The sequence below is a fragment of the Clostridium sp. YIM B02569 genome (genome assembly GCF_022320765.1).
Classification (GTDB): Bacteria; Bacillota; Clostridia; order Clostridiales; family Clostridiaceae; genus Clostridium; species Clostridium beijerinckii.
Map to the genome: position 1 here is coordinate 57,672 of NZ_JAKJJX010000025.1, position 46,396 is coordinate 104,067.

Consider the following 46,396-nt stretch of genomic DNA (forward strand, 5'->3'; position numbering starts at 1 on the left):
TTACTAAGATTTCATCTGCCCTTGTAATAAATATTGGAACATTAAATGAGCGAACTATTGAATCTATGATTGCATCTGGTAAGAAAGCAAATGAATTAAATATTCCAGTCGTTTTTGATCCAGTTGGAGCAGGAGCATCAGAATTTAGAAATTCAACAACAAAGAGATTATTAGAAGAAGTGAAAATAAGTGTTTTACGTGGAAATATGTCTGAGATTAAATTTATAAGCGGATTAGGCTCTACAACTAAGGGAGTTGATGCCTCAGAAAATGACGCAAGAACAGGAAATGATGAGGGAATAGATGTAGCTAAAAACTTAGCTAAAAAACTTCAGTGTACTGTAGCCATTACAGGTGCAACAGATATTATATCTGATGGAGAAAGAGTAGTTATACTTGAAAATGGAACTAAGATGTTATCTAATGTCACAGGAACAGGCTGCATGACAACTGCATTAATTGGAGCGTTTTGTGGGGCAGGTTCAGATTATTTTATAGGAGCAGTTTCTGGTATTATTTCCATGGGAATATCGGGTGAAATTGCTTTGGATAAAGCAGGGAAGATTGGAACAGGAAGTTTTCATATTGCAATTATAGATGCCATAAGCAATTTGACTTCTAATATCATTGAAAAGATGAATAAGATAAAGGAAATATAATAAACAATGTTTGCGTGTATATCATTGAAATGAAATACACGCATTAATGTGTGAACTTATCTAAAATATAATATGAAGGAGAGAGAAGTTTCATGAAACCTAAAATAGATTATAGTATCTACCTTGTAACAGATAGAGATTTAATGAGTACAGAAACTTTAGAAGAAGCTGTGGAAAAAGCTATAATTGGAGGATGTACATTAATTCAATTAAGAGAAAAAGATTGTTCATCACTCGACTTCTATAATACAGCTGTGAGAGTTAAAGAGATTACAGATAAACACAATATTCCATTAATAATAAATGATAGAGTGGATATTGCACTAGCAGTAGATGCGGCTGGAGTGCATGTTGGACAAAGTGATATTCCTGCAGCAATTGTAAGAAAAGTCATAGGAAATGATAAAATTCTTGGAGTTTCAACAGGGTCTGTAAATGAAGCTCTTGAAGCAGAAAAAAATGGAGCTGATTATTTAGGAGTTGGTGCGATGTATTCAACTGGTACTAAAAAAGACGCAGATTCAACTAGTATGAATGAATTAAGAAAAATTAGAGAAAATGTATCTATACCTATAGTTGTAATAGGTGGAATAAATAAGGATAGAGTTAAGGATTTCAAAGGAATAGGAATTGATGGACTTGCAATAGTTTCTGCTATTATAGCAAAGGAAGATATTACTACAGCCGCTAAAGAATTAAAAAATGAATTTATTAAAATCTAACTATTAAATATATAGCATTTTAAAGGCACTGTTTACTGGAATTTCTGGTATAGTGCTTTTATTTTATTCTTATTTATACTGAGCATAAAATATATTTTGCAGAATATTGTCATATAGTATGTTTTGACAAATTATAGTAAAAAAATTAAACTTAAGATAGCATAAAGATTATAGTAGAATAGCAAGTTTAATGGAGTTTAATGACGATTAAAGTAATACTGCAGATAATATCCATAGAGAGCTTGAAAGTAAGGATGTGCTTTGCTACGAAAGTTGGAAAATATATCAATAGAAAGTTAGGACTATCAATTTTGATAACGTCAGTAGTATTTGTATTGGGATTAGCATATATAAAAAATCACAAGAACATAGGATCTAATGATATTGTCAGAAAAGAAAAAGAAGAATACGTGGAAAGAGAACGTGTATCGAAGAGTATAACAACAGTGGAGACAAATGATGAGAGAATTCTTACACAAATAGGTAAAAAAAAGTTAATAGTAAATAGCTATTATAATATTGATGCTGCTTCAAATAGTAAAGAGGGTGATATGAGAGGCGTTGTAAAAGAAAAGTGGAGGCATATTAAGCCTAAGAAGGAATATACAATAGGCGTTTTGCTACCTCATTTTGAAGATCAATATTGGGTCTCAGCGAATTATGGAATAATAAATTATGCAAAGGAATTAGGAGTTAAGGTAAAGTTATATGCAGTTGGAGGCTATATAGAGTTTGGAAATCAAAAAGAAGAGCTGATGGACTTAGCAGAGGATGATAAAATTGATGGGATAGTGTTTGCTACATTAGATAATACAAAATTTAATTCAGATGTAGAGAATATTGTTCATAATGATAAGCCTATTGTTGCACTAGTAAATGATATTAATGCTCCCGATATTAGCGCAAAAGCAATAGTTTCCTATTATGATATGGGATATAAAGCAGGAGAGTATGTTGTTGAAGATTCAGCAGGGAAAGATATAAAAATTGCATTTTTCCCTGGGCCAAAAGAATCAGGGTGGGCATCAGATACATTAAATGGTTTTAAAGATGCAGTTTCAAGGTTAAAGAAAAATGATCAAAAGATAGATATTAGCAATCCTTTTTATGGAGACACAAGACCTGATGTGCAGCGATTACATATAACAAGTGTTTTAGAAAATAATGACGATTATGATTATTTAGTTGGTTGTGCTCCAGCAGTAATTGAAGCTGAAAAATTTATTGCTAAACGCAAAGAGAAATTTAAAAATATAAGAATTGTATCAACATATATGACAAGTGATGTTTTTAATCTAATAAAAAAGGGAGCTGTATTAGCTTCTCCATCAGATCAAACTATCCAACAATGTAGAATAGCATTAGATATGATTATAAGAATTCTAAATGGAGAAAAGGCAGGAGTAGATTTCCCATTCCAAAGTGGTCCGTGTGTGCCTATAATTTCAAGGGATAATATTTCACAATTTAAGTATGAAGACCTATTTGGAAGTAAAGAGTATATTCCAGTATTAAATCATATGGATAAATAAGGGTTAAGTTATGAGCATAAAAAAGAAATTTAGGAATATGAAGATTAAGCGTAGATTTACAATTTCAACATTAACAGTAGTTATAATTACCATGTTAATATTTGAAATAATAAGAATAATAATATTGGTTTCAGGAATAAATAAGGATTCAATGCAAAAAGTTGAAACAATCACTAGATTAGCAGCACTTAGCTATCAAGACCCAATTTGGAATTTAAATATTGTAGGAATTAAAGAAATTAGTGATGCATTATTTGAGGATGAGGAAATTGGTTATATTCAAGTTAAAGCTAAAGGTAATGGAGAAATATACAATAAGTATAAAAAAGATGATATATATTCTGAGCAAAATTTGATTATAAAGAAAGTCAACGTTTTAAAAGATGAAATACCAATAGGTGAGGTCACTATAGGTCTTACAAGGTATTATAAATCAAAAGTTATTGAAAATTACATAATTGCGACAATCATAAGGCTTTTGGTAATGGTTTTACTTCTTTGGTTAGCAATAAGTATTGTTTCTCGTATTGTTACCAAGTCTATATATGAGCTGAGTGTAGGAACTGATGAGATATCAAATGGGAACTTGACTCACAGATTATTTATTAATTCAAGAGATGAAATAGGGGAATTGGCTATTAAATTTAATAATATGGCTCAAACTTTATATAATATGATTAAGCAGAGGAATGAAGCAATAAATGAACTCAAATATTCAGAAGAGAAATTTAATAAGGCATTTAATTATAGTGCTGATGTAATCGCTATTGTAAGGCTTAGTGATAAACTATACATTGAAATAAATCAAGCGTTTTTACGCACTTTTGGATATAAACGTGAAGAGATAATTGGTCATTACTCAGATGAGTTTAACCTGTGGGAAAATGAAGAACATCGCTTGAAGGTGATTCAAATATTAGATAGTGGAGGCATGCTGCGTAATGAAGAGATAACTTGGAACACTAAATATGGAGAAGTTAGAGTTGGATTATTTTCAACGGAAATAATTGAAATTGACTGTATAGAATGCGTAATATTTGTTTGGAATGATATTACAGAACGTAAAAAAATTAGTGAAGAGTTGAAACGCGTTAATGATGAACTAGAAGATAAAGTTAATGAAAGAACAAAACAACTTATGCAGACTTTTGCTGAGTTAGAAGAACAACATAATAAGCTCAAGTCAGCTCAGTCGAAATTGATTCAATCAGAAAAGATGGCTAGTCTTGGTACTTTAGTAGCAGGGGTAGCACATGAAATTAATAATCCTATTAATTATATATATTTAAGTTCAAAAGTTCTGGATATGGATTTATGCAATTTTAAAGAAGAACTTATTGAATTATTGGATAATGCGGATGATGATGTGTTAAATTTCTTCGAACAATATTTTAACAAATTTTCTAAATCAATAATTAATATTCTAGATGGGTCTAATCAAGTAACAACCATAGTTAACGATTTGAGATTATTCTCTAGGCTTGATGAGGCAGTTAAAAAAGAGATAGATGTTTCAGAAGCTTTGGAAACAACAATAAGGTTGGTTAAAACCAAATATACTAAACAAATTAAATTTATAAAGAAATTTCAAACTCATAGGAAGATAGAGTGCTATCCTTCACAATTAAATCAGGTATTTTTAAATATAATTGTAAATGCGTGTCATGCTATAGTTGAAAAACAAAATGACTTAGTATGTGAGAATAATGGATTAATAGGTATAAGCGTTTTTGACAATAACAAAGAAATTATAATCGAATTTTGTGATAATGGGTGTGGTATGACTAAAGATACAATATCAAGAATATTTGAACCATTTTTTACAACTAAACCAATGGGACAAGGAACAGGGTTAGGTATGTCTATATCATATGGTATTATTGAAAAACACAATGGAAGTATTGATGTGGAATCTAAGGTGGGGGAAGGATCAACTATAACTATTCATATTCCTTACTAAAAGATATTAATAATAAAATCAATAAGGCACCATAATCTAAAATTATATTTTAATTTCAGTAAGGAGAAGATAAATGAAATTTGTTATAAATAAGGACAAGCTTAGAGAACTTAATAAAATAGATAGTAAAGATAAAAAATATACAATACTATTAATTGATGATGAACTAGCAAATCTTGAGGCTTTAACAAGACTCTTAGAAGAAGAGTATGATGTAATCAAAGCAGAAAATGGGTTTGAAGCATTAAATATACTTAAAGATGAATCATGTTCTAAAAAAATCAATTTGATTATCTCAGATCAGCGCATGCCAGGAATGACAGGGGTTGAATTATTAAAGCAAACAATATCTATTGTCCCAAATGCAATTCGTATTATTTTAACTGGATTCATGGATGTGAAAGATATTATTGATTCAATTAATGAAGGGCATATTTATAAATTTCTTTTAAAGCCATTGGAGGCAGATGAGTTGTTAATTTCCGTAAAAAGGGCTTTGGAGACATATGAATTGAAAATGAAAAATATTAAGCTTATAGATGAGTTAAAGCAAACAAATAAGAAATTAAAGAAAAGTGAAGTTTACTTAAGCACTATTTTCAATTCGGTAAGTGATGCAATATTAATTCATGATTTTAATGGGATTATAGTTAACGTTAATGATACTGCTAATAGGCTATATGGATATCTACATGATGAACTAATTGGTATGAGTATAAAAGATATTATTTCAAAAAATTCACCGTACATATACGATGATATACTTAAATTGATTAATGATAGAAAGAAAAATAAGATTAATACTCCAGTAACCCTTGAAGCTATTTCAATAGATAAAAATCATAAAGAGTTTTGGGTTGAGAGTAATAGTCGTGCAATAATATTTAATGAGCAGAAGGCCATTATTGCAGCTGTAAGAGACATAACTGAAAGAAAAAATACTGAATTAAAATCAAAAGAAGAGGCTTTGGAATTAGAAAAATTAAGAACTGAATTTTTTGCTAATATTTCTCACGAATTGAGAACACCACTTAATATAATACTAGGTGTAATACAAATTCTAAGAAGAGATCTTTTAGATAAAGAAAAACCGATCGACAAAGGAAAGATAATTAATAATATAGACATTGAAAGACAAAATTGTTTTAGATTACTTCGTTTAATAAATAATTTAATTGATTCAACTAAATTAGATGCAGGACATTTTGAGATTGATATGATTAATTGTAACATTGTCAGTGTCGTAGAAGAAATCACTCTGTCAGTAGCTGGTTATATAAGCAATAACAATATAAACCTTATATTTGATACCGATGTTGAAGAAAAAATTATTGCTTGTGATCCTGATAAAATTGAAAGGATTATGTTAAACCTACTGTCTAATTGCATAAAGTTCACAGATGATGATGGAAGCATATTTGTAAATATATTTGATGGAGAAGAATATATAACCTTGTCTGTAGAAGATACAGGTATAGGAATTCCAGAAGAAAAAGTTGAAATTATTTTTGATAGATTTAGACAAGTAGATAAATCTTTTACAAGAAATTATGAAGGAAGCGGAATTGGATTATCTCTCGTAAAGTCCTTAGTAGAGATGCATGATGGCACGATATCAGTGGAAAGTAAATATGGGGTAGGAACTAAATTTACGATTAAACTTCCAGTAAAGGTATTAAATAAAAGTAAAGAAAGAGTTAATATAAGTAATAATATAATTAATACTTGTGTAGAAAAAATAAATATTGAATTTTCAGATATATATAAACAACATTTGTAGAGGAATAAGTAAAAAAGTACGAGATTATACTTAGAATTTGCAAATATATAGTCAATTAACGAAAAAGCAATATATTATATGTTTTTATGAAAATATATAAGAATTTGTGTATAATATATATGGCGAAATACATTAGTATAACGATGTTAAAGGTATTATTAATTGTTTGTTATACAAAAAAGGTGTATAATGTTCTGATTTGGACGAAATATATCTAGGGAGGGATTTTTACATGGAAATATTAGAATTGAAAAAAAATTTATACTGGACAGGAGTATTAGATGCCAATTTAAGGGTATTTGATATTATCATGGAAACAGAGTTTGGAACTTCTTATAATTCTTATTTACTTAAAACAAGTGAAAAAACAGTATTATTTGAAACTGCAAAGGCTAAGTTTTTAGATGGATATTTAAAGGCGTTAAATAAGCTAGTTGATATTAAGGATATTGACTATATTGTAGTAAACCATACTGAGCCAGATCATGCAGGAAGTATAGAAAAACTTATTGAAATGAATCCTAATATTAAGATTATTGGAAGCCAAGTTGCTATAGGATTCTTGAAGAATATTGTTAACAGAGAATTTAATGGAATAATAGTTAAAGAAAATGAGACTTTAAGCTTGGGTGACAAAACTTTACGTTTTATGTCAGTACCAAATTTACATTGGCCTGATACAATGTATACTTATATTGAAGAAGATAAGACTTTAGTTACTTGTGATTCATTTGGTTCTCATTATAGTTTTGAAGGAATTCTACTAAGTAAGGTTACAGATAATGAGGGATATTTAAGAGCTCTTAAATATTATTTCGATTGTATTATTGGACCTTTTAAGAATCCGTTCATGATTAAAGCATTAGATAGGATTAAAGATTTAGAAATTGATATGATTTGTACAGGACATGGTCCAGTTCTTGACTGTAGAATAGATGAAATTATGGAATATTATAAGAAGTGGTCTAATGTTTCAAATCCAAATCCTAGAAAGACAGTAATCATACCATATGTAAGTGCGTATGGGTATACAAAAGAATTAGCAGAAAAGATTGCAGAAGGAATTAAGGCTAGTGGAGATATAGATGTTAGAGTTTATGATATGGTAGAGGCAGATAAAGACAAAGTTCTTGAAGAACTAGAATTTGCAGATGGTATTTTATTTGGTTCACCAACAATAGTTGGTGAGGCTCTAAAGCCAATATGGGATTTAACTACTTCAATCTTTGCAAGAACTCATGGTAATAAACTAGCAAGTGCTTTTGGAAGTTATGGATGGAGTGGGGAAGCTGTTCCTCATATTATAGAAAGACTAAAGCAACTTAGAATGAAGGTTGTTGATGAAGGATTCCGTGTTAAATTCAAACCAAGTGAGAGTGAGTTAAGTGATGCTTATGATTATGGTTATAATTTTGGATTCCTGCTTTTAAATAAAGAAAATCTAAATAAAAATTAATATGTAATTGTTATTTTATTAGGACTTATTGTAATAAGTCCTAATTTTAGTTATCATATTTTAAAAATGACAAGTTAAAGAATGGGTTTTGACTTTGTTTAGAAAAGAGTACTAAGGCAAAGGTATGAGTAATTATGATTCTTAGAAAAGGAGATTAAAGAATGAGTATAGGATATGCGTGTTTAACAATAGGAGTTCCAGATACTAATTTAAAAAGCTGTACTTCGAAGAGTTTAACTGAAGAAAAGCTATTGGAAATAATATCGTATAATTTGAAATCTCTTAAAAATATAATTGAATATAATATAAAGAATAATATAAAGCTTTTTAGGATTAGTTCAGACTTAATACCATTCGGATCCAGTCATTTGAACCAATTATCATGGTGGAATATATTTTCCCAAGAATTTGGGGAAATAGGTAGAAAGATTATGGATAATGATATAAGGGTATCGATGCATCCAGGGCAATATACAGTGCTTAATTCTCCTAGTGATGATGTTGTAAAGAGAGCAATTGAAGATTTAAATTATCATGTTAAAGTTTTGGATAACTTTGGAGTTGGAGAAAATCATAAAATTATATTGCATATTGGTGGAGTTTATAATGATAAAGAGCAGGCGATAAAAAGATTCGCAGATAATTATAAACGTTTGAATGATCAGGTGAAAGAAAGACTTGTTATTGAAAATGATGATAAATCGTACAATATAAATGATGTTCTTAAAATAGGAAATGGACTAAATATTCCAGTTGTTTTTGATAATCTTCATAATGAGATAAATTGTTATGATAGAGAAAAAAGCGATTCATATTGGATAAGTGAGTGCAATAAAACATGGAAAGAGAAAGATGGAAGGCAGAAAATACATTATTCTCAGCAAGACCCATTAAAAAAGGCAGGCTCTCATTCAAATACAATAAAAATTAATAAGTTTATAGAGTTCTATGAAAGTGTAAAAGGGAAAGATATAGATATAATGCTTGAAGTTAAGGATAAAAATTTTTCAGCTGTAAAGTGTATAAATTCTATAGCTGAAAATGCTAAAATAAAAAAACTTGAGGAAGAATGGGGAAGATATAAATACAAGGTTTTAGAGAATTCTCCTTCAAATTACTTAGAAATAAGGAAGCTACTTAAAGATAAAACTCAGTATCCAGCGGTTAAGTTTTATAATTATATTGAAGATGCCATGGAAGAGGAAATAACAATTGGAAATTCAATAAATACTGCATTACATGTATGGGGATATTTTAAGAATTTAGCAGATGATAAAGAGAAAATGAGCTTTTTAAAAAGTATTGAAGATTATAAAAATGGAAAAGTTTCAATAAAATCAATAAAAAATAAATTGTTTAAGATAGCTGTAAAATATAATGAATCATACCTTTTAAACTCGTATTATTTCCTATAAAATAGATTTATTAATTGTGAATTATAATAATTTTCTAGTATTTGATACAGTTTTACTATAAAAAAAGGTATAATATTTTCATATAGATGAAAGTTATAGGGAGGAATTTTATATGGAAATATTAGAATTAAAAAAGAATTTTTATTGGACAGGAGTTTTAGATCCTGGTTTAAAAGTATTTGATATAGTTATGGAGACAGAGTTTGGAACATCTTATAATTCCTACTTACTTAAAACAGGGGAAAAGACTGTATTATTTGAAACTGCCAAAGCTAAATTTTGGGATGGGTATTTAAGTGCATTAAATAAATTAGTTGATATTAATGATATTGATTATATTGTAGTAAATCATACAGAACCTGATCATGCTGGGAGTATAGAAAAGCTTATTGAAATCAATCCTAATATTAAAATAGTTGGTACACAAGTTGCTATAGGATTTCTAAAGAATATTGTAAATCGTGATTTTTATAGCATAACAGTAAAAGAAAATGATACTTTAGAATTGGGAGATAAAACATTACGTTTCATGTTCTTACCTAATTTACATTGGCCAGATACAATGTATACATATATTGAAGAGGATAAAACCCTTATAACTTGTGATTCGTTTGGATCTCACTATAGTTTTGATGAAATATTATTGAGTAAGGTTAAAGATAATGAGGGTTACTTAAGAGCTACTAAATATTATTTTGATTGTATCATTGGGCCTTTTAAGACGCCATACATGGTTAAGGCATTAGATAGAATTAAAGATCTAGATATTGATATGATATGTACTGGGCATGGTCCAGTTATAGATTGTAGGATTGATGAAATCATGGAACTTTATAAAGAATGGTGTACTGTAGTTAATCCAAATCCAAGAAAAACAGTAATTATACCTTATGTTAGTGCGTATGGATATACTAAAGAGTTAGCTGGTAAAATATCAGAAGGTATTAAAGATAGCGGAGATATAGATGTAAGATCGTACGATTTAGTAGAAGATGATAAGGAAAAAGTAATTGAAGAATTAGGATTCGCTGATGGAATTTTATTTGGAACACCTACTATAGTTGGTGAGGCTTTAGAGCCAATTTGGGATTTAACTATAAAGATGTTTGCTAGAACACACGGAGGAAAACTTGCTAGTGCCTTTGGAAGTTATGGATGGAGTGGTGAAGGAGTTCCACACATTATAGAAAGATTAAAACAACTTAGGATGAAGGTTGTGGATGATGGATTTAGAATTAAATTTAAGCCTAGTGATAGTGAGTTAAGTGAGGCTTATGATTATGGATATAATTTTGGATGTATACTTCAAAATAAAGAGAATCCAAAGAAAAAATCAGCTAAAAGAACATTAGTAAAATGTTTAGTGTGTGGAGAAATATTTGATTCAAGTCTTGAAATATGTCCAGTTTGTGGTGTAGGAAAAGAAAATTTCGTACCAGTTGAAATAGATGATAGCAATTATAAAAATAATACAAATGAAATTTATCTAATTCTTGGAAATGGAGCGGCAGGTATAAGCGCTGCAACGTCTATAAGAGAAAGAAATGAAACTTGCTCTATAGTATTAGTTTCTAATGAAAATGTGCTAGGTTATAATCGTCCAATGCTTACAAAGTCAATGATAGCTAAATTTAATTCGAAACAAATTGCAGTTCATGATGAAGCTTGGTATAAAGAAAATAATATTACAAATGTTCTTGACAGAGAGTTAATTGAAATAAATGCTAAAGATAAAGAGGCTGTGTTTAAAGATGGAATTAAATTAAAGTATGATAAATGTATATATGCTTTAGGAGCTGAATGCTTTGTTCCACCAATTTCAGGGAAAGATAAGAAAGAAGTTATAGCAATTCGTAGAATTTCTGATACAGATAAAATTACAGAATTATTGCCAAATGTAAGGAATGCAGTTGTAATAGGTGGAGGAGTTCTCGGTCTTGAAGCTGCATGGGAATTAACAAAAGCAAAATGTAAAGTTACAGTATTAGAGCTTGCTGATAAATTAATGGGACGTCAATTAGATTATGAAGGCGGAAAATTCCTTGAAGAAATAATTAAAGATAAAGGAATTGATGTGAGATTAGGCGTGAAAATTGATGAAATAGAGGGCGAAGATTCAGTTACCGGAGTTAGAATTAATGGAGGAGAAGTTATTGCAGCTGATTTAGTTGTTATATCTTGTGGTATTGTACCTAATTCTAAAATAGCTCAGAAATCAGGAATTGATGTTAATAGAGCAATAATAGTAAATGAAAAAATGGAGACTAATGTTTCTGATATTTATGCATGTGGAGATTGTGCAGAATATAATGGAGTAAACTATGGAATATGGCCACAAGCTCTAGAAATGGGAAAAGTAGCAGGTGCTAATGCAGCAGGAGATTCATTAACTTATGAAACAGTAGATGCAGCATTAACATTTAATGGAGCTAATACTTCACTGTATGCAATTGGTGACAACGGTAAGAACCCAGAAATTCAATATAAAACAGTTGAGTTTAAAGATCCAGTTAAAAAGACATATACAAAATATTATTTTGCAAACAATCGTTTATGTGGAGCTATTTTAATTGGAGATACTAGTAACTTGGCTAAAGTAACTCAAGATGTGAAGGAAAGTAGATTATTTAAAGATATGTTCAAATAGAAATTTAAGATAATTTAAATTTGGAGATAACGAAATTAATTTGAATTTGGTTATTTTATTCTAAGGCTGCCGGCAAAATGTCGGTAGCTTTTAATTTTTGAAATACAGATCTGGTAGAGGTTATATAGAAATATGAATTAAGTTTCATCACAAAATTATTCTATTAGAACGGGAAGTTTTATATGATGGGATTTAATGTCAATAAAATAAAATGATTTTACTGATTAATTGGTAATAATAATAAAATAGAAAAATACAGATTAGATTATTGTTATAATGCACAATAGATTAAATAAATTAAATAAGTAAAACAGGTAGAATAGTTAAGATTATATTATTAAAAGGCAGACTCTCAGAGTTTAATAATATTAAATTTATGAATAAAGACTAGATACAGTGGCAGTTTTGCTTAAAAAGGCATAGATCTTTAAAAGCTGTGTGTAGCATCAGAATTCAACTAATAAAGTAGCACATAAGATTTAAATTAAGAGTTTATTGTTCAAATACACAAAAAAAAATGTCAAGTAAACAATATCAAGAGCTTAATAAATATATTATTATGTATATGTTAGTAAACGTTAACTCGCTTACACGGTATAATAAAGGATAAATTTGTATAATTATTAAATTTGAGGAGGAAATATAATGGCAGTTATTCATTGGAGTGGAGCGATTATTGGATTAGTAATCGCTATAATACTAATTTTAAGGAAAGTGAATCCTGTATATGCGCTTTTTGGAGGAGCTGTTATCGGCGGACTTATTGGTGGAGCCAGTTTGGCTAATACAGCACAGGCTATCATTGAAGGTACGAATAGCGTAATGGGAGCAGTTGTTCGTGTAATAGCAGCAGGAGTGCTTGCAGGTGTTCTAATTGAATCTGGAGCGGCAGAGAAAATTGCTGAGACTATAGTAGAAAAATTTGGAGAGAAAAAGGTTCTCTTAGCAATTGCACTATCAAGCATGATAATAACAGCGGTTGGAGTTTTCATACCGGTTACAGTTATTATAGTTGCACCTATAGCACTTCCAGTGGCTAAAAAAGTTGGAATCACTAAGTCGTCTATACTTTTAGCTATGATAGGAGGAGGTAAGGCTGGAAATATAATTTCTCCAAATCCTAATACAATTGCGGTAGCTAAAGGATTTAATGTTGAATTAGCACAAGTTATGATAGGAGCATTTATACCAGCAGTAATTGGACTTATAGTTACATATTTTGTTGCGACATTAATTAGTAAAAAAGGAGAAATGATTAAAGAATCAGAAATACCAGTTAGAGTAGATAATAAGGTAAAGCCAAGCTTTGGGAAGGCTATGGTAGCACCAATAGTTGCTGTAATATTATTAGCACTTAATCCTATAGCGAATATGTTGCATTTGAAATTCTTAGCGGCTATTCAAATAGATGCAATGTATATATTGCCTATAGCAGGATTAATTGGATTGTTTGCAATGGGACAACGTAGTAAGATTCTTGAGTATACAACATCAGGATTAAATAGAATGACACCAACTGTAATGATATTAATTGGTGCTGGAGCAATAGCGGGTATTATTTCTAAATCAAATTTAAGTGATGCAGTAGTATATTGTATTCAACAAACAGGCATTTCAGGAGTATTTTTAGCACCTATATCAGGTATATTGATGGCAGCAGCTACGGCTTCAACATCTACAGGTGCAATTGTAGCAACAGGAACGTTTGCGAAAGCAATACTAGCTGTTGGTGTCGCACCTTTAAGTGCAGCAATTATGATCAACACAGGAGCTGTAGTTATCGATCATCTACCTCATGGTAACTTCTTCCACGCATCAGCAGATGCAGTAAAAATGAATATAAAGGAACGTATGAAATTAATGCCATATGAATCTATAGTTGGAGGATCTATGGTCATCGTATCAATAATAATATACGGTTTTATAAAATAATAAGATAAGTATAAGTAAAATTTATTCAATTTAATAATCTCACAAAATATAAAAATTTAGTTAGGAGCGTTGAAAATGAAAAAAGATTTAGTTATTGTATTAGCACCTGATTCTTTTAAAGAGAGCATGACAGCAAAAGAAGCTTGCGAGGCAATGGAAAGAGGAATAAAAAAAGCAAACGGTAGTATAAAATGCTTACATGTGCCTATGGCTGATGGTGGAGAAGGAACTATGCAGTCATTAGTAGATGCTACTAATGGAGAAATATATTCATTAAAGGTAATTGGGCCCCTTGGTAATGAAGTAGAAGCGCAGTATGGTATTTTGGGAGATAAAGAAATAGGAATATTGGAAATGGCTAGTGCAAGTGGAATACATTTAGTACCACCAGATCAGAGGAATCCTTTACTAACTACAACTTATGGTACTGGACAACTTATAAAGGCATGTTTAGATAGAGGTGTAAAAAAACTGTTAATAGGTATTGGTGGAAGTGCTACTAATGATGGGGGAGCAGGAGTTATACAGGCACTTGGAGGAAAACTATTAGATGATAAAGGCAATGAATTAGCTCTTGGTGGTGGAGAATTAGGAAAACTAAATAGTTTAGATTTAAAGAATTTTGACCCAAGATTAAAAGACGTCGTAATTGAGGTAGCCTGTGATGTTAATAATCCTCTTTGTGGTGAAAAAGGAGCTTCAAATGTATTTGGACCACAAAAGGGAGCAACACAGGAAATGATAGAAATATTAGATAATAATTTAAAACATTACGCAGACGTAATAAAAAAAGAATTGGGAAAAGATGTTTTAAATGAACCAGGAGCCGGAGCAGCTGGAGGACTTGGAGCTGGACTTATGGCATTTCTAAATGGAACTCTAAAAAAAGGTATTGAAATGGTGATAGAATATGCTTCATTAGAAGAAAAAGTGAAAGAAGCAGACATGGTATGGACTGGAGAAGGAAGCATAGATTTTCAAACTCAATACGGTAAAACACCTTTAGGTGTTGCTACAATTGCTAAAAAACATAATAAGCCGGTAATTGCATTAGCGGGAAGAGTTGGTGAAGATATAGAAGTTCTATATGAAAGTGGAATAGATTCAATATTTGGAATAACTAAGGGGGCAACTCCGTTAGAAGAAGCTTTGGTAAAAGGTCAGGAGAATATTGAAAAGACTGCTGAAAATATAGTTAGGCTTATGAATCTACTGTGATTAATCCAATATAAGTATAATATTAAAAGTGCGTTTTATTTTAAGACGCACTTTTAATTTATATATTATGATAATGTAGATATTGCTTTTGCTTTATAATCTAATTATTATATATACTTAGCTTTGTTTTAGTGTTAAAAAGTATAATAATAGGTATTGTATATAGATAACACAATCATAAACTATGCTTAAACCATGAGTATCTTACAACTAGAACATAAGTATATTATTAATTTCGGTGAGCTATACGCATAAGTATAGATTATAGTTGGGTTATCTTTGTATAGATATCTAATTCAAGAATTAGACTTATTAGATGAACATATTTGCAAATTTTCTAAAACTTTGAGTTCATATCTTCACTAGAAATCATAAATATATTTGTGGAGAAAACATTTGAAAATGAGCTGTTAAAGGTTCTTAGCTGTAGGTTGTTCCAATTTAGCTTGTCAAACTGAAAGTTGGAGCATGCTAAATTGGATACAACCTGCTGCTTAGAAATTTCAGCGATATTTTCATAGCTTTTCGGAACAAAATATTTATGATTTCGGTAAGTTATCACATCAGTTTAGTTTTAAATTTGGATATCTATAGATAGAAAAATTAAGAATTAGATTTATATTTTTCAATAGATACTATACTAATTATAGCTTTGAATTCTTATAATATAACTATAGATTAGAAAGGGATGGTTGATATGACGTTATCTAAAACCATAGCACAAAAAATTGTTTTAGAAATGATGAATGTAATTCCTTATAACATAAATGTTATGGATGAAAGTGGAATAATTATAGGCAGTGGTGATAGTAAAAGGATTGGGAATTTGCATGAAGGCGCCAGGAAAGCTATAGATAACCAACAAATAAACGAAGTCTTTGAAGAAGATGACAGAATGAAACCTGGAGTTAATGAACCCATTATTATCAATGACAAAGTAATAGGTGTGATCGGGATAACTGGACACCCTGATGAGGTAAGAAGATTCAGTAAACTTGTTCGTGTAACAGCAGTTTTATTAATAGAACAATCTAAAGCAGACGAGGAAATTCAGAACAAAAGATTAAATATGCAGAAATTTTATAATGAACTAACTCATAGAAAGACAAAATACGATGAAAGTTTCCATCAAAGAGCTAAAAGCTATGGAATAGATCTTACGAAAAAATGCAGAGTTATTCTTGTGGATGGAAATATAAATTCTCGAAGCTTTAAAATATTGTATCAGAAGTATTCAAGTTATAGTGAGGTTGATGATAATAGAATAGCATTTTTTGTTACGTCTAAGGATCTATATAATGGATTACTAGAAAACTTAAAAACAAATAAAGATGTAAAGAGAATAAGCATTGGAGCAATGGAAGATGTTGCAGCTATTTCGCTAGAAAGTGCAGAATTAGCGATGGAATTTGGTGCGAAGATAAAATCATTAAGTTTAGTTTATAGCTATGATGAATTGCGATTTTTTATAAAATTATCACATGACAATAAGTTACCTTTGATATCAATGATGTCAAATCTTGATAAGGCAGGGAATAAACTAGAACTTATTCAAACTATACAGGCATATATTGAAGAGAATGGTGATATCGGTAATGTGGCTAATAGATTAAATATACATAGAAATACTTTAAATTATAGGCTAGAAAAAATAAAAAAATTAACAGGAAAAAATCCGAAAAATTTATTAGAATTATTTGAGTTGTTGTGTGGGTTAATTTGGAGATAATCATTTTATGTTTAAGATTTTAATTATGTGGTATATACTAGTATTAAGGTATAATTGAAAAATAACAAGTCCATCTGCCAAGCCTGTTTTCAGACATGGGAAGCTCGACTCGCGTACACTCGCTGAGTAAGAGATTCACACCAAATCACAGATTTGGGTTCTTCTCAATGGCATATTGGTTTAATGGGCTTAACATGAGCAATCTATTTCATTGCCTAATGAAAAATAATAATGGCATTTTGACTCGTTATTTCATTTAATATGCTAAAAAAGAAATTTACAAGTAGAATTTATTATATATAAGAGAAAGGGAAGCAAAGATGGATACTAAACAAAAGATATTTTATGCTTTAAAAAAATACTACGGATTTGATACTCTAAGAGGAGGGCAGTTCGAGATTATAAATAGTATTTTAAATGGTGTGGATACTTTTTGTCTTATGCCTACAGGGGCAGGGAAATCTATTTGTTACCAGATTCCAGCTATAATTATGCAAGGTGTAACTATAGTTATATCTCCTTTAATATCGCTTATGAAGGACCAAGTGGACAATCTAGTTGGGGCTGGGATTAAAGCCGCATATATAAATAGTACTCAGAATATGGACACTATAAGAAGTATATTAATTGAAGCATCTATGGGGGAGTACAAGATAATATATATATCACCAGAAAGATTAGAATCCAAAATATTTAGAGAATTGATTAAAGATCTTCATATATGCCAAATTGCTATAGATGAAGCACATTGTGTATCTCAGTGGGGGCATGATTTTAGGCAGAGTTATTTAGGAATATCAGATTTTTATAAAAGTCTTAAAGTTAAACCTATAATATCAGCGTTCACTGCAACAGCAACAAGTGAAGTTAGAGAAGACTCAATCAAATTATTGGGGTTAGAGAAACCTTATATATATAAAGGCGATATTAATAGGGAAAATCTTAGTCTTAATATACTTAAGGAAGTAGATAAGATTGAAACTGTTAAGGATATAATTAGAAAAAATGAAGGTGAATCTGGTATTGTATACTGCGCGTCAAGAAATGAAGTAGATAATTTATATTATTATTTAAGGGATCTAGGATTTAATGTTGGTAAGTATCATGGTGGACTCAAAGATGAAGAGAAAGAAAGATTTCAAGAAGAGTTTTTATATGAGAATTTAGATGTAATTATTGCGACTAATGCATTTGGAATGGGAATAGATAAGTCAAATATTAGATTCATAGTACATTTTACTTTTCCTCAAAACTTAGAATCGTATTATCAAGAGATAGGAAGAGGAGGAAGAGATGGAGAGAACTGTGACTGTTACTTATTTTATTGTGAAGAAGATATAAGTAGAGTGGAATATATTATAAATAGAAGTTCTTCCATGAATAGAAGAGAAATTCAGCTTAGAAAGTTCCAATTTATGATTGATTATTGTAATTTAAAGGAATGCTATAGAAAATATATATTGAATTACTTTGGAAATGATCGGAAGCTAAATTACTGTAATAAATGCAGTAACTGCTTAAACGATTATGAATTAAAAGATTTTACAAAAGAAAGTCAGATGATTTTGTCCACAGTTTTTAGAACAAAAGAACAGTATGGAATATCAGTTCTTGTTGATATTTTAAAAGGTTTTAAGGGACCTAAAATAATACAAAATAATTTAGATAAAGTTACAACATACGGAATAATGAAGGAATATGGAAGTACCTTTATAAAAGAGTTGATAAAAAAATTACTAGATGATGGATACGTTGATTTGAAAGAAGGCACATATTCAATGTTAAAACTTAATTCTAGATCAATTAGAGTTTTAAAAAGCAAGGAATCAGTTGTATTTAAGATATTAGATAGCAGGGAGCCTATAATAAATAAAGAGTTATTTGAAGCTTTAAAATCTTGGAGAAAAGATAGGGCATATAAGGATAAAATAAAGCCTTATATAATATTCTCAGATACAAGCTTGATTGCAATATCTAATAGTAGACCTAGAACATTAGATGAATTGTTGGAGATCAGAGGAGTTGGAACAAAAAAAATTGAAGCTTATGGGGGAGAGTTATTAAATATAATAAGAATGTTTGCGCAAAAAGAAGCTAATTAACAAAAGTATCTAAAAATTGATACTGCTGTGGTAAAATGGGTTATAATGAATAATATAAACTAGTAGTCAAGTCGATATTATAAGTTAACTTAATATTGACTATGTTTTATGTTAAAATATATTGAAAGATTTTAGAATCATATTTGAAGGGCTATATGTTAATAAGAGGAGTTTAGTTAATGAAATATTTTAATAAAGATATAGAATCAGTTTTAAAAGAGCTAGATGTCAATTTAGAGGCTGGTCTAAATGATTCATCCATAAGAGAGAGAGCTGAGAAGTATGGGAAAAACGAATTTACTCATAAAAAAGAAGGAAATATATTTGAAGAAATAAAAAATGCGTTACTGGAACCCATGATGCTTATTCTTTTGATAGCGGCTTTAGTTAGTGCAATTATTGGAGAATATTATGATTCAGTTGGAATAGTATGTGCTGTTGCAATTGGAATAACTATTGGAATAATTACAGAAGGAAAATCAAAAAAGGCAGCAGAAGCTTTGGCCAAAATGACAGAAGATATTGTTGTAAAGGTGTTGAGGAACGGCAAAGTAACTCAAGTAGGAAAAAATGACTTAGTTCCAGGAGATATCATATATCTTGAAACAGGAGACATGATACCAGCAGACGGAAGATTTATTGAGACAATAGATTTAAAGGTTAGGGAAGATATGTTGACTGGTGAATCAGAAGATGTTACAAAAAATGCTCAAGTAATTATTAATATGGAGGAAATACAAGTAAAAGAAAATAAAGAAATACAGGATCCAATTCCAGCAAAGCAAATTAATATGGGATTTGGCGGAACTCTAATTGCTTATGGTAGAGCGACAATGGTTGTAACTTCAACTGGTGATAATACTGAAATGGGTAAAATAGCTCAAACTCTTCAAATAGATGAAGAAGAAACACCTCTTCAAAGAAAATTGGGGGATTTGGGTAAGACAATCACTAAAATATCAAGCGTTATAGCAGGTTTACTATTTATATTTATGGTTACCAAAATGATTCTATCTGGTGATTTGAATATAAATACATCAGGAGTAATATCGTTTTTAAATTCTATAGATCCTATTAAAACAGCTTTTGTTGTATGTATTGCTTTAATAGTTGCAGCGGTGCCAGAAGGGTTGCCAACTATGATTAATATGACGCTAGCAATAACAATGCAAAAGATGGCTAAGATTAATGCGTTAGTAACAAAAAAAGAAGCTTGTGAAACTATAGGCTCTGTTAGTGTTATTTGTTCAGATAAAACAGGTACTTTAACTGAGAATAGGATGACTGTAGAGAATCTTTATTTAAATGGAAAGTTCTTTGATGATAAAAATGATATAGATGATTATTTTGTGAAGAATTGCCTTGTAAACTCAACGGCAGATATAAGTTTTGAGGGAGATAAGTTAAATTACTTAGGTAATTCAACAGAATGTGCACTACTTTCATATCTAGAGGAATATGATTATAAACAGGAAAGAAAAGAAAGTGAAGTGATTCATCAAATACCATTTAACTCTGAAAATAAATTCATGGCTACTGTTATGAAGATTAAAGGAATGAATGTAGTACTCGTAAAAGGAGCGCCTGAAATACTGTTATCAAATGCTACTAATGAAGTTATAAATAATAAATTTATAGATCTTACACAAGAGAGAAAAAATGAAATAATAAAAGAAATACAGAAACTACAGGCTAAATCTATGAGAATTCTAGGGTTTGGATTTAGGATTATTGAAGATGTAGAAGCAGAGGCTGCGATTACAAGTGAGATAAGTATTTTAAAACCTAAACTATTAGATGGAAACAACGGACTAATATTCAGTGGTTTTGTTGCCATAAGAGATCCACTAAGGGAAGATGTAGCTAAAGCTATAGAAGCAGCTAAAAGAGCTGGTATTGAAACTAAGATGTTGACTGGGGATAATATAAATACAGCCATAGCAATAGGAAATGAGCTTGGAATGCTTAAAGGTGGGAAAAAAGCAGTAGAAGCTACATATATTGATACTTTAAATGATAAAGAATTAAGAAATGAGATTGAAAATATAGCTATTGTAGCTAGAAGTAAGCCGGAGACAAAAATGAGAATTGTTGAAGCTCTTCAAAGCAATGGGGAAGTAGTTGGAGTAACTGGTGATGGTATAAATGATGCGCCAGCATTAACAAAGGCAGACGTTGGAATAGCTATGGGTATTTCAGGATCAGAAGTCTCTAAAAATGCTGCAGATATAATATTAACAGATGATAATTTTACTACTATCATTGATGGAATAAAGTGGGGAAGAGGCGTGTATGAAAATTTTCAAAGATTCATACAATTTCAGATTACTGTAAACATAATAGCATTTTTAGTTGCAATAATTTCGCAAATATTAAATTTTGAAATGCCATTTACTACGATTCAATTATTGTGGATTAACATAATAATGGATGGACCCCCAGCACTAGTTCTAGGGTTAGAACCAATTAGAAAGAATGTTTTTAATAGAAAACCTGTAAATAGAAATTCAAGTATAATTACAAAAGGTATGATTACTTCAATAATATTAAATGCAATATATGTTACATCAATTTTACTTATACAGATGAAGTACAATATCTTAGGAGCATCCACAGAAAAAAACGGATTTGCAAGTGAGATGGAAACTGTTTTATTTGGATTATTTGCATTTAGTGCACTATTTAATGCATTTAACTGCAGAGAATTTGGGGCAGAAAGCATATTTCCTAACTTTTTTAAGAATAAGATAGCTATTCAAGTAATATTTATAACTGGATTGGCTCAAATAATATTTACTCAAGTATTTACTACTTTCTTTAGCTCAGTTGCTTTATCGGTGATAATGTGGAGTAAAGTTTTAGGGTTAGCATTTATGGTTATAGTAGTAAATGAAGTTATAAAATTTATTATAAGAATGTTTAGAAAATAATTAAATAGTGTTATTTAAAAGCTAAGGGAAGTTAATTTAACTCCCCTTATTTTTATGCACTTTTGTTCTTAAAAAATAGCGGTGATAAAGGTAAGAAGTTAATAGGGTATTTAGTGATAATATTCATATTTATCATAAAATTATGATAAAAGTTAAATATTGATTAATAAGTAAAATAGGATATAATATAATTGATAATAATTTTCAATGAGAGATAATTTAAGTAAATTAAATATGATTTAGAGTTTAATTTTATATAAATGGTTTTAATTTGATTTAAGGAGGTATGATTATGAGTATGTTATTTAGTAGTGAAGTTTACCACGATATAATAGAAAGTATGGTTGCAGCATTGGATGCAAAAGATATTTACACCGCTGGACACTCTACTAGAGTTGGAAATATGGCGAATAAGCTTGGTATGTATTTAGGGATACAGAATGAAGAATTAGAGATTTTGCACATTGCAGGGCATTTGCATGATATAGGTAAGATTGGGGTTCCTGATAGTGTTCTAAATAAGAGAGGTAAACTTGACCTACAAGAGTGGGAGCTTATGAAGAAGCATCCAGAGATAGGGTATAAAATATTAAGCAAAGTAAAAAGCTTAGATATTATTTCAAAAATAGTACTACATCATCATGAAAGATGGGATGGAAGAGGATATCCAAATGGATTATGTAAGGAAGAGATACCATTAGGATCTAGAATAATAGCAGTTTGTGATTCTATTGATGCTATGAAAAGTAATAGACCTTATAGAAAATTAATAAGCGATGAAGAATGTAAGAATGAAATAATTAAAAATAAAGGTATAATGTATGATCCTGAAATAGTAGATTGCATCATTAAAAATTGGGGCGAAATTACACAAGAATATGATCCTAACAATGAATTCTATATTGTGATTTAATCGTCAAGTTTTTATAAATATTTGAAAAGTATTTTAATTATCTTAATTGAATTAAATAATTATATTCAAACACAGTAGATTTTATGATATTATATTTAGTAAGAATAGCAAAATTAGTAAGGCGGTGAGAAATATTGGATCAATATAATGATGATATGTATCATGGTGTTGTAAGAAGTATGGTTGCAACCTTGGAAGCAAAAGACTTCTATACATATGGTCATTCGACTAGAGTAGCAGATATGGCTTATAAATTAGGAGAAGTCTTGGGAATGACAACGGAAGAGCTCGAATTAATACATATAGCAGGAGATCTGCATGATATTGGTAAAATTGGAGTACCGGATAACATTCTAAATAAACCAGATAGCCTGGAAGTAGGTGAATGGGAATTAATGAAGAATCATCCGTATATTGGATATAATATACTAAGTAAAACAAGTACGTTTGAAGATATTTCTAGGATAGTCTTATATCATCACGAGAGATGGGATGGAAAAGGATATCCTAAAGGATTAAAGGAAGAAGAAATACCGTTTGCATCAAGAATATTAGCAGTTTGTGATTCTATAGATGCAATGAAAAGTGATAGGCCATATAGAAAATCCATAAGTGATGAGTTATGCAAAGATGAAATAAAGAAGAATAAAGGAATAATGTATGATTCGAAAATAGCTGAATGCATGCTCAACAATTGGAATAAAATAGTTAATGAACTTTATAATTAGGATTGTAACTATGTATAGATTTTTTCTATAGTATAGTTACAATTTTTTTGTTTAAAATTTTATTTGAGGCTGGAAGTTTTTTGTATATAATAGATTTAAATTAATATGATATAAATAAAGCAGAAATATAAATCGTAAATTATATGAGGGGTGATTGAATGCTAGACTTTAAGAAAGAGATAATGAATGGATCTTTTAACAAAGTTAGTAAGGCAGATAAAGAAGCAGGAAGTATTAATGTAAATTTTAAGTCTAAAGATAGAAGTGTTGATATTAAGGTTTCGGGAAAAGGGTTGCTTTTGGCTGGATTTATAGCAGTGGCTCCAACTGCTATATGTGTTTTGGGAACTACTGTGACAGCATGCTTGGTAGCTAACAAAATATATAAAAGAAGAAAAAGGCTAGAAGAGATATAGTTTATGAAGTGGGAAATTAGATATATGTAGTATAGTAATAATTCAATTAAACATATATCTAATTTTTAATATTAAATAATTCTAGTAAAGTATTTACAAGTATGGCAACTTACCACGTATCAAAAAATTATATATTTCAGATTCATTTAGATAAACGTCACCTATTATCCCATGAATTCTATAAAATTCTTTGCAACTGTGGAAATCTGACCCAGCTGTGTAAAGTAAGTTTCTATCACTGGCTACTTTTAAGAAGTATTCGGTATCATTTTCTGTATTACTGAAGTATTTAGCTTCAAGTCCATCAAAGTCCATTTCTATGATTTTTTCAAAATCAGATTTGTTTAAAAGTACAGGATGTGCCAAAACCACTGTAGCTCCAAAAAACTTTAGAATCTTTATGCCAGTCTCTACAGAAAGTTTATCCTTAGTATTATAAAAATCTAGATTTTTTCCTAGCAATTTTTTTATATTTGAAATTTTATGATTCTTTACATTTTTTAATACTTCAACTAAAAGCTCATTTTTATAGCTATCATCTTTAAAGTAGCCTAAAACATGAACTCTGGAAGAATTGTATTTAGTTGAAAGTTCAACGCCAGGAATGACTCTTACACCAAGAGATTCACCAGCCATGATAGCTTCATCTAAACCTGATGTACTATTATGATCTGTTATAGAAATAATATCAACCTCTCTTTTCTTGGAAAGAATGACAATCTCCCTAGGGGTGCACTTTCCATCTGAGAAAGTTGAGTGGATATGGAAATCACCTTTTTTATACATTATAACTCCATTGAAATATTATCTATTTCTAATATATGATTTTATTAAGCAGGTGTTAAAGTGATTAATTGTTATATTTGCATAAAAATTAACCTAATTAAAAAATTGTGTTAACATAAATTCTTTATATTATATATATGCTGTAACAATAAATTTGTATTTAAATTTTTAAAGACATAAGTACTTAAAGAAAAAATATATATGAATATAACTATTTTATAATAAATTTACAATAAATCAGAAGGAAAAAAGACAATTATATAGTCTGTTTAGCTATTATAAAATATTTTAGAATAAAATGGGTTGAAAAATGTCGAATTTATGGTAAAATAATTATATGGAAAAACTTTTATATGTGGTTCTGAAAACGATTTTACAGGGAGTTATACATAACTATATGTAAGATAACAGAATAACAAAAGAAGAGAGGAAAACTAATGAAGAAAACTTTTTTTACAAGAATTACAAGTACAGTTATTATGGCTGCAACAATTGCTACACTATCACCGTTAAAAGCATCTGCTGAATGGACTCAAAATGATGATAGAACATGGAGCTATAAAGAAGGAAACAAGGTAGCTAAAGGATGGAAGAATATTTCAAATGAATGGTATTATTTTAATGAAAGTGGAAGAATGAAAACAGATTGGACTTATGATAAAGGAAATTGGTATTACTTAAATAATTTAGGAGTAATGCAAGAAGGTTGGAATAATATCAATGGAACCTGGTATTATTTTAATAATAGTGGAGTGATGCAGATAGGTTGGATTCAGGATAATAATAAATGGTATTATATGAATAGCAATGGAGCAATGCAAACAGGAATTCAAAATATTGCAGGAAAGATTTATTGCTTTGATGAGTCTGGAAAGTTAATAGAATCATCAAATGATTCAAGTAAACTTTTGACTAATTCAGCATATGATGGACAAGCTAGTAATGATACTATTGATATAAATGGACTTCCTCAATTACCAAGAAATTATTCTATAAGTATACAAACAATGGCAGAAGATAAAATTTTTGAGTTAATGAATGAAAAAAGAACTGAAGCAGGTCTAAAGCCTTTAGTTATGGATAATGAGTTAGTTCAAGTAGCTAGGTATAAGAGTAACCATATGATACAATACAATTATTTTGACCATACTACTCCAGAGGGCAATAATTGGACAAGCTGGCTAAAAGCAATTAACTATGAATATACTACAACTGGAGAAAATATAGCATACAACAATTATGAACCAGTTGAATTATTCAATCAGTGGTGGAATTCGCCGGGGCATAAGGCAAATATGATGAATCCTTCTTACACTAAGGTTGGTATAGGTGTAATTAGTGGTAATGATAAATATATGGGAACTCAGACTTTTTCAAATTAATATTTGGACTAGTATGTTGTTAATATAAATATACATGATACATAAGTTAAGTAAGAACTGCTGATTATACAAAATAATTAGCAGTTCTATATAAGTTGCGTTAAAGAGTTATCTATATTATTAACGGTTAAGCATATATAATTAGTATTAATATAGGATTATAATTCAACTTATATACTATTTGAATTATTATTTTGTGAACTTAAAACAAGTTATTTAAACCTTTACAAAGGGTGCCTTATATTATATAATAAATCATGCCAACGAATTATAAGAATAGTTAAATTATTCCGCTAGGTGGAGGAATCAATAGATATAAAGTTTAAATACTAAGAAGTAAAAGATGTAATATATTAGTAAAGATATTAAATAAATTATTAAGAAGAGAAAAGTGAATTTATGTGATAATGATATTCATTAAAGGGAATTATCAAGTATTAAACCCAATATTTCGAGTGAAAATGAAAGAGGAAATATTGGGTTTAATATTTGATATAACAGTTTTTATTGTTTTTAGAAACTTTATAGATTAGGATTAACGTGTTACGAATTAGAAGAGAAGATATTAGTAAAAATACTTATTTAAAATAAAGCGAGGAATTACAGAGATGCAAACAAAGTATGAAATGGTTGTTAATATTTTAGAAAAAGAAATGTTGGAAGATAGATATAGTTTGAGTAAAAAACTTCCTACAGAAGAGGAACTGATAAAAAAATTTAATGTTAGCAAAAATACTATAAGAAAAGCTATAGAAATATTAGTGACTAAAGGTTATGTTTATAGAGTGCAAGGCAGTGGGATATTTTTAAGGGAGTTTGCAAAAAATGGTTGCGCCCAAATAAGAGATATAAATGGTTTATCAAAACAGTATTCTAAGGAAAAGTTTGAAAGTAAGGTTGCTGAATTTTCGTTAATTAATGCAGATGAAAAATTATCAAATAGAATGAAATGTGATATTGGCACAAAGATATATTATATTAAAAGAGTAAGATATTTAAATGGAGATCCAATTGAAATAGAGGAATCTTACTATAATAAAGATATTATTCCTTATTTGAATGAAGAAATATGTAGTAAGTCTATATTTGATTACATTACAAATGATTTAAAATTAAAAATAGGATTTGCGGATAGAATAATAACTTCTGAAAAATTAACTGAAGAAGAAGCAAGTTTTTTGAACTTGGAAAAAGATGATCCAGCTTTAGTTTTAAATAATACTATATTTTTAAGTAGTGGAATAGTATTTGATATTTCTGTAGAGAAATTTAACTATAAAAATATGAAATTGATAAGCTTGACTAGTATTAACTAAATAATTTAATGTTATATGTTTTACTAGTAAATTTATATAGATATTACAAATAAGTGTCTATATTATTATCTTAATTGAATAATTGGTTTGATGGGGTTTTAAAAGTAGATTTATTATATAAAATATATATTTAAAATTATAATAAATCAAGTATTTAAATAAGCTTAAATTAATATAGAAATCATATTTAATTGTATGAATTAGTGATTTATATAGTTAATAATTTCAATTATCTTGGGTGAATAAAAAGGCTTGCACTTTATATTATATAAAGGGTAGGCTTTTTTGTGTTATAAGTTTGATAAATAGAAAAGATGTCAAATAAAAGTTAGGAATCAATAAAATCTATTTTTAACTAGATATTGATAAAAGTGAAATCATGTCGCTTATTTTTACAATTGAATAAACTTTGTTATAATATTAAGGTATGAGAAATTTAATAAAATAGCGAGGAGATGATCCCAAATGATAAAACTTATTGCATCAGATATGGATGGGACACTGTTGAATACAAAACATAAAATAGATAAAGAGACCGTATCTGCTATTAAGCGCGCTGAGAAGGCAGGAATTATATTTGCAATTTCAACAGGAAGGGAATATGATACTGTTAAACCTCTTTTGATGGAAAGTAATATAAGATGTCAATGTGTACTTATGAATGGGGCAGAGTATAGAGATGAGGATGGAAATATTCTAGAAGAGATAAATATAGAGCTAGAAACTGCAACTAAAATTATAAATATACTTCAAAGAGAAAAAGTATCTGCAAGAATATTTACTAATAAAGGAATATATACTACAGACACTAAAGAGGAAGCTTTAAAGGAAATGGCATATAGAACGTTATCCTTTAATCCAGAGCTTACTCCAGAAGAAGCTTTGGAACTTGCCAAAGTTCAGCCATATTTTGTTCAACTTAATTACATTTCTGATTTGGATAAATTTTTAAGCAGTGGTATAGAAATTAGAAAGTTTGTAGCTTTCCATAAAGATATAGAGCTTATAAATAAAATGAAAAAAGTTATTGGAGAATTGAAAGGAATTGCTGTTTCATCTTCATTCAGGGATAATATAGAGATTACGGATATAACTGCTCAAAAGGGCATTATACTTGCAAAAGTAGCTGAAAAAATGGGATTTGAAAGAGATGAAGTTTTGGTGCTAGGAGATAGTTTTAACGATTATTCTATGTTTACAGAATTCAAAGAATCAGTTGCTATGGGAAATGCTATTCCTGAAATAAAAGAAATAGCAAAATATATAACTGATACAAATGACAATTTAGGAGTAGCAAAAGCAATATATAGAGTTTTAGAAGAACAGAAATAAAAAGAAATTATATGATTGCGCTTTAACGTCTAAGTAAAGCAGTTTTATCATGGCGTTATGCCAATGGCACAGATATGATGTAGCTTTTTATATTGAAGCCAAAGAATTTTTACATTCTAATTCTTTGGCTTGAAATAAGTATTGATATCTAAAAGGCTAAAATTCATTATTTGTTTTTTAATGTATATTTTGATATTTCAGTTTTTATTATCTGAGATTGAGAAGCTAATTCTTCTGTAGATGCTGCTAGTTCTTCTGCTGTTGCAGAATTAGTTTGAACTACTTGAGAAATTTGATCAACCTTACTGGTCATTTCGGTTATAGCTTCAGTTTGGTCTTCAGAGGCTACAGCTATTTCTTTCACTAAATTAGTAGTATCATCGACATTTTTAACTATTATATCTAATGCAGCAGCAGTCTCTGTAGCCAGCTTTTCTCCATTAGCTACTACATGCAATGAATTTTTTATAATCTTAGAAGTATTGTTTACGGCTTCGGCAGATTGTTCAGCAAGATTTCTGACTTCGTCTGCAACTACAGCAAAACCTTTTCCAGCTTCACCGGCTCTAGCTGCTTCAATAGCAGCGTTTAATGCTAAAAGATTAGTTTGAGAAGCAATTTCTTCTATTGCTTTTATAATTTCAGCAATTTGTTTTGAGCAGATAGTTATTTCTTTCATAGATTCCATCAATATTTGCATCTTTTCGTTTCCTTCTTCTACAATATGTTTTACATTAATGGAAAAACTTTTAGCTTTATCTGCATTGTTAGTAGTATTATTAACCTTTTGCAGTATGTTCTTAAAACTAGTAAAGAGCTCTTCAACAGCACCAGCCTGGTTAATAGAACCTTCAGAGAGTATTTGGGTGGTTGAAGATAATTGCTCAGAACCATTAGAAATTGATGAGATTGATTGATCCATATTCTGAAATATAATATTTAAAGAATCGATAATATTTTTTATTGATTTTTGTATAGGATTAAAATCGCCTATATATGCTATTGAATTATCTAAATGTATATCTAAATCTCCATCTGCTAATCTTTCCAAAGTGCTTGTTATATCATTAATATAAGAAAGTAACATTCCGATAGAATTAGTTAAATCGCGGGACATTTCACCCATTTCGTCTTTTGCATTATATTCAGTACTTATCTTAAGATTTCCATGAGCTAGGTTTTTTGCAATATCCTTAATATGATTAATCCCTTCAAGTAATACATCATTCAATACCCTAATTAACAATAATGATATCACAATTAACATTATCATAATAAACGTAATAGAAATTAGTGATATACTTCTATAAGTATTTGAATTAGTAACAAAGGAATTAGCATCTTCTTGGGACGACTTAAAAAGCTTAAGTATACATTCTTCAGACTCTTTAATTTGTGAAGAGTAAGCATCTTGGCTAACTTTCATTACAGCCTGATTGGTTTTTGATTTCAGCAAGTCACTTAATTTTTCTCTCTTATCATCTAAATCATTTACATTTGATAAAAATTCATTTAATAATGATGGATCTCCCTTATGTATTTCTTTTAAAATTTCTATATTTTTTGAAAGAGCTATGGATTCTGTATCAGCTTGCTCCAGATAAAAGTTCTTTATTCCTGGATCTGTTTCTGTGACTGATCTAAACATGTCCATTTTTATTGTTTGTAAGTTTACTCTAATATTAGAAATAGTTTCAGAAACTTTATATGGTCCATTATATAGTGAATTTGTTTGCGATGAAATAAACAATATTATGCATATCACAGCTACCATAAGGAAAGAAGTAAGTCCTAAAATTGCTGAAAAAGTTATTTTAAATTTTGTATTAATAGGATAGTTACTAATAACTTTTTTTAATTTATTATACATATAAATTCTCCTTTAATAAAAATGACATTAAAAATATAGGCGCAAGGTATTTAATAATAGTCTAAGTATAAAGTTAGTAAGCATTAATTTTAAAATATGTATAAATATTGAAGTGTATTTGTATAATTACAAAAAACATTCTAAAAGTTGGGTTTTAAAATAAATTTAGTAAGGCATAAATTCAAGCAACTTTATCGTATTGAGTATACTCAGCGTGATGAATATCTTTTGAGGTTAATGTGCTTTAGTAAGAAATTTTAATTTTGGGACTGAGCATGTTTTTTAATACTATCAACTTTATAAATAGATAGTGTCGCCATTGGAGACAGGGATTTTTTTTGATTTATTTTAGCGATTTAATGGTAATGTATTTTATTTAGAATAGTATTTATTAGGCGACTTAGGTCAGAAAGTAATCTTTAAGACAAAGTTGGATGAGCATAGAATCATGGGAAATAAAGTGTTTATTTTTTAGTTCTCTTTATATTATTTGTATAATCCATAGTGGTCATATTTTATGTGAGTTCTTGTTTAACAATTAAATCATAAAACATAATTATCCACTATGGATGTTTATTGGTTAAGTACCTTTTTATATTAGTGCATTATAATATCAGAATTTATAATGTAGAGAATTTATAAATGGTTTTATCTTTATATACTTCTCCAGATCTAAGTATTGGAGATTTAAATTTACTACAGTTTATAGAGTTAGGAAAATATTGAGTTTCTAGACAAAATCCATTTCTACGATTATAAACAGATTTATTTTTACCTACATCTGAGCCATCAAGAAAGTTCCCGCTGTAAAATTGAATTCCAGGAGTGGTTGTATAAACATCCAATACTATTCCAGAATTTTCATCAACAGCTTGAGCAGCTTTTGAGCTATCACATCCATCGGTATTTAGTACCCAGTTATGATCGTATCCTTTTCCAAAATCAATTTGTTCATAATCACTAGTTATATTTTTGCCGATAGGAGTTAATGATCTAAAGTCCATAGGAGTTCCGGCTACCTCTTTTATTTCGCCTGTAGGAATTGAATATTTATCATTTACTGTAAACTTATCTGCATTTATCATCAATTTTTGATTAAGAACGTCACCAGATGAATGACCAGATAAATTAAAATAAGCATGATTTGTAAGATTTACGACTGTATCTTTATCAGAAGTTGCACTATAATTTATCTCTAGAGCATTATCTTCAGTAAGCACATAAGTAACTTTAACATTAAGGTTACCAGGATATCCCTCTTCACCATCTGGGCTAAAATAAGAAAGCTCTAATGTATTAGGAGAATCTTCAACTATTTTTGAATCCCATACTACTTTATCAAAGCCTTTTAAGCCGCCGTGTAAATGATTTTCCCCATCATTCTGAGCTAAAGTATATTCTTGATCATTAAGGATGAACTTTCCATATTGAATTCTATTTCCAAAACGTCCTATTAAGGCACCGAAAAATTTATCTCCTTTTAAATAATCATCTAAATTATCATATCCTAGCGTTACATCAATTAATTTACCATCCTTATTCGGAACTAAAGATGAAACTATTGTACCACCGTAAGTAGAAATCTCAACTTTCATTTTGTTAGAGTTTGTTAAAGTATAAATATAAACATCTTTTCCATCAGGCATTGTTCCGAAAACATTTTTTTCTATTGCCATGATAACACCTCCGTATTTAATAAATTACTACATATTTTTTAGTATACATTTACATAATTAAAGATATCGGTTTCATGTATGTACAAGTATATTATATTACATTAAAATTGTACATACAATTATTTCTAGAAATTATTTTGGAAATATATTAAAATAATATAAATATATGCTTAATAATTACATTAATGGAGTATTAAAACAATAAAAATTATTATAGTAACAAAATAAAAAATATATCTTGCAATTAATTTCCTATATTTTAATATTAATTCAGCCTTAGCTCAAGAATATTAAATATAAATTTATTATTGTAATATATATTATAAATGGAGGAGTTATGTGGAAACTAGTTATCGCTGATGACGAGCCTAAAATTAGAAGGGGTATTGAGAATATTTTAAATTGGAGTGAGTTCGGTATTGAGATAGTAGGGCAAGCGGAAGATGGGGAAATTGCATTAGAAATTATTAAAGAAAACAGACCGGATATTATATTATTGGATATAAATATGCCATTCTTAAACGGTTTAGACCTATTGCAAAAGCTACAAGAGATTGGCAATAATGGGATTGTTATTATAATAAGTGGATATGATGATTTTTCATACGCTCAAAAAGCATTGCAGTTTAATGTTTTCGATTACATTCTAAAACCTGTGAGTAAAAAGAACATAGAGGAGATAATAATTAAAGTAACCAATAAACTTAGTGAAAGGGAAAAAGAAAACAATTACTTAGAATGGGTAAAAAGACAATTAGCTGAAAATAAGGAAGTATTACAAAAAACTTTTTTTAGCGAATGGTTTAACAATAAATTAAGTGATGAACAAGTTTTAAAGGAGATGAGTTTTTTTGATATCGAGTTTGGAAGAAATATTGGAATTATGGTTATAAAGATTGTAGAAAAACTTAATGTTGAAGTAAGTGTTAGGAATTGGAGTGTTGAATTATTAGAGTTTGCAATAGCTAATATTTTAAATGATGGATTTAAAGATTTAGAGTTAAAATATATTTTTAATGATGATAAGAAAAATATAATATTAGTAAGCAAGATAAATGATATGGGGTGGTGGATTTCTATTGCAAAAAAAATACAGAGGGAGATATATAAATATTTAAAGTGTAATGTATTAATTGAGCAGGCAAGTGTTTTTAATGATGTATTTAAGATAAAAGATGAATATATGAAAATAATGAATAGGGTTAATGAAAAAAAGAAGTGCAGTTCTATGGTTTTACTAGCAATCAAGTATATAGAAGATAACTATTATTCAAATGAGTTAAGTATAAATTATATATCAAATAAATTAGAAGTAACATCCTCATATTTAAGTAAATTATTAAAAAAAGAAACGGGATTATCCTTTATTGATTACCTTACTAAAATAAGAATAGAAAAAGCAATGTATATCATGGAGGATCCAGCTGTTAAAATTTATGATGTAGCAGAACTAGTCGGTTATAGTAATCAACATTATTTTTGTAGAGCTTTTAAAAAAGTAGTTGGAGTTTCGCCAACGGAATATAAGAGGGGAAAATAGAGTGAATAATAAAAGAAAAATTATTTATTTATCTATAATTATAGTTTGTATATGCGGACTAATAATTTTTGCAATCTATTTATATAGGACAAACTCTCAGAAAAAGGATACATTTATAATCGGTATGTCTCAGGCAAACCTATATGAACCATGGAGAATAAGTATGAATAAAGAAATACAGGAAGAGGCCAAGAAACATAGCAATATTAAAATAATTTTTAAGGATGCAGGTGGAGATGTTGAAAAGCAAAAAGAGGATATAGAAGATTTGATGAACTTTGGCGCAGATTTACTGATTGTTTCAATTAATAACTCTAAAGAACTAACACCAACCGTAAGAAAAGCGTATGAATCTTTACCGGTTATATTATTGGATAGAGCTGTTGATGGATACGATTATACTTTATATATAGGGGCTGATACAAGATCTATAGGAGTGCAGGCAGGAGAGCTAATTGCTAATTTAGCTGGCAATAACAAGGCTAATGTTATAGAGGTCCAAGGAATATTAGATTCAAGTACAGATAAAGAAATAACTGATGGATTTAAAGAAGCAATTAGCAACTATAAAAATATTGCTATAGATAGGACCATTGTAGGAAATTGGCAGAAAAATGAAACAGAAGATAAATTAGAGGAAATATTGAAAGATGATAAGGACGTAAATATAATTTTTGCTCACAGTGATTATATGGCACTTGGGGCATATTACGCTACCGTAAGTACTAATTCAAAAAATATTAAAATAATTGGTGTTGACGGTTTAGAAGGACCTCAAGGAGGTATAGACCTTGTTAGAAATGGCATATTGCAAGGAACATTTACATGCAAGACTGGAGGAAAAGAAGCAGTAAATTATGCAATAAAAATATTGAACAAGAAAGATGATATTCCTAAAAAAGTATTACTAAAGTGCAATAAAATAACTAAAGATATTCTAAGTAATTAAATATATGGATTTCCATATTCCGTAAAAGTATACAAAAGTGCTGATTAATGCAAATACAATTTATAAGTATAAATATATAATTAATTCATGAAAACGAAATCATGAATATAGGGGGAATTAATTATGAAGTTAAAAAAGATGATGGCATTAATGGCGAGTGCTGTATTGTGTATTGGCATGCTTTCAGGCTGCGGTGGATCTGGAGCTGGTGGAGGCGATTCAGCAAAGACATCAGCGGCGAATTCATCTAGTAAAAAAATAATTGGATTTGCACAGGTTGGTGCAGAAAGTGGTTGGAGAACAGCAGAAACTGACTCTATAAAATCAATTCCAACATTAGATCCTAACTTTGACTTGAAATTTTCTGATGGACAACAAAAACAAGAAAATCAAATAAAAGCCATAAGATCATTTATTGCACAAAAGGTAGATTTAATTGCTTTAGATCCAGTTGTTGAAACTGGCTGGGATACAGTACTTAAAGAGGCTAAGGATGCAAAAATTCCAGTAGTAATTGTTGATAGAAAAGTTACAGTTTCAGATGATTCACTTTATAAATGTTTCTTAGGTTCAGACATGGTTGCAGAGGGGAAAAAGGCTGCACAAATACTAATAGATCAATTCGGTAAAGACGCAACACTTAATATAGCAGAGCTTCAAGGAACAGTGGGGTCTACTGCAATGGTTGGAAGACAACAAGGGTTTAATGATGCAATAAAAGATTGTCCTAATTATAAGATAATAAAATCACAAACTGGAGATTTTACTCGTGCAAAAGGTAAAGAAGTTATGGAAGCATTTCTAAAATCAGATGGTGATAAAATAAATGTACTATGGTCTCATAATGATGATATGGCAATGGGAGCTATTCAAGCTATAGAGGAATATGGAAAGAAACCAGGAAAAGATATATTTATAGTTTCAGTTGATGGTATTAAAGATATATTCCAAGCAATGGTTGATGGTAAAGCTAATGCAACTGTTGAATGTAATCCGTTACTTGGACCTCAATTACTTGAAGTTGCTAAAAACATATTAGATGGTAAAGAAGTTGAAAGAACTATAAACTCAAAAGAAAGTCAATTCTTACAAAAAGATGCTGGAGCAGAATTACCAAACAGAAAATATTAATGATAGTATGCATAAGAGCTGGAATTCAATCCATGCTCTTATGTTAAAAAAGATGTAGTACGTACATGTTTGTAATTGTGTTAAAACAAGAGGAGTGATATAAGTGAGTGATTCTAATATAGTTTTAGAGATGAAAAATATTAGCAAGTTCTTTCCGGGTGTTAGAGCACTTTCAAATGTTGATTTTACACTAAGAAAAGGGGAAATCCATACGCTAATGGGAGAAAATGGTGCTGGGAAATCGACATTGATAAAGGTTCTTACAGGTGTTTATAAGATAGATGAAGGAACAATTATATTGAGGGGAAAAGAAATAAAAATATCATCTACTCAGGAAGCTCAGAGTCATGGAATTAGTACTGTTTATCAAGAAGTAAATCTATGTCCAAATCTATCAGTTGCAGAAAATATATATATTGGACGTGAACCTAAGAAAAATGGAAGTATAGATTGGAAGAAAATGAATAGAAGTGCAGAGAAACTATTAGAAGAAAGGCTTAATTTAAAGGTAGATGTAAAGAAGGCCTTAAATAATTATTCGGTTGCAGTACAGCAAATGGTGGCAATTGCACGTGCTGTAGATATATCTCAAGGTATATTAATCTTAGATGAACCAACATCAAGTTTAGATGATAAGGAAGTAAAGCAATTATTTAAAATCATGAAAAAATTTAAAGAAGAAGGTATGTCAATAATATTTGTTACTCACTTTTTAGATCAAGTATATGAGGTTTCGGATAAACTTACAGTACTTAGAAATGGTGAGTTGGTTGGAACATATGATGCAGACAAACTTTCTAGGATAGAATTAGTTTCTAAAATGATTGGTAAAGACTATAGTGAGATAGAAAAAAGTACAAGAACAAAGAAAGTAGTTAATGATGAACAGAGAGAGAATTTAATATCAACAAATAATTTTGGAAGGTCTGGAACTATAAATCCATTTAATATAGAAATCAAGAAGGGGGAAATTCTTGGATTTGCAGGGCTTCTTGGGTCTGGTAGAAGCGAATGTGCGCGAACAATATTTGGGATAGATAAATCTACTAGTGGAAATATAGCTATAAATGGAAAAAACTATTCGTATATTTATCCTCAAAAAGCAATAGAGGAAGGTTTGGGTTTTTGCCCAGAGGACAGAAAAGTTGAAGGAATAGTTGGCGATCTAACAATAAGAGAAAATATAATATTAGCATTGCAAGCTAATAGAGGAATATTTAAATATTTGCCGATGAAAAAACAACAAGAAATTTCACAAAAATATATAGATTTACTTAGAATCAAAACTCCAAGTATGGAGCAAAAGATAAGTAACTTAAGTGGTGGTAACCAACAAAAGGTAATATTAGCAAGATGGCTCGCAACAGAACCGCAATTATTAATTTTAGATGAACCAACAAGGGGAATTGATATAGGAGCAAAAGGTGAAATAACAGAATTAATATTAGCATTAGCTAAGCAGGGAATGACAATTTTGTTTATTTCGTCAGAGCTACCAGAAGTAGTTAAATGTTGTGACAGAGTAATTGTCCTTAGAGATAGAAATATTATCGGAGAACTAGTTGGAAATGAAATAGAGGAATCTAATATCATGAAAACTATAGCGGGAGGTGCTAGATAATATGGAAAATAATAAGAAACAAACTTTTTTCCTTAAAATTTATAATGCTAAAATATTTTGGCCATTAACAAGCTTAATAATATTACTTTTGTTTAATTTTATAATGACACCAAGTTTCTTAAGCATAAGTATGAAAGACGGGCATTTATTTGGAAATACTATAGATATACTAAACCGTGCAGCTCCATTAATATTGATATCTTTAGGAATGACTCTCGTAATTGCAACTCAAGGAATTGATATTTCCGTAGGATCAATAATTGCAATAAGTGCAGCTCTTTCTGCAACTGTAATAGTTGATGGAGGTTCAGTTCCATTAGCAGTAGCAATAGGAATAATTAGTGGACTTATATGTGGAATATGGAATGGGGTTTTAGTTTCGTATATAGGAGTACAACCAATGGTTGGAACATTAATTTTATATATTGTTGGTAGAGGAGTCGCTCAACTTATAACAGGAGGACAAATATTAACTTTTACTAATAAGGATTTCATATTTATAGGGACAGGCTACATATTGCTTCCTATAGCAATATTCATAGCTATTGCGGTAGCATTAATTATGTATTTTTTAATAAGGAGAACTGCTCTAGGATTATTTATTGAGTCTATAGGAGTTAACAATAATTCATGTAAATTCGCAGGAATTCAATCTAGGAAAGTTGTATTTTCACTTTATGTTATATGTGGAATGTTAGCAGGAATAGCAGGAATAATTTTATGCGCTAATATAAAAAGTGCTGATGCTAATAATGTTGGTTTGTGGTTAGAATTGGATGCAATCCTTGCAACAGTTATAGGTGGGACGTCTATGGCAGGAGGACGGTTTTATCTTTCAGGGACAGTTGTAGGGGCATTGTTCATACAAACATTAACTACAACAATTTATAGCTTAGGTGTTGCACCTGAAATTACACTAGTTGTTAAAGCGATAGTAGTTATAGTTGTATGTATAATTCAATCTCCTGAATTTAGAAAAATTCTTAAGATAAAGAAAAATACAAAAATCAATCTAAAAGAAAAAGAGGTGATTAAAGCATGAATAAGCTAATAGGAAAGAAGAACGCATTTAAGATAAACAAAGATTATATTGCAATTTATGCTACAATCGCATTATTTATAGGATTATTTCTAATAGGATCAGTATTATATAGAAGTTTTTTATCAGCACAAGTATTTACTAACTTGTTCATTGATAATGCATATTTAATAGTGGTGGCAATTGGGGAAGCAGTTGCAATATTAACTGGTGGAATAGATCTTTCAGTTGGATCAATGATAGCTTTTGTAAGTATGATTACAGCAAGTTTATTGCAAAAAGGAGTAAATCCTTTTTTAGTAATGCTAATAGTTCTTATTGTTGGAATTATTTTTGGAACAGTTCAGGGTATCTTGATTCAAAAGTTTAAACTACATCCTTGGATAGTTACACTTGCAGGAATGTTCTTTGCAAGAGGAGCAAGTTATATTATAAGCATTGATACAATTATAATTGATAATCCAGTTTTTACAGAAATCTCATCATATAGAATATCAATATTACCAGATGCCTTTATATCAATTAATGTTATCGTTAGCCTGATAGTTGTCGCTGCTGCATTTTATATGATGAAGTTTACTAGGTTTGGAAGAACCGTGTATGCAATTGGTGGAAATGAAAATTCAGCTAAATTAATGGGATTACCAGTGGAAAGAACAAAAATACTTGTATATACATTTTCGGGTTTCTGTTCATCTTTAGGTGGTTTATTGTTTACAATATATACCCTTTCAGGTTATGGTCTTCATTGTAATGGAATGGAAATGGATGCCATAGCAGCATGTGTAATCGGAGGTATATTATTAACAGGTGGATATGGGAATATAATTGGACCATTATTTGGTGTATTAACTACAGGAATTATTCAAAGTCTTATAATGTTTGATGGAACACTAAATTCATGGTGGACTAAAATAGCGGTTGGAATGTTATTGTTCATATTTATTGTATTGCAGAGAATTATTGTAATTAGAGATGAAAAGCGAAAAAATTCTTCATCTTCTTAATCAAACTAAATAATATAATATGGATTAATATAATAAAATGAGCATTTGTATGATCTTTTAAAATAAGAAGGCACAAATGTTCATTTTATTTTTGAACTAATGTAATATATTTAAATAAATATATATGCCAAGTATTGGTAGTTTGGGCTATAATTTAATATATAGGCTTGATAATTATAAGTATAGTAATAATAAAACTTGAAATATAGATGTGCTAATTTGTGGATGATAGATATGATTTATACAAATGTTTTGGAGGTATAGGGTGAATAGTTTAAAAACATATTTTATGAATAAGAGCATAGGGGATAAACTCATATTTTATTTTTTTGGAGTAATCCTCATCGTTACTATTACTATTACTACTTTGGGAAATTTACTATATAAAGATTCAATTAACTTTTCACAAAATGAAAACACTAATCAAATAATAAAACAAATAAATAGCAATATTGAATCTTATGTTAATAATACTGAAAACATTATAAATTACATGTCAATCGATCCTAGAATAATAAAATTCCTTAATGATAATAAATCTGAAGATACTGATATTGAAGACGAAGCGTATAAATCTATTTATAACTTTGTTAAATTCAATCCGGAAATAGCTGGAATAATGGTAGTAAACACTAATGGTGGTTATATAAGTGATGTAATGAACAGAGTATCAAGAGATCCTTTATATAATGAAGAGTGGTATACAAAGGCTTATAATAAGCCTGAAACTATACATCTATTTACTAAGCCAATAGGTAGGAACATTGATAATATCTTTCGCTATTCTGCTGATGAAGTCTTCTCCATGTCTAAAGCTGTTGTGGATTCATCTACTAACCAAATAAAAGGTGTAATACTTATTGATATAAAATTAGATGCCATCAAGAAGATTATTGAGAATTCAAGACCAGGAACTGCGGGTTTTATTTATATTATGGATATGAACAAAGAGATTGTTTATACTCCTGTTAATAATATAGTATATAGAATTAAAAATGAATGGATAGAGAATATTAACAACGATATAATAATAAAAAATATTAATGGAGAGAATTATCAATTGACAAAGATTGATTCAAAATATACAGGATGGGAAACAATTGGAGTATTTCCTGAAAGTGAGAGTTTACGAGTTATTAAATATATAAGATATTATTCTTTTGTAGTAGCTATTTTGGCATTAATAATAGCTGAAATTTTAGTTATAATCTTCACAAGATCTATTGTAAATCCAATTCAAAAATTAAAAAGGCTAATGAGAAAAGCTCAAGAAGGAGATTTAACAGTATCATTCAATGCTAAGTATAATGATGAAATAGGGGAACTTGGCGGCTCTTTTAATACCATGGTAAAAGAAATAAATAATCTTATAAAATTAGTACAAATTGAAGAAAAAAATAAAAGGCTGGCTGAAATGAATGTTTTACAGGCTCAAATCAAGCCGCATTTTATGTATAACACTTTAGATACGATAAGGTGGATGGCAGAAGAACATGATGAAGAAGATATAGTGGAGATAATAGAAGCCTTTACTAACTTGCTTAGAATAAGCTTAAGTAAAGGAAAAGAAATAATAAGTGTCAAAGAAGAACTGAGTCATGTACAAAGCTACTTAATTATTCAGAAAATAAGATATGAAGACAAGCTTGATTACGAAATTCAATTTGATAAAGAAATACTTGATTATAAGTTAATAAAATTAATATTACAGCCCCTTGTTGAAAATGCAATTTACCATGGAATAAAAGAAAAGCGTGGCAATGGGAAGATTTTAATTACAGGAAAAATTGAAAATAATTTATTATGTTTTACTGTAGCTGATAATGGAAAAGGTATGGATGAAGAAACATTAAATAAAATAAATAATATGCTTAATAATAACGATGGAAATAAGAATCAGATTGGATATGGAATTTTTAATGTAAATGAAAGAATAAAGCTTATACATGGAAATGAGTATGGGTTAGTCTACAGAAGTATTCTTGGAGAGGGGACAATTGTTGAGCTTAGACATCCAATAATTGAGCCAGAATAATATTAGGTAATAATGAAAATAGGTAAAATCCGAATATCGGATTTTACCTATTTATATTTTATCAAATAAGGGGAGTGGCAAATATTAGGATTGTAGAGAGTCTATTATTTCTTTCTGGAAGGTTAATGAAATATATTCTAAAATCATCAATCAATATTTACCACTTTTATATAAATAAGATTTATAGCACTATTAATTAGAATTTCCAAGCGGTACTAGAAAACTTTAGTTCGTTTTTGAATGTTGAAAGTTTAGTGTCATTATTAATTACTACACATTCAACTCCAACCATATCAGCCCAATCTAATAATTGTTCTTCATCAACATAGAATGAGAAGCTAGTATGGTGAGCACCACCAGCCATAATCCATGCTTTAGCACCTTCTTTTAATGATGGTTGTGGTTTCCAAAGAACGCTTGCTACTGGTAAGTTAGGCATATCTTCAGTTACTTCAACACAATCAACACTATTAACAATTAAACGGAATCTGTTACCCATATCAATTAATGAAGCAGCAACAGCTGGACCAGAAGCACCTTTAAATACTAAACGAGCTGGATCTTCTTTGCCTCCAATTCCAAGTGGGTGCACTTCAATAACTGGCTTGGTTGCAGCAAGTGTTGGACATATTTCAAGCATATGTGCACCAAGAATCAATCCATTTTCTGAATCCATGTTATAAGTGTAATCTTCCATCAATCCTGTACCTTTTCCGCTAGCCATGATTTTCATAGCTCTAAGAAGTGCAGCAGTCTTCCAATCTCCTTCAGCACCAAAGCCATAACCTTCAGCCATTAGATGTTGAACAGCAAGACCTGGAAGCTGTTTCATTCCGTGAAGTGCTTCGAAGTTAGTTGTGAAAGCTGTATATCCTCTTGCATCCAAGAAAGTTCTTAAACCAATTTCAATTTTAGCTTGTTCACGGATAGAGTCTATAGAAGCTTTAGGATCTATATCATATAATTTAGAGTACTCAGCCATAAGTTCATCTATTTGATCTTCTGTAACTGCATCCATTGATTTAACTAGGTCACCAACTCCATAGTAATCAACTATCCAACCAAATTTAATTTGAGCTTCTATTCTATCACCATCAGTAACGGCTACATTTCTCATGTTATCTCCGAAACGAGCAACCTTAATACTGTGTCCTTCAGTAAATGCAACAGCAGGAGCCATCCATTTAGCTATATCAGCAGAAACAGAAGCATCTGTCCAGTGACCAACTACTATTTTACGAGCTATGTCAAGTCTAGCTCCAATATATCCAAATTCTCTATCTCCATGAGCTGCTTGGTTTAAGTTCATGAAGTCCATATCAATTGTTCCCCAAGGAATTTCTTTATTAAATTGAGTATGGAGATGAAGTAATGGTTTTCTTAGTTCAGTTAAACCATGAATCCACATTTTAGCTGGTGAGAATGTATGCATCCAAGTAATTATACCAGCACAGTTTTCATCGTTATTAGCATCGTTGCATACTTTTCTAATTGAAGGAGAATCAGTAGCAACTGTTTTAAAGACTATTTTATAAGGTAAATCCTTTTTGTTTAATTCATCAACTATTATCTTTGAATTATCAGATACTTGCTCTATTACTTCAGGACCATATAGATGTTGACTTCCTGTAATAAACCAAAATTCATAATTTTTTACTTTTAACATTTAACATTCCTCCTAATATATAAAGTGAAACTTTTTAAGTGGAATTTTAACTCCACCTTGAATTTATACCCTTAAGGGGCACCTAGTCCAGGAGCTTGCGGCCGTTATCTCTCACTTAAGAAGATGGAGTACTACGGATGCTAGCTATTGGATAAATAAAAATGCTTATCTAAATTTAGTATACCTTTTCATGAGTACAAACAAGTTTTTGATGTATGTACAAGCTTATTATAATACAATAATGTTGTACATACAAGATGCAAAATGAAAAAAATAAAAAATATTAACTTTCCAGATAAACATTATTATGGTTTAAATTAGGTAAAGACAGCCTTGCGGTGAAATTTATATTTGAGATTACGATAAAAATTATTAGAGTAGATGATGTATGGTTAACCTTGGTGTTTAAATAAATTTTAGAAAAAACTATTGATATATATAGGGAATAGAGATATAATCAAATCATCAAGTGCGTACAACTTTTTAAAATATACTTTTAAAGAAATCGATTTATATTTTAAGGAGTTATTGCATAGTTATTTGATGAAAGTAGTTGAAAAAGATGAAAGAAGCTGAAACAAAGCACGAATTAATAGAAAATTACTATATCAGCCTAATAGAAGAAAACAAGGTTTCAGCAGGAGACCAATTACCTTCCGAAAATGAAATAGCCAACTTATTTAATGTAAGTAGGCATACTGTAAGACAAGCTCTTACTTATTTAGTACAAGAAGGCTGGATATACAAAGAAAGAGGAAAAGGAAGCTTTTACTCTAACAAAAAAACTAATGAAGTTAAAAAAAATGTTGCTGTTCTTACAACTTATATATCAGATTATATTTTTCCTAAAATTATATCAGGTATAGAGGAAGAATTAAGACGCAAGGGATATAATTTATTATTATTTAATAGTAACAACGACATTGAGAATGAAAGAAGATGTTTTGAGGATATCATAAACCAAGATATATCAGGACTAATAGTTGAACCAGCACAAAGTACAATAAATAACCTGCATCATGATAGCATTAAAAAGTTAGAAAAGAACAATATAAAATATATTGCGATAAATGCTAATTGTGATGAAGAAAATTCTGCATATATTGTAGTAGATGATGAGCAGGGAGGGTACAAGCTCACTAATTATTTATTAGAACTTGGTCATAGAAACATAGCTGCATTATTTAAAGCAGATGATTTACAAGGTGAAAAGAGAAGAAGGGGTTACATAAAGGCCCTAAACGAATATGACTTGAGTTTTAACAAAAGTATAGTAGGAGAATATATAACTGATAATCAAGAGATGTATATAGACCAGTTTATAAAGAAGATTTTAAATCTTGAAGAAAAACCAACCGCAATTGTTTGCTATAATGATAAGGTTGCTTTGAAGGTAATAGATAATTGTAGAAAAGAAAATATAGAGATACCAAAAGATTTATCAATAGTAAGTTTTGATGATTCTAGTTTAGCAGTTTCATCAGGTGTTAAACTTACAACAATAAAGCATCCGAAAGAAGAAATGGGAATAAGAGCAGCCAAATGCATTATAGATATGATTGAGGGAAGAATAGATAAGCCTCAATACACATACAGTGCTGAACTTATTGTTAGAGATTCTTGTTCTAGAGTTTAAATTTTATCTTTGCTTTAGATGACTTGATTTTGAGTTACTGGAGCAAAGATAAACTTTAATGATATATATTTAGATATTATTTTTTTATGTACGCTTGTACGTACATACATACAACAAGCAGATAGGGGTGTTTAAATGTTAGAGAAATTAAAGGAAAAAGTTTATGAAGCTAATATGGAACTTCAAAGAAAAGGTCTTGTAATCTACACTTGGGGAAATGTTAGTGAAATCGATAGAGAAACTGGATTAGTAGTTATAAAACCAAGTGGTGTTGATTATGATACCATGAAAGCAGAAGATATGGTAGTTGTAGACTTAGAAGGAAATGTTGTAGAAGGAAAGTATAAACCTTCAACAGATACTCCAACTCACTTAGTTATGTATAAAACTTATCCGAGTGTTGGAGGTGTTGTTCATACTCATTCAGATTGGGCAACAACTTTTGCTCAGGCAGGAATGAGTATACCAGCTTTTGGGACAACACATGCAGATTATTTTTATGGGGATATTCCTTGTACTCGGGATCTAACAGATGAAGAAATTAGTGGAGAATATGAAAAAGAAACAGGAAATGTAATAGTTGAAACTATTGGAGATAAAAATCCATTAGAAGTTCCAGCTATTGTAGTTAAAAACCATGGTCCTTTCGCTTGGGGAAAAGATGCTAATTCAGCAGTTTACAATGCAGTAGTATTAGATAAAGTTGCTGAAATGGCATATAAGACAATGACTTTAAACAAAGATGTAAAGGGTGTCAAACAGCACCTTTTAGATAAACATTATCTTAGAAAACATGGTGCGAATGCATATTATGGACAATAAGATATCATAGTATAAACCAACATATTTTTAAGGAGAATTTTTAATCAGCAATTGGAACTCCTTTGTAAATTCTCCTTAATAAGTATGAATTAAAAAGTGACGTATAAAATTGAAGTTAAAAAAGAAAATGTCTAAATTTAATATTATGAAACATAAATATTAAATGGAAGGTAAATATGCAAATAATAGTTTGTTGCTAAATAACAAACAAAATATATAAAGAGGAGATGTTAGGGAAATGAGATTTTTTTTAGACACAGCAAATGTGGAACACATTAAAGAAGCAAATGAAATGGGAGTAATATGTGGTGTAACAACAAATCCATCATTAATAGCAAAAGAAGGAAGAGACTTCAATGAAGTTATTAAGGAAATAACAGAAATAGTTGATGGACCAATAAGTGGAGAAGTTGTAAGTGAAGATGCTGAAGGAATGATAAAAGAAGGAA

33 protein-coding genes (1 of these 33 running past the window's edge) are annotated in these 46,396 nt (G+C 29.6%); 29 read left to right on the plus strand and 4 right to left on the minus strand.

Annotated elements, in window-relative coordinates; all coding sequences use genetic code 11:
- The 16 genes from thiM to L3B96_RS20590 form a co-directional block, all read left to right on the plus strand.
- Nucleotides 1-659: the 3' portion of a hydroxyethylthiazole kinase gene (thiM, locus tag L3B96_RS20515; protein ID WP_012060644.1), read on the plus strand. It extends 172 nt beyond the left edge of the window; only the last 659 of its 831 coding nucleotides appear in the window; its start codon lies beyond the left edge, outside the window; its stop codon occupies nt 657-659.
- Between the two features lie 92 nt (nt 660-751).
- On the plus strand, nt 752-1,381 hold the full coding sequence (thiE, locus tag L3B96_RS20520) for a thiamine phosphate synthase (protein ID WP_012060643.1): 630 nt from the start codon (nt 752-754) through the stop codon (nt 1,379-1,381).
- Between the two features lie 200 nt (nt 1,382-1,581).
- Complete coding sequence (gene torT / locus L3B96_RS20525; protein ID WP_238948438.1) at nt 1,582-2,913, plus strand: TMAO reductase system periplasmic protein TorT; 1,332 nt, start codon at nt 1,582-1,584, stop codon at nt 2,911-2,913.
- 37 nt (nt 2,914-2,950) lie between these two features.
- Nucleotides 2,951-4,873 carry an ATP-binding protein gene (locus L3B96_RS20530; protein ID WP_238948439.1) on the plus strand — a complete coding sequence of 641 codons (1,923 nt, stop codon included), beginning with the start codon at nt 2,951-2,953 and terminating at the stop codon, nt 4,871-4,873.
- 73 nt (nt 4,874-4,946) lie between these two features.
- Nucleotides 4,947-6,653: an ATP-binding protein gene (locus L3B96_RS20535; protein ID WP_238948440.1), complete on the plus strand. Its 1,707-nt coding sequence runs from the start codon at nt 4,947-4,949 to the stop codon at nt 6,651-6,653.
- Between the two features lie 232 nt (nt 6,654-6,885).
- On the plus strand, nt 6,886-8,109 hold the full coding sequence (locus L3B96_RS20540; protein ID WP_012060639.1) for an FprA family A-type flavoprotein: 1,224 nt from the start codon (nt 6,886-6,888) through the stop codon (nt 8,107-8,109).
- Between the two features lie 161 nt (nt 8,110-8,270).
- Complete coding sequence (gene uvsE / locus L3B96_RS20545; protein WP_238948441.1) at nt 8,271-9,524, plus strand: UV DNA damage repair endonuclease UvsE; 1,254 nt, start codon at nt 8,271-8,273, stop codon at nt 9,522-9,524.
- Nucleotides 9,525-9,636: 112 nt separating this feature from the next.
- On the plus strand, nt 9,637-12,171 hold the full coding sequence (locus L3B96_RS20550) for an FAD-dependent oxidoreductase (RefSeq protein ID WP_238948442.1): 2,535 nt from the start codon (nt 9,637-9,639) through the stop codon (nt 12,169-12,171).
- Between the two features lie 645 nt (nt 12,172-12,816).
- Nucleotides 12,817-14,103, plus strand: coding sequence for a GntP family permease (locus tag L3B96_RS20555; protein ID WP_238948443.1), 1,287 nt, complete (start codon nt 12,817-12,819; stop codon nt 14,101-14,103).
- 75 nt (nt 14,104-14,178) lie between these two features.
- Nucleotides 14,179-15,321 (plus strand): glycerate kinase, encoded by a 1,143-nt coding sequence (locus L3B96_RS20560; protein WP_171787497.1) that lies wholly within the window; start codon nt 14,179-14,181, stop codon nt 15,319-15,321.
- A 697-nt stretch (nt 15,322-16,018) separates the two neighbouring features.
- On the plus strand, nt 16,019-17,050 hold the full coding sequence (locus L3B96_RS20565; protein ID WP_238948444.1) for a sugar diacid recognition domain-containing protein: 1,032 nt from the start codon (nt 16,019-16,021) through the stop codon (nt 17,048-17,050).
- 320 nt (nt 17,051-17,370) lie between these two features.
- Nucleotides 17,371-19,152: a DNA helicase RecQ gene (recQ, locus tag L3B96_RS20570; protein ID WP_238948445.1), complete on the plus strand. Its 1,782-nt coding sequence runs from the start codon at nt 17,371-17,373 to the stop codon at nt 19,150-19,152.
- A 179-nt stretch (nt 19,153-19,331) separates the two neighbouring features.
- A complete protein-coding gene (locus tag L3B96_RS20575) occupies nt 19,332-22,082 on the plus strand; it encodes a calcium-translocating P-type ATPase, PMCA-type (RefSeq protein WP_238901235.1) in 2,751 nt (916 codons plus the stop codon).
- Between the two features lie 292 nt (nt 22,083-22,374).
- Complete coding sequence (locus tag L3B96_RS20580) at nt 22,375-22,995, plus strand: HD-GYP domain-containing protein (RefSeq protein ID WP_017211121.1); 621 nt, start codon at nt 22,375-22,377, stop codon at nt 22,993-22,995.
- 131 nt (nt 22,996-23,126) lie between these two features.
- Nucleotides 23,127-23,723, plus strand: a complete 597-nt coding sequence (locus L3B96_RS20585) for an HD-GYP domain-containing protein (protein ID WP_038457986.1) — start codon at nt 23,127-23,129, stop codon at nt 23,721-23,723.
- A gap of 158 nt (nt 23,724-23,881) precedes the next feature.
- Complete coding sequence (locus L3B96_RS20590) at nt 23,882-24,139, plus strand: hypothetical protein (RefSeq protein WP_238948446.1); 258 nt, start codon at nt 23,882-23,884, stop codon at nt 24,137-24,139.
- Nucleotides 24,140-24,232: 93 nt separating this feature from the next.
- Here the strand turns inward: L3B96_RS20590 and L3B96_RS20595 are convergent, their stop codons facing one another.
- On the minus strand, nt 24,233-24,925 hold the full coding sequence (locus tag L3B96_RS20595) for a PHP domain-containing protein (RefSeq protein ID WP_238948447.1): 693 nt from the start codon (nt 24,923-24,925) through the stop codon (nt 24,233-24,235).
- Between the two features lie 437 nt (nt 24,926-25,362).
- Here L3B96_RS20595 and L3B96_RS20600 point away from each other — a divergent pair, with 437 nt between their 5' ends.
- From L3B96_RS20600 to L3B96_RS20610, 3 genes are all read left to right on the plus strand, one after another.
- Nucleotides 25,363-26,307 carry a CAP domain-containing protein gene (locus tag L3B96_RS20600; RefSeq protein ID WP_238948448.1) on the plus strand — a complete coding sequence of 315 codons (945 nt, stop codon included), beginning with the start codon at nt 25,363-25,365 and terminating at the stop codon, nt 26,305-26,307.
- A gap of 608 nt (nt 26,308-26,915) precedes the next feature.
- The gene (locus L3B96_RS20605) at nt 26,916-27,623 is read left to right on the plus strand and encodes a GntR family transcriptional regulator (protein WP_077830890.1); all 708 of its coding nucleotides are present in this window, start codon (nt 26,916-26,918) and stop codon (nt 27,621-27,623) included.
- 465 nt (nt 27,624-28,088) lie between these two features.
- Nucleotides 28,089-28,955, plus strand: a complete 867-nt coding sequence (locus tag L3B96_RS20610) for a Cof-type HAD-IIB family hydrolase (RefSeq protein ID WP_238901231.1) — start codon at nt 28,089-28,091, stop codon at nt 28,953-28,955.
- A gap of 166 nt (nt 28,956-29,121) precedes the next feature.
- On the opposite strand, the gene L3B96_RS20615 is transcribed toward L3B96_RS20610, so the two are convergent.
- Nucleotides 29,122-30,825, minus strand: coding sequence for a methyl-accepting chemotaxis protein (locus tag L3B96_RS20615; protein ID WP_238948449.1), 1,704 nt, complete (start codon nt 30,823-30,825; stop codon nt 29,122-29,124).
- Between the two features lie 620 nt (nt 30,826-31,445).
- A complete protein-coding gene (locus L3B96_RS20620) occupies nt 31,446-32,501 on the minus strand; it encodes an aldose epimerase family protein (protein WP_238948450.1) in 1,056 nt (351 codons plus the stop codon).
- 337 nt (nt 32,502-32,838) lie between these two features.
- Here L3B96_RS20620 and L3B96_RS20625 point away from each other — a divergent pair, with 337 nt between their 5' ends.
- The 7 genes from L3B96_RS20625 to L3B96_RS20655 all read left to right on the plus strand — a co-directional run bounded on the left by L3B96_RS20625 (nt 32,839) and on the right by L3B96_RS20655 (nt 41,823).
- A complete protein-coding gene (locus L3B96_RS20625) occupies nt 32,839-34,041 on the plus strand; it encodes a response regulator (RefSeq protein WP_238901228.1) in 1,203 nt (400 codons plus the stop codon).
- A 1-nt stretch (nt 34,042) separates the two neighbouring features.
- A complete protein-coding gene (locus L3B96_RS20630) occupies nt 34,043-34,990 on the plus strand; it encodes a substrate-binding domain-containing protein (protein ID WP_238948451.1) in 948 nt (315 codons plus the stop codon).
- A gap of 123 nt (nt 34,991-35,113) precedes the next feature.
- The gene (locus L3B96_RS20635; protein WP_023973858.1) at nt 35,114-36,121 is read left to right on the plus strand and encodes an ABC transporter substrate-binding protein; all 1,008 of its coding nucleotides are present in this window, start codon (nt 35,114-35,116) and stop codon (nt 36,119-36,121) included.
- A gap of 103 nt (nt 36,122-36,224) precedes the next feature.
- Complete coding sequence (locus tag L3B96_RS20640) at nt 36,225-37,742, plus strand: sugar ABC transporter ATP-binding protein (protein WP_077855838.1); 1,518 nt, start codon at nt 36,225-36,227, stop codon at nt 37,740-37,742.
- Between the two features lies 1 nt (nt 37,743).
- Nucleotides 37,744-38,784, plus strand: a complete 1,041-nt coding sequence (locus L3B96_RS20645; RefSeq protein ID WP_238948452.1) for an ABC transporter permease — start codon at nt 37,744-37,746, stop codon at nt 38,782-38,784.
- Nucleotides 38,781-39,788 carry a galactofuranose ABC transporter, permease protein YjfF gene (gene yjfF, locus L3B96_RS20650; protein WP_238948453.1) on the plus strand — a complete coding sequence of 336 codons (1,008 nt, stop codon included), beginning with the start codon at nt 38,781-38,783 and terminating at the stop codon, nt 39,786-39,788. The genes L3B96_RS20645 and yjfF overlap by 4 nt, the downstream gene beginning before the upstream one ends.
- A 265-nt stretch (nt 39,789-40,053) precedes the next feature.
- Nucleotides 40,054-41,823 carry a sensor histidine kinase gene (locus tag L3B96_RS20655; protein ID WP_081098898.1) on the plus strand — a complete coding sequence of 590 codons (1,770 nt, stop codon included), beginning with the start codon at nt 40,054-40,056 and terminating at the stop codon, nt 41,821-41,823.
- A gap of 196 nt (nt 41,824-42,019) precedes the next feature.
- Here the strand turns inward: L3B96_RS20655 and araA are convergent, their stop codons facing one another.
- Entirely contained in the window at nt 42,020-43,489 is a 1,470-nt protein-coding gene (gene araA, locus L3B96_RS20660; RefSeq protein WP_012060613.1) for an L-arabinose isomerase, read from the minus strand.
- A 562-nt stretch (nt 43,490-44,051) separates the two neighbouring features.
- On the opposite strand from araA, the gene L3B96_RS20665 reads away from it, so the two are divergent.
- From L3B96_RS20665 to L3B96_RS20675, 3 genes are all read left to right on the plus strand, one after another.
- Nucleotides 44,052-45,125, plus strand: coding sequence for a GntR family transcriptional regulator (locus L3B96_RS20665; RefSeq protein WP_012060612.1), 1,074 nt, complete (start codon nt 44,052-44,054; stop codon nt 45,123-45,125).
- A gap of 135 nt (nt 45,126-45,260) precedes the next feature.
- The gene (locus tag L3B96_RS20670) at nt 45,261-45,947 is read left to right on the plus strand and encodes an L-ribulose-5-phosphate 4-epimerase (RefSeq protein ID WP_012060611.1); all 687 of its coding nucleotides are present in this window, start codon (nt 45,261-45,263) and stop codon (nt 45,945-45,947) included.
- A gap of 238 nt (nt 45,948-46,185) precedes the next feature.
- Nucleotides 46,186-46,396: transaldolase family protein (locus tag L3B96_RS20675; protein ID WP_274596965.1), on the plus strand; the 211-nt coding region annotated here is incomplete at its 3' end.

Bases quoted from the DNA above. Each gene is read 5' to 3' on its own strand.
- L3B96_RS20665 (WP_012060612.1), top strand. From the start codon at position 44,052: ATGAAAGAAGCTGAAACAAAGCACGAATTAATAGAAAATTACTATATC.
- L3B96_RS20610 (WP_238901231.1), top strand. From the start codon at position 28,089: ATGATAAAACTTATTGCATCAGATATGGATGGGACACTGTTGAATACA.
- torT (WP_238948438.1), top strand. From the start codon at position 1,582: ATGACGATTAAAGTAATACTGCAGATAATATCCATAGAGAGCTTGAAA.
- L3B96_RS20575 (WP_238901235.1), top strand. From the start codon at position 19,332: ATGAAATATTTTAATAAAGATATAGAATCAGTTTTAAAAGAGCTAGAT.
- L3B96_RS20605 (WP_077830890.1), top strand. From the start codon at position 26,916: ATGCAAACAAAGTATGAAATGGTTGTTAATATTTTAGAAAAAGAAATG.
- L3B96_RS20645 (WP_238948452.1), top strand. From the start codon at position 37,744: ATGGAAAATAATAAGAAACAAACTTTTTTCCTTAAAATTTATAATGCT.
- L3B96_RS20535 (WP_238948440.1), top strand. From the start codon at position 4,947: ATGAAATTTGTTATAAATAAGGACAAGCTTAGAGAACTTAATAAAATA.
- L3B96_RS20600 (WP_238948448.1), top strand. From the start codon at position 25,363: ATGAAGAAAACTTTTTTTACAAGAATTACAAGTACAGTTATTATGGCT.
- uvsE (WP_238948441.1), top strand. From the start codon at position 8,271: ATGAGTATAGGATATGCGTGTTTAACAATAGGAGTTCCAGATACTAAT.
- L3B96_RS20590 (WP_238948446.1), top strand. From the start codon at position 23,882: ATGCTAGACTTTAAGAAAGAGATAATGAATGGATCTTTTAACAAAGTT.
- L3B96_RS20560 (WP_171787497.1), top strand. From the start codon at position 14,179: ATGAAAAAAGATTTAGTTATTGTATTAGCACCTGATTCTTTTAAAGAG.
- araA (WP_012060613.1), bottom strand. From the start codon at position 43,489: ATGTTAAAAGTAAAAAATTATGAATTTTGGTTTATTACAGGAAGTCAA.
- thiE (WP_012060643.1), top strand. From the start codon at position 752: ATGAAACCTAAAATAGATTATAGTATCTACCTTGTAACAGATAGAGAT.
- L3B96_RS20565 (WP_238948444.1), top strand. From the start codon at position 16,019: ATGACGTTATCTAAAACCATAGCACAAAAAATTGTTTTAGAAATGATG.
- L3B96_RS20580 (WP_017211121.1), top strand. From the start codon at position 22,375: ATGAGTATGTTATTTAGTAGTGAAGTTTACCACGATATAATAGAAAGT.
- L3B96_RS20670 (WP_012060611.1), top strand. From the start codon at position 45,261: ATGTTAGAGAAATTAAAGGAAAAAGTTTATGAAGCTAATATGGAACTT.
- yjfF (WP_238948453.1), top strand. From the start codon at position 38,781: ATGAATAAGCTAATAGGAAAGAAGAACGCATTTAAGATAAACAAAGAT.
- L3B96_RS20615 (WP_238948449.1), bottom strand. From the start codon at position 30,825: ATGTATAATAAATTAAAAAAAGTTATTAGTAACTATCCTATTAATACA.
- L3B96_RS20635 (WP_023973858.1), top strand. From the start codon at position 35,114: ATGAAGTTAAAAAAGATGATGGCATTAATGGCGAGTGCTGTATTGTGT.
- L3B96_RS20530 (WP_238948439.1), top strand. From the start codon at position 2,951: ATGAAGATTAAGCGTAGATTTACAATTTCAACATTAACAGTAGTTATA.
- L3B96_RS20550 (WP_238948442.1), top strand. From the start codon at position 9,637: ATGGAAATATTAGAATTAAAAAAGAATTTTTATTGGACAGGAGTTTTA.
- L3B96_RS20540 (WP_012060639.1), top strand. From the start codon at position 6,886: ATGGAAATATTAGAATTGAAAAAAAATTTATACTGGACAGGAGTATTA.
- L3B96_RS20620 (WP_238948450.1), bottom strand. From the start codon at position 32,501: ATGGCAATAGAAAAAAATGTTTTCGGAACAATGCCTGATGGAAAAGAT.
- L3B96_RS20625 (WP_238901228.1), top strand. From the start codon at position 32,839: ATGTGGAAACTAGTTATCGCTGATGACGAGCCTAAAATTAGAAGGGGT.
- recQ (WP_238948445.1), top strand. From the start codon at position 17,371: ATGGATACTAAACAAAAGATATTTTATGCTTTAAAAAAATACTACGGA.
- L3B96_RS20555 (WP_238948443.1), top strand. From the start codon at position 12,817: ATGGCAGTTATTCATTGGAGTGGAGCGATTATTGGATTAGTAATCGCT.
- L3B96_RS20595 (WP_238948447.1), bottom strand. From the start codon at position 24,925: ATGTATAAAAAAGGTGATTTCCATATCCACTCAACTTTCTCAGATGGA.